We start from the raw sequence: 57,671 nt of genomic DNA, 5'->3' as shown, positions 1-57,671 counted from the left end.
ATCGCCCCGGGAAATTCTACAGCCAGATGCAGACCGGCTGCATCGCCCCAGGAACGCCATGTATCTCCGAAAAACTCATGTAGCGAAGATAACAGGACCTGCCTCCGTTCGCCGTAGATCTTTCGCATTTTCCCGATATGCCTGTCAAATTTCCGGGTGCGCAAAAACTCGGCTAAGGCAGCTTGCTCAAAAGGGGGATTCTGCACATCCGTATGGGTACGCAAATGCCCCCAGCGCTGTTGAAGCTTACGGGGCACAATCGCATACCCGATCCGAAGCGCCGGGAACAGAACTTTGCTGAACGTGCCGACATAAATGACCCTATCGGGATCCATGGCATATAAAGGTGCGACCGAATCTCCGCTATATCGGAACTCGCTGTCATAATCGTCCTCGATGATATAGCTGCCGTTTTTTCTGGCGTAGCGGATGAGCGCAGCACGCCGATCCGCCGGCAGAATGCCTCCAAGCGGAAATTGGTGAGAGGGTGTAACATAAACGGGACATCCAGACTTGTCGGTCAAGTGATCGGTCTGAATCCCGTGTTCATCTACGGGAACATGATGGATTCGATATCCTTTGTTGATGAACGTCTGCAGCATCTCGATGTTGCAGGGATCTTCAAACCAAATTTCCTGATTTTCCTGAAAGAGTAAGTCGGCAAGGATATTCAGCGCATGTGTTGCACCTGCCGTTATGAATATATCCTGGCTGCATACCTTAAGGCCTTTGCAACGATAAAGCCACAATGAGATTTCTTCTCGAAGTGCAGGCAACCCCTGAGGACCCGTATAACCTAGCAGAGCAGAGCTCATGTCGCCAAGGGTTTTCATTGAAATCTGCTGCCATGCGTACCGTGGAAATAGCCGGAGTTCAGGCTGTCCCGTGCGGAAATCTGCTGCGAAATCAGGAGGAGCTTCTTTCCGCGGCGGCGGTTCAAGGTTAGCCAGGATATCCAGTGCAATGCCTTTAGCGACCCGTGTAGGTGCCCCTTGTCGGCTTATAACGTAGCCTTCGACGCTCAACATGTCAAACGCTTCATTGACCGTATTACGAGATACCATGAGTTCTCTCGCCAACTGACGGGATGAGGGCAGGCCTTCTCCTGGCTGCAGGATTCCTTGAACAATCCTCTCCCTTATGGCTGTATAAATTTGTCGTTTAAGCGATACTTCGCTGCTACGGTGCAGTCTTATTCCCAACATGAGAGCATCCTCCAACTGGTCTGCATAAATTTGCGCTTAACTGGATCTGTAACCATACCAGTATTTTCCCTATGATTGTAGCATAGATTCAGTCGCTGTCGATCTGTAATAACTGGGGGATGTGATTTTTTTGGAACGATGGAAAGGGATGCTTTATTTATGCGGGGCTTTCACGCTTGCAGGGACTTCTGTCATCACGGCGTGGTTTTTGAACGGGAAATTAGGGACATTTACGATAACAGCCGCCAGCTTGGTATTGGCTCTGCTATGTCTGCTTCCTCTATGTAGGAAGGAGCTGGTGAGGACGGTTCGACAGTTAACATTCCGAGACTGGGGGGGTCTATTCTTTCAGGCGTTACTCGGGATGTTTCTGTTTCGGATGCTGCTGCTGCAAGGACTTCTTCATACCAGCACGGCAGAAGCAGGAATTCTAACAGGCGCTACACCCGCCTTTACCGTCATGCTGGCATTTGGGCTCCTGAGAGAATCGGTGAACGGCAATAAGCTGGTAGGCATTGTTACCACGGTGGTAGGCATTATGATCATACAAGGGGTACTCACGCCGGGCCATGCATTCGAGGCACAACATCTGTACGGTAACCTGCTTGTGCTCTGCGCTGCATGGAGTGAATCCGGCTTTAATCTGCTTTCCCGCATCGGTTCGATGCAGCGAACGGCTTCACCAAACAAAGCCATTCATCCTATGGTCCAGACGACGCTGGTCTCGGTGATCGCCTTGTTGCTATGCTTGATCCCCGCATGGTTCGAGGATCCGGTGGCTTCACTGGCAGCAATAGGATTGCAGGAATGGCTTGCGCTGGTTTGGTATGGACCGATCGTGACGGCCGTGGCCTTCATGCTGTGGTATGCCGGCATCAAGCGCTGCCATGTATCAACAGCTGCTGCTTTTTCCGGCATGATGCCTTTCACGGCTTTGTTGTTATCGGTCATCGTATTAAAAGAATCCGTAGGATGGGAGCAATGGTGCGGCGGCATCTTGGTCATCCTAGGCATGTTCCTCATTGGTAGGCAACAGGTTGCAATCAACCCGTTGCCCCAACAACTCCCGTCGGAACCTGGAATCATCGGCGGGGTCAGGGAATGAGTTAAAAACAAAAAAAGAAGCAGCATCCAAGGACAGATAGAAAAGGAAAAGCTTGAAAGGATAAAATGGGGTTATAAATTATACAAGCAGATGTTGTTACACCAATAATAGGAGTGATCAGGATGGAGAAGTTACTGGTTAAGCTTTTGCTCCATGGCGCCATGATTACGGCCATCATTGTCGGGCTTTCGAATGCCACGTTTGCATCAGCTGTGATTGCTGCACTGGGGATAGGCGTTGCTTCTTATCTGGAATCTTTGAATATTTCTTCCACATTTGGCTCCTTCGAGATCATCAGCCTGTTAAGAAGCAGCAGGCTTAGCGAGTAGAAGCTCAATGTGCGAATACATGATTAAATCAAAAAAACACTCTGAGCCACATCAGATCAGAGTGTTTTTTTTGATTGATTACACTATACTCATTCAGGTCTCTTGAGTTGAAGCGGCGGCGGAATGAGCCAGCCTTTTTCCTTATTCATCTGAAGGATACGCACACCCAGCGCCGTCTTGGTGAGATGATATTTAGCGAATAACGCGCCGATATCTTCCCGGATGGATTGTCCCATGGTTTGACTGCATGATACCAATCCGAGTGATGTATCAGCTGCGATTTTGGCTGCTATTTCCGGATCCGTGAATCTTGCGCCAGCCGGAATATCCTCGAGTTTAACCGGGGGTCTTTCGGGAAGTCCCGGTGCAGGGGCGATTCCGTTGTCGGTAAGCAATTCATCACATTCTTTAATCTCAAGCTTGGATTGATCCAGCAGATCATTCAGAATTTTTTTGAGATCTTTATCGCCTGCATGATTCAAATAAGCCTCGTAGCAGGATACCATACCTTTTGCCAACATGGATGCTGACCATACGCTAAATATTTCCCCATAATGCATGGGCTCATTTTTAGGATTACCGCTTAAAATTCCCAATCTTATTCGCTCCTTTAAGATTTATTCAAACAGAGTCATTATGTGCAAGAGATAGTTGTTTAATTCTTTCGAAATAAGCAGAATAGGCACCTAGCAAATTTCCAAGAAATTATTGTGACGGATGCAGTGCATGGAAAATGGGATGTAAACGCAAACTGGATTCGTGACTATATTGAGGAAGCGGGAGGATATTACATGTATTTTTATAAAGAGGATCTGATCAATCTGATCGTTCCGGATCAACCTGATCCAGCAGCTGCAAAGGTGCTGCAGGAAACGTTAGGCGGCCGATTCGGCGAAATGCGGACGATGATGCAATTCTTCTTCCAGAGCAACAATTTCCGTGGGAATGCCATTCCATATCGCGACCTGATCCGTGGCGTTTTCTTGGAAGAGATAAGCCATGTCGAGTTGGTTCAACATACAATCAATCAGCTGCTTACCGGCGCTGGCGCTGAAGGCGCCGGTAATTCCGGTATGGACGAGGCCCCGCTCGATGAAGCGATCAAGCTTGCGAATCCGCATCACTTTATCATGGGAGCCCAAAGTTCTTTACCTGTTGATGCGGCAGGAAACCCATGGCAGGGAAATTACGTCTATGATCACGGTAATTTGGTTAGTAACTTGCTCGATAACGTTGTTCTGGAATCAACGGGAGTACTTCAAAAAACGCGAATCTATGAGATGAGCACAAACAAAACGTTCCGTGAGACGTTGGCTTTCCTGATTGTGCGGGATAATGCGCATCAAAATGCGTTTGCCAAAGCACTGGAGACGCTAGGCGTTGAATGGGGTAAAATATTCCCTGTTCCGAATTACGACATCCATAAATATCCGGAATGCCAAAAATACGTAGATATGGGCTTCCATAACGCACAGTTCAACTTCAGGCTGGATGATACGCGAATCGGCGAGATTTTTAGCGGTCAAACACCAAGCAGAAATGGCGGGGAGCTGCAAGTGGTTCAACCTCCGGAAGGGTTTCCGTTACCTGTAATGCCTGAGCTGGCGAACGAGCACGCACCTGGGTTATATGATTTAAATCATTAATTCAGCATCCGTTCCGATATGCAGGTTATTGAACAAAAAGAGGCAGTCATCGGGCTGCTTCTTTTTGTTATTCATTTGTTTTTCAGTTGAATTTAGAGATAAGTGTAGTTATGATAGTACACAATCCAAAAGATCGGGATGTCTTTTCATATGATAATAGAGTGACAAGGACGGGGGAGGATGGCTTATGAAGAAAGTGCTTTTACTGTTGGCGGATGGATTTGAAGCTGTGGAGGCGAGTGTGTTTACCGATGTTCTGGGTTGGAACAAGCTGGAGGGGGATGGGACAACCCAGGTTGTGTCCGCGGGACTGCATGACCGGTTGAAGTGCACGTGGAACTTTACCGTTATTCCTGAGATCACGCTGGACTCGGTTAATGTGGACGATTATGATGCGCTGGCGATTCCCGGCGGGTTCGAGGAAGCTGGCTTTTATAACGATGCATACGACTCCAGGTTCTCCAAGATCATTCAGGAGTTTCATGCGCAGGGCAAATGGATTGCTACGATTTGCGTTGCAGCCCTTACGCTTGGCAAAGCCGGCGTGCTGGAGGGACGAAAAGCCACGACTTATGATCACCCAACCAGCATCAGAAAATCACAGCTGCGAGAATTCGGTGCCCATGTCATGGAACAACAGATCGTTGTTGATGGGAATCTGATCACTTCATGTAACCCGGCAACGGCTTTTGATGTGGCTTTCACTTTGCTGGAAAAGCTGACATCTTTGGAAAATACCCTGCATGTGAAAGAGCTTATGGGATTTACAAGCAAATCATGATTGAAGACTAATTGATTTTAAGCAGTAAGCCTGTCTTAAAGAAGACAGAGCTTATTGCTTTTTTTTTGTAATTACAACGTACCGCGGTTTATATAAAAAATAATTATAATCATACAGCCTATATGTAAGAGTTTGTCGAGGATGATACCCTTGAGTGCAAGGAGGGATTGGGGTTGCGTTTATTTCCTGTCACTTACTCGCTTTTGTCTAAACAAGCGGTAGGGTTACATATTCAACACAATTATGAGATCGGTTCCGTTGTAAAAATTCAGTATTTTTTGCGGGGCATGAACGATACGTACGAAGTAGAAACGGATGTTGATAAGTATATCTTCCGTATCTACAGGGCTGATCGAAGAAGCGGGTCTGACATCGAGTTTGAATTGGAGTTGCTCCGGTTTCTCAGTGCGAAGGGGATCATCGTTTCAGAGCCGATTCCGGGAAAAGACGGAGCATACCTTAGAGGGTTTAACGTTATGGAGGGAATTCGATACGGGGTCCTATTTCAATATGCGGAAGGGCACGAGAGACCGATTCACGCCGCAGTCGACAGTTACCGATTCGGTGAATCCATCGGCCACATGCATAAGGCGATGGATCATTTTGAAAGTCGTCATACAAGGGAGCAACTGGATATGGAGTTTCTAATAGATAAGCCTTTATCCATTATCAGACCCTATATGGAGCATCGGTTGGCGGATTATAACTACCTAAGTGAAATGGCAAAGGAACTAAAGAAACGAACCTCGGAACTCAAGGTTCGTGGTTTAGATTGGGGCGTGTGCCACGGAGATTTGCATGGCAATACGAATGCTGCATTTACAGAGGACGGAAAGCTGACCCATTATGATTTTGATTTTTGCGGTTACGGCTGGAGAGCTTACGATGTTGCGGAGTTTAGGCTTGCCAGAGAAATACACAGCGGACATGACCCGGAGGAAGTGGAAAGATTATGGGACGCCTTTCTGAGAGGGTATTGTAGTGTCAGATCTTTCAGCGAAAATGATCTTGCTGCGGTCCCAGTTTTTGTTGCCATTCGGCAGCTATGGCTCTTAGGTCTATGTTTTCAAGATTCGGAGTTTGTGGGGATTGCCGACTTCAATGAAGGTTTTATAGATAGCAAAATGCAGGATTTCAAGAGATTGGATTATGTCTAGGACGGAGGAAAACATATGAAAGTTACCGTGGAGTTAAGCGATACTTCCACCAAATTTATCATTAATAATATATATCCGCTGTATCTGCATGATTTATCAGGGATATGGGGATGGAAGCCGAATCGATATGGCGTCTATGAGGATGATGACACAAAAACCTTGAATGACCAGATCCAAGTTTTTGATATATGGTGGGAGAAGCCCTCGATTTTGTTTCCTTACCTGATTCGGGTGGATGGCATCCCGGCAGGATTTGCTCTGGTAGCAACCCCGCCGTACACTTTTGGCAGTGAATTTTACATGAATGAGTTTTTTGTTATGAAACCCTTCCGAGGCAAACATGTTGCGGAGAATGCTGCATCACAAGTGTTCAACAAGCATGCCGGCAGCTGGGAAGTCCAGACGAATGCCACGGATCGCAATAAGCGGGCGCAAGCATTCTGGAGAAAGACGATGAACAACTATGTTTCGGACTCACGCGTGCAGGAATTTGTTGCTGCGAGGGACGACAGTGAGAAGTTGATCTTTCAGTTTGAATCATCGCGGGCATAGATGATGGCCCTGGTCCCCGATTCTATTGATCGAGAACCTGGGTTTTACCATGGGAATGATGTGTAAGCTGCTTGGATGATAGACTCCATCTTAATGTGATCATCCTTTACGGTGCGCTTGGATTAAAGTATTCTGACCAGCAGCCAGGAGCCATGTGTCTTGGTTCTTGACCATCACATAGATGGCCAGACTTCCTTGTCCGTCTTCGATGAGTTCCCCCTTCGATGTAGCCGGATACTGACGTATATGCGCGATGGCCACATCCTGGCGCAAGAATACAAGTTTCTCAATGAAATACTTTGCGTATGCATGAAGAAGCGGCCCCTTTAAAACAACTTGATGTGCGTTATTTATTTGCTCCCAGCCTGAGAGCATCTCCCCTATGACATTGACCCAAGTGGAGTCTTGACTAAAGTGACGATCCAAGGCATCGGCATCATGTTGATTAAATGCAGCTTCCATTTCGGCAATCGTTTGTCTAATGATGCGACCTTCCTGCTCCTCTAGTCCCTTGTGAATTTCATGTATGTTGGACATTGCATATAACCTCCTGTTATTTGTACTGCATTATGGGCCGAGACCTCTTCATCCTATCCATTGATATCTGTAATTTCATTTTAGATGGTAAGAAATATAATTAAAAATATATTTTATGGCAGGAGTATATGCCCTCAGGTATATAAGCGAGACGTGGGATAATCAAGACGTTCGAAGATCTCGTTACTGATAAAAGAAAAGATCGACATTACAACAAAACAATTCATACTTAAGGTATGGGTTGTTTTTTTATTTTTAATATAGAGTCCCTTTATTGGAAGAAGAGGTGTTATACATACGTAAATAAGATTTACGCGGAGGTGCGTCTTCGAATTGGATTCGATAGAGGAGTGCGTGAGGCGCGTTAAGGCCGGTGAGGTGGATGGTTTCGAGCCTATCGTCGAAACGTACAAAAAACAAATCTACATATATTGCTGCCGGATGCTCGGCTGCAAGCAGGACGCGCAGGATGCCGTCCAGGATGTCTTCATTAAAGCATTCACCAAGCTTCATACCTATGAAGCGAAGGTTTCGTTCTCATCATGGTTATACAAGATTGCCTATCATCATTGTCTTAATTTGCTTCGCAAGCGACAAGTTCGCATGCGAGTGAGCCGACTCATTCGATCGACAGGGCATGCTGATAGCGTGGAACAGTCGCTGGAGCGCCGGTGGTTCAGCGAACCACTGGAATATGCCATGACGAAGCTCTCGGTGGAGGAGCGGAATCTGCTCGTGCTGCGGGTGTTCGAAGATAAACCGTTCACGGAGATCGCACAGATTCTGGATAAGAATCTTAGTGCAGTGAAGAAAAAGTATGCTCGGATGAAACAGAAAGTCATCAAGCTGATCCAGGAGAAGGAGGGGACGGGGTTATGCGAGATTCGGGACAGCCGGAGCAAGATCGAATTCTGAGAAGCATGGAATTGCACTCCGTGGAAGAAGAGTTGGATGTGACCCCCGCCATCATGCAAAAGGTGCGTCAAATTCACCGGATGAAACACGGGAGAAATGACGGCAATCGTAAGAAAACCTTGATTATTGCGATGCTTACTGCGATTCTAATTCTTTCGTCAATTAGCGTTTATGCAAACCAATACTTGATTCAGATCAAGAACAAGGAAGGCGAAGTCATTCTGTCTACCATGAAGCCATGGAAATATTCCGAATCGGAATATAACGCTAAACGGAGAAAAGAGACGGAAGAAGAGCTGAGCAAGAGGTTAAAGCCGGGTGAACAGGCGGTATATTATATCAAGGACCAGCATCTAACTTCATCCACTAAAAAATATCCACTGAACTATTTTTATATGGCGACAAAGCATCCGAATTATCAAGAACTCGCAAAAGAAATCGAAGAGAAGAGTGCGCCCTTACTTCGAGAACCTGATTATGTTCCCGAAGGGTATCGATTTGATTTTGGAAGGATTCAAATTAGAAATGAACCTGTATGGGGAACACCGGAGTATGAAAGTCTTCTGAATGAACTCAAAGAGCAGGCTGGAAAGTCGGATGAAGAACAGGGACTGTTCTACAAGATTGTTCCTTGGTTCGAGATTGCTTCTACGGGAATGGAATATCGTAAAGGCGAAAATCGGATCACGATTCTGGCTTTTGCCCGAAAGAAAGGCTCAAAAGCTGGGGTGCTCACAAACGAAGCCGTAAAACTGACGGTGAACGGGAAAGAAATGATACTGTCCGCCAATTCGACTACTGAAACTCGCAGCTTGACTTGGCTTAGCGACAGTGAAGAGATTCTGTATGTGATTACAGATGATCCAAAGGATCCACTGTCCAAGGATGAGTTTGCGAAGATTGCAGCCGGTCTTATATCGGAATAAACGGTTTCCCTTCATTTTTTACAAAATGTCCCTTTTGTTGTCGGTAAGGTGTTATATGTGATGTATTTATAAATTAACTTAAAAGGCCTTACCGCCGAAAGGAGTACGAATTTTACCATGATGAAAAACAAGATGAAGGTCGCTTTATTTCTCGCAGCAACGATGATGGTCGGATCCGCGAATGTTTACGCAGCAAGCAATGCAAGCACGTCTGTTCCACAGGCGAAGGTAGCGGTTTCTACTGCCAAACCGGAGAAGACATCCGTTTCGTTTGATGATCGTATCAAGGAGTTAAGTAACAAACTTAAAGCAGGGCAGATGGTTGCGTATTATGTTGCGGACCAGGAATATAACCGGCTAGATGAAATTTACTTTACGTCCATGGGTTTTGTTAATACCAAGTATGCGGACTATGTGGCGAAGGCGAAGGCATTGAACGCTCCAACGCTAACCAAACCTTCTGACTTGCCGAAGAGTTATTCATTCCAGAACGCGATTATATACTTAAAGAGTCCTGAAAGAACGTCGAGCCTATACGAGAAGCTGGACAAGGAATTGAGAGCGAAGGCCGCAAGCGGGGAGAAGTTCGTGTACTCCGACATCATGAAGTCGAATGAAGCATCCGCAGCCATCCTGAATTTTGATAAGGGAAAAGTAAAGCTTCAGGTCGTTGCGAGTTATATTGTACCTGAACAGCCAATGGGCGGAACGCCAGTGCCGCAGAAGAAACCGAACGAGAAAAAGGAAACCATCGTCATTAACGGAGTGGAATGCATCTACACAACCGACTCCAAGGGAAGGGATCACCTGGATTGGGTGGATGAAGAGCAGCAGATTCGGTACAGCATTTGGGCGGAGAGCGCCAAATCGGATGTGCTGAACTATGCCAAGAAAATGATTGCGAAATAAGGCTTCTTCTTAAAAGATCCAGATTCATGTTGACCCAATTCCTGTCTGTTTTTATTTTTTCCTCAAGAGTCTACGCTCTTTGATATTACGAGCATAGGATGTTGTGTTCGGAAAAGTAAAGGAGGTTGGAACAATGGGTGAAGTTGCTGGATACGGTGGCGGAGGATATGGATCCGTTGGAGCAGTACTGGTTCTCTTTATTCTCTTGGTCATCATCGTTTCTGCGTTCGGATTTGGATTTGGAGTTTAATAGGTAATGTAAAAGAAACCCGCACCGCTTGCCCGGTGCGGGTTTCTTCTGTTCAATGCGAAACATGTCTGACGATGGGTGAAGTCCAACCGTCATTCGGGATGGGTTCTAACAGCAAGGACAGCCACTTGTCATATAACTCCCACGGTTTACCCGAGTCCAGCAGAGCCTTGCAAGTATAGATCCCTTCCTCGACGGAGCTGACCTTATCCGCCAACTGTAAGCGAACGGCTCCATTTAGCAGAACCTGGTAGATAAAAGCGATGTCCCCCGTACCCTGCAGAACCTGCTCGGTAACGTCAGCTTGTTCGGAGGGGGTCCAGCTTATGTCTGGAACAGGCGTATCGAGTCCGTACGCTTCCGGGTCGATGATCTGGAGGCTGGCTTCACCCTTCTCAACTCGGTAAGTCCGCGTGGGCCGGTGAATGAATAGTTCATCCGAGCCTTCACTGCCTTGAATGATGATCGCTTTCCGATAACCGAGTTTCATGATCAGTCGGCTTAAACGGTCAAAGACCGTATTATGGTATACACCGAAGGTTAAGAAAGGGGAATGAGAGTAATCCACAAACTTTTCGGCCGTATTAAGCACGGTCCGCATACCCAGCTCCTCCCGGATCGGGCGAAGATTCTTAAGCGGGGGGCACCACTCTTCAGCATGTACATATAATACGCCCGATTGCTGGGCAGCGCGGACGCATGATGCTTTTGCCAGTAACGGTCCGATTATCCCCTTGGCCGCAAGTATATCCGACAATGTGATCCCCCACTTCGGGGGCAGTGATGCGGTCCCATGCAGAGTGACAGGCAGATCGGCGGCTGCCAGCACAAACGAGGTGGCTAACGTAGAGAAAAAGGAGGACTTTCTGCCATCATAAGGTCCTGCGCAATCTATACCCTCATGTACAAATGAACGGTCTGCATATTCACGGCCGACCTTCACGAATGCCTCCAATTCTTCCACGCTTTCCATTTTGATGCGTTCCGCAATGAAAAAGGCACCGATCTGTGCAGGGGTTGCCTGCAATCCGAGAATCGATTCTGCAGCCTGCAGCGCTTCCTCGTAAGTCAGGTCCCGTGCACCCCGTTTGCCGCGGCCGACTTCTTTTAATAAGTGGATCATGATTTTTTTGCACCTCCTGAGCCGGTCTCCTGAAGCAATTGATACAACTTGACGATCGAGGTTGCGACATCCACCATTCTTTTTCTTTCATTCATCGCCTGTTTGCGCAGGACATCGTATGCTTCGGATTCCGAAATATTTTTCATCTTGCACAGAATGCCTTTGGCCATATCAATCCATTTTCGCTCTTCAATGCGGGCAAGAAGCTGCGTTCTTTCATTATGCCACTGCTCTCGTTCGTAAAAATGCTTGGAACTAAAATGCAGTGTCCAATGCAGCTCATGCTCCTTCATGGTGGGGAATAAAAGTCCATCAATTATAACATCATCTTCACATGCTTCGAGAGATTGCGAAGCGGCATGATCGCTGCACCACCACAGAACGGGAACGCGCTTTTGTTGTTCGAGCGTGCGGGACCACGATTTAATTGCGGCAACCGGGAGGTGGAGAACCGTTCCGTCTGCTTCCATGATGCCGGCCAGCGCTTGCTTCTCACTGCGGGCAAGGTGGACCTTGTAGCCGTATGAACGAAGGATAAACTCCGGAAGAAGCGCCCTGGCATCTGTGTCGCTTCGCTCTGAAGCAGGGACCGGATGGTGGATAACCAGCAATGAACGCATGGATTGACGCTCCTTTCATAAATGATATCCTCTCAGGGTTAAGCAGTTAGCACAAAGCAGTTATTATGTTAAATTATATAACATATATCACAGGGTGATGTCGATATTTAATTAAATTTCTTCGTTTCATGTCAAATATGTTGACAGTCAGATCGGATGTGGTGTATATTTCCCTCAAGAAACTTTATATCTCCCGGATACAACGGTGTATCCCATTAGCGGCAAAGAAGCCTGCTTTCGTTCCCGGTAAGAGTGTGCCTACTCTACTGGAGCGAATGCAGGCTATTTTGGTTTTTAAGGCTTTTGATGAATGAACAAGTATATTCTAAGGTGTTAGACGGAGGGGAGCGCAAACCATGACAAAAAAGAAATTAGTAATGATCGGGAATGGTATGGCAGGGGTACGGGCAATCGAGCATTTGATCAAGCTTGCGCCGGATGCTTATGAGATTACGATATTCGGATCGGAGCCTCATCCGAACTACAACCGGATTATGCTGTCATCTGTCCTCGCAGGAGGCACCGATATGAAGGAAATCATCATTAATGATTGGGATTGGTATAAGGAGAATCGGATCCAGTTATATGCGGGTCATACGGTGACACGGATCGACACCCAGAATCGTCAAGTCTTTTCCGATCAAGGAGCTGCTGCTGACTATGATGTATTGATTATAGCCACCGGTTCCAATCCATTTATGCTGCCTTTGCCTGGTGCCGACAAGGAAGGCGTTATCGCATTCCGGGATATCAAGGATTGTGAAACGATGGTGAAGACATCGCAGCAATACAAGAAAGCGGTGGTTATCGGCGGGGGTCTGCTGGGTCTGGAGGCTGCTAGAGGGCTTCTGCATTTGGGCATGGATGTATCCGTGGTTCACCTTAACCCCTATCTGATGGAACGACAATTGGACGAAACGGCGGCCAGAATGCTGCAGCGTGAACTTGAAACCCAAGGAATGAAATTTCTGCTGAATAAAAATTCGGAGTCCATCTCAGGGCGGAAGCGGGTGAAGGCACTCCAATTTACGGATGGGAGCCGTGTCGAGACCGATCTGATCGTGATGGCCGTCGGAATCAAGCCGAACGTTTCCTTGGCACAATCCTCCGGGATTGAAGTCAAGCGCGGAATCGTTGTTAACGACTATATGGAGACGAATATTCCCGGCATCTATGCGGTGGGTGAATGCGCAGAGCATCGCGGAATCGCTTATGGTCTTGTGGCACCGCTATACGAACAGGGGGCTGTGCTAGCCATGCATCTGGCGGGTGTGGAGACGAGCGGGTACGCCGGATCCGTAACGTCAACGAAATTAAAGGTATCCGGCGTGGATGTGTTCTCTGCAGGTCATTTTGCTGAACCGGAAGGAACAAGATCGATGCGATATCAAGATGAAGTTGAAGGAGTATACAAAAAAATCGTGATTCGCGAAGACCGGCTCATCGGAGCCGTTATGTTCGGAGATACAGGGGATGGACCCAAGCTGTTCTCGCTGATGAAAAGCGGCGAATCCATCAAGGGCCGAGAGAAGGAGCTTCTGTTAGGCTTCACGGGTCATGCCGGTACCGTATCGACCGTATCGACGGAACAGCGGCTGGCTCAGCTGGCGGATGATGAGATCATTTGCGGCTGTAACGGCGTATCGAAGGAAGCGATAAAAGATGCCATTCTTACGAAAAATTGCAACACCGTGGCTTCCGTTAAAGCTTGTACAAAAGCATCGGGATCCTGCGGCGGCTGCAAACCGCTCGTTGAGGGACTGGTTCAGTTATACGCCGGAGATGCAGCAGGGGAGCCCGTGAAAGAAGGGATATGCGGGTGTACATCGCTAGGACGGGATGAAATTATCAGCGAGATAACCCGTCTTGGACTTGGAACCGTCAAAGAAGTGATGAATGTGCTGGGATGGGACAATCCGGAGGGATGTTCCAAATGCCGCCCATCCTTGAACTACTATCTGGGGATGCTGTTTCCGGAATCCTACGTGGATGAGAAGGAATCCCGCTTCACGAATGAGCGATACCATGCCAACATTCAGAAGGATGGCACCTATTCCGTTGTTCCCAGAATATATGGCGGGGTGACGTCACCTTCGGAGTTAAAGAAAATCGCAGAGATTGCGGAAAAATTCGATGTCCCGATGGTCAAGATTACAGGCGGACAACGGATCGACTTGCTTGGCGTTAAGAAGGAGGATCTGCCGAAGATGTGGGAGGAGCTGGATATGCCTTCCGGTTATGCTTACGGTAAAGCCCTCCGTACCGTTAAAACTTGCGTGGGGTCCACGTTTTGCCGATTCGGCACCCAGGATTCCATTGGCATGGGTGTTCGCTTGGAGAAAGAGTTTGAGCGGCTGAGCACACCGGCCAAAGTAAAACTCGCGGTTTCCGGATGTCCCCGCAACTGCGCAGAAGCGACCATCAAGGATTTTGGAGTCGTAGCGATTGATGGCGGATGGGAACTGCACGTCGGCGGCAATGGAGGCGTTCATGTTCGGGCAACAGAGTTATTATGCATCGTGAAGACGGAAGATGAGGTGCTCGAATGGGCCGGGGCATTTATCCAATACTATCGGGAAAACGCGCAGTGGAATGAGCGGACATCGGTTTGGATCGAACGAGTAGGCTTGGACCATGTGAAAAAAGCATTAGAGAAGAAGGAGGACCGCGTCGCGCTCTTCTCGAGAATAAAGCTGGCTTTAAGCAAGCAGAAGGATCCGTGGAAGGAAATTACGTCGGACAGCGGGCTTCGTAAAAACTTCGTGCCTTTGCCTGATGCTGAACCTGTGACGAAATAGGGGGAATCCAAAAATGACGAAACTTCATGTAGGATACGTGAACGAAATTGATCATAAGGGCTCAAGGACCATTGAGATCGACGGAACGGAAATCGCGCTGTTTCGTTTATCGGATGGGGATATTCTGGCTGTGGAGAACAAGTGCCCGCATAAAGGAGGCAAGCTTTCGGAGGGAATGGTGTGCGGGAAGCAGGTGCACTGTCCTCTGCATGATTGGAAGATCGACCTATGCAGCGGGCAGGTTCAAGAGCCGGATACGGGCAACGTAAACACCTATCAGGTTGAAGTTGATCCGGTAAGCGGCGCGATATACCTTCAGGATCGTACGGCTTAAACGCGAAAGATGGATTCCATAAGAGGGGGTGCACGATATGGATTATGTGAAACCGAATCAGGTCATGTATGACATGATCGAGGCCGGAGCCGCGAAAGCTCGGCTGAAGACTTCGCAAATGCTCACCCGCGGCATGCTGTCAGGCGCCATCCTGGCGTGCGCCACCACGCTAGCTTTTACGGCTTCGAACCAAACGAATATCCCGATGGTGGGCGCAGTCCTGTTTCCGGTTGGCTTTGTGATGATTGTCCTGCTGGGCCTAGAGTTGGTAACTGGAAGCTTTGCGCTCTTGCCATTAGCCGTCCTGCAAAAGAAAGCTTCAAGTGCCTCCATGCTTGCGAATTATGGATGGGTTATTCTCGGACATCTGATAGGCTGTCTGATTTATGGGGGGCTCTATGCGCTTACCGCGACCAAGATGGGGACGGATATGAGCCATCCGCTTATTCAGATGATTGTCGACACGAGCGAGACAAAGACACTCGGCTATAAGGCGCTGGGCGTGAGCGGCATGCTGCTGGTAGTGATCAAGGCTATGCTCTGCAACTGGATGGTGGCGTTAGGCGTTGTCATGGCGTTTACATCAAGCTCAACGATAGGAAAAATCGCTGCGATGTGGCTGCCCATCCTGATCTTTTTCGGTCAAGGATTCGAGCATGCGGTTGTAAATATGTTTGTGATACCGGCGGGCATGATGCTCGGGGCGGATGTCAGTGTGGCCGATTGGTGGCTCTGGAACCAAATCCCCGTACTAATAGGTAATTTTATTGGCGGAGCGGTATTTACCGGGGCGATATTGCACTTATCCCAATTCGGATTCGGAAAGCGCAGCGAGGTTCATCCGGTTGCGAAGGCCCATCATGGACTCAGGGTTATGGAGGCGACGGCAGTTCCGGTCGATAAAAGACGATGAGGCCGGGCATGGTGTATATTGTTGGCGCAGGTCCGGGAGATCCGGAGCTGATTACGCTGAAAGCCCTTCGGCGTATTCAGGAAGCGGACGTCATTATGTACGATCGACTGGTGAACGATGAGCTGTTGAGTTACGCAAAAAAGGATGCTTTGCTCGTATTCTGCGGTAAGGCACCCGGCAGCCATTCCCTTCCGCAGGAGAAAATTAACGAGAACATGGTGACTTATGCCCTTGCCGGTCATGATGTCGTAAGACTCAAGGGAGGTGATCCGCTGATCTTCGGACGAGGTGGCGAAGAGGCGTGCGAATTGGCTGCGCGAGGCATTCCCTTCGAGATCGTGCCCGGCGTTACCTCGGCATTGGGAGCAGCCTCCTCCACAGGGATACCTCTGACCCACCGTGGAGCCAGCACTTCGGTAGCTTTTGTCAGCGGAACGAGCTGCCATGGAAACGAGCGAAGCGTGAGGTGGGACTTGCTGGCTCACAGTGTGGATACACTTGTGGTGTACATGGGCGTCAGCAGAATGGACGACATCTGCAAGGAGATGCTCGCTCATGGCAAGCCGTCGTCAACTCCCGTTGCTATCGTTGAACAGGGGACAAGGGCAGAGGAGCGAACCATAACGGGAACGCTCGGAACCATCCACAAGATTGCCCATCTTATGAACGTGAAGAATCCGGCGCTTCTGATCATCGGCGAAGTTGTACGAGTGAGGGATCAGCTCCTGAAACTGGCTGCGGAGGCGGAGGAACGGACAGGATAAAGCTTATGCAGGCGTGAGGACGATCGCATGACGAAGCATGAACATCGTTTAATCCATTGGAACGAAACGCAGATACGCTAACCATAAAGTGAACCCTTATCCATTTGGGGTTCACTTTTTTTGGTGTTAAACAAGTTTGTGGCACAGGGAAGGCATACACTATATGAATACGACATGAGGTTCTGCGATTCCGATTCGCAGCAAGAGGGAAACGCTTCCAATTCGGAGAATATCATGTTTAAACAACCAGACGTGCTATTGCCAGAGTGTTGCAGGTCCTGCTTGTTTATATCCGATAAACGGGGGTGCACGTATGAAATATGACGTAATCGTGGTGGGAGCGGGGTTATCCGGTCTTGTGGCAACCGCGGAGATAGCCGAGGCCGGCAAGCGGGTGCTGCTGCTTGATCAGGAACCGGAAAGCTCGCTGGGCGGGCAGGCATGGTGGTCTTTTGGCGGGTTATTCCTTGTTGATTCGCCGGAACAGCGAAGACTGGGCATCAAGGATTCCCGTGAACTGGCGTGGCAGGACTGGCTGGGAGCCGCTGGTTTCGATCGGGAGGATGACGAGGATCGATGGGGGCGGAAATGGGCAGAGGCCTATGTCGATTTTGCGGCCGGCGAGAAACGGGCATGGCTGCATTCTTTAGGGGTCCGATTCTTTCCCGTTGTAGGCTGGGCCGAACGTGGCGGGTATCTCGCGGAGGGGCATGGCAATTCCGTGCCGCGCTTTCATATTGTGTGGGGAACAGGTCCTGGAGTCGTGCAACCATTCGAGTCCAGGGTCAGAGACGCCATACGCTCAGGAATGGTTGATTATCGCCCCCGTCACCAAGTGGATGGACTTATCACGCAGGAGGGTGCCGTTACAGGCGTAAGAGGCTCAGTCCTTGCTCCGAGTTCGGCTTATCGCGGCGAAGCAAGCACGCGGGAGGTGGTCGGCGACTATGAGTTTTTTGCAGAGACCGTCGTTGTCTCCAGCGGAGGAATCGGTGCCAACCATGAGCTGATCCGGCAGCATTGGCCATCTCGGCTCGGTCATCCTCCGCAAACGATGCTCTCTGGCGTTCCCGAGCATGTGGATGGACGGATGCTCGGAATAACGGAGAAAGCAGGTGGGCGGGTCGTCAATAGAGACCGGATGTGGCACTATACCGAAGGGATTAAGAATTGGAGCCCGGTCTGGTCAAAGCACGGAATCCGGATACTGCCGGGCCCTTCTTCTGTTTGGCTTGATGCCAAAGGGCAAAGGCTCTCTGCCCCGAATTTCCCGGGCTTCGATACGCTGGGAACCCTGAAAGCCATTCAGGATACCGGCTTTGATTATTCCTGGTTCATTCTCACCAGAAAAGTGATAGAGAAGGAATTCGCCTTGTCCGGATCAGAGCAAAACCCGGATTTGACCGGAAAGAGCATCCGCAAGGTGTTAGGCAGAGTAGGTTCAGGTATCCCGGGGCCGGTGCAGGCATTCCTGGATCATGGAGAGGACTTTGTTGTTGCCGATTCACTGCCCGAGCTAGTGGATGGCATGAATAAAATGACAGGCAGCGATCTGATCAAGCAGGTGGACATGGAGCGTCAGCTGGCTGCGAGAGACCGCGAGATGGACCATGCATTTACCAAGGATCTGCAGATTACGGCGCTTCGAGGTGCAAGGAATTACATCGGCGATCGTCTGGTACGCGTAGCCAAGCCGCATAAATTTCTGGATCCGGCCCATGGCCCTTTGATCGCGGTACGCTTACATATTCTTAGCAGGAAAACGTTGGGCGGGCTGCAGACGGATCTATCTGGCCGGGTACTGAATGCAAACGGCGAGCCGGTTCCCGGACTCTACGCGGTTGGAGAAGTTGCGGGATTCGGAGGGGGAGGCGTTCATGGATACCGTGCATTGGAGGGAACGTTTCTGGGAGGCTGTCTGTTCACAGGGAGACAGGCGGGCCGGAGCATTGCGAGGCTCTGATGATAGGGCATTCATGTTTCGGCTAACGCACGGCAGATTTAATTTAGCGGGCAATTCCTATCTTGTCAAGTGAAATGAAAATTTCTTCTTATCGTAAGATCGTTTATGGTATTCTGTTTGGTAGCACATGAAAGGAGAATGTCCATGTCCCATGATCAGGATATTGCTGAAACCAAGACAAAACGGCTATCCCATATTCAATCTTACATAGATTCGCCAGATTTGCAGAACAAGCTGTATAAAAAGACCCTTATCGTTGTGATCCTCTCGCAAATATTCGGTGGGGCTGGCTTGGCTGCTGGATTGACGGTCGGTGCGCTTCTGGCACAGGATATGCTCAAGACCGACAGCTATGCAGGAATCCCTGTTGCCCTAATCACGGTCGGTTCCGCTCTGGGTGCCTGGTATATTGGCCGGCTTACCCAGCAATATGGTAGAGGGCCGGGTTTGGCTGCCGGATTCCTGGCGGGTGGGATTGCCGCGATCGGAGTCATATTGGCTGCTGTTTATCAAAATATCTATCTGCTGTTCGCTTCGTTGTTAATATACGGTGCAGGTACCGCAACGAATATGCAAGCTCGTTATGCAGGCACGGATTTGGCTAAACCTGCACAGCGGGCGGGAGCGGTCAGCATGGCGATGGTTTCCACCACCTTTGGTGCCGTTGCGGGTCCGAATCTGGTGGGGGTTATGGGGAACGTTGCGGAATCCTTCGGGATTCCTGGATTGGCGGGACCGTTTATTCTGGCAGCCGTGGCTTTTATTCTGGCAGGCCTGATCCTGCTAGTATTCCTGCGCCCGGACCCCTATGCGATTGCCCAAGCGATTGAGGAAGCTAAAATTAAAATTTCCGGTGATTCTTCGGCCGGAACGGTAAACGGATCAGAACGAAACAAACGGGGAATCTTGGTTGGAGCCTGCGTGATGATATTGACTCAGGTGGTCATGGTCTCCATCATGACCATGACGCCCGTCCATATGAAACATCACGGCCATGACCTGAGTGCGGTCGGTTTGGTGATAGGCATTCATATCGGAGCGATGTACCTGCCTTCGTTAATCACAGGTTTCCTCGTGGACAAAATTGGCCGCATCAGCATGTCAATCGCTTCCGGAGCCGTGCTTCTGAGCTCCGGGATTCTAGCCGCTTTGGCTCCTGCCGAATCCATGGCGCTGATCATAACGGCGCTGGCTTTGCTGGGGCTGGGTTGGAACCTTGGCTTCATCAGCGGAACGGCGCTCATCATAGATGCTACCCATCCTTCCGCCCGCGCCAGAACACAGGGAACGGTGGATGTCTTGATTGCTTTAGCGGGAGCATCGGGCGGCGCTTTATCCGGTATGGTGGTTGCCCATACCAGTTACGGTACACTCTCGATAGCGGGAGGTTTGCTGTCGCTGATGATGATACCTGTTTGTCTAAGCTCGGTGAACAAGCGCAAACCTTCGTCATCCTCAAACAACGCGGCATTATAATGAAACAGCCTCCTATCGTAGTCGATAGGAGGCTGTGTTGTAACGGGCCTTAAGGCAGGATGTTGCCTGCCGCACGGTAAATCGCGTACCATTCTTCGCGGGTGAGCGTTACATCACCGGCTTTAATGCAGTCTTGCAAACGACTGATATTCATCGTCCCAATGATCGGCTGCATATGTGCAGGGTGACGAAGAAGCCATGCGATGGCAATTGTGGTATTCGTTACGTTGTATTTTTCCGCAATTTCATCGATCTTCTGATTAAGCTCAGGGAACTTGTCGCTTCCAAGGAATACGCCTTCAAAGAACCCGTATTGGAAAGGAGACCAAGGCTGAATCGTAATGTCGTGAAGTCGGCAGAAATCCAGTACGCTGCCATCACGGTTAACTGCGGCGTCATTCTCCATGTTGACGTTGATCCCGCTCTGTATCATGGTGGTGTTCGTGATGCTTAGCTGCAGCTGGTTGGCTACGAGCGGCTGCTTCACTGCTTTTTTCAGAAGCTGGATTTGCATCGGATTCTGGTTGGATACGCCGAAATGACGCACTTTACCGGAGCTTTCGAGTTTATCGAATGCTTCAGCCACCTCTTCAGGCTCAACTAACGCATCCGGACGGTGAAGAAGGAGTACATCGAGATACTCGGTTTTGAGTCTTTTCAGGATGCCATCGACGGAATTCAAGATATGCTCTTTGGAGAAATCGAACATGCCCTGACGAATCCCGCATTTCGATTGCAGAATGATCTTCTCGCGGACTTCTGCATTCATATGTATCGCATCTGCAAAAATTTCCTCGCAAGCTCCGCCGCCGTATATGTCGGCATGGTCGAAGAAGTTAGCGCCTTCCTCAAGTGCGGATGACACGAAACGCTCGGCTTCCGCTTTTTCCAGCGAATTTATACGCATGCAACCAACGGCTACAACAGGTACTTCCAGTGAACTGCTTCCAAGCTTCATCGTTTTCATGATTAAGGTCCTCCCGTTCAAAATAGGTTGATTGTGCTGTCAGTCTCTAGTTTATTGTGACATGCAGGGGGCAAGGTGTACAAGCTTAAATTTGACAAGAGAGTTCGTTTGAAATAAAATGACCCACGAGTCATAAATGACTGAAGGGTCAATTTCAATGAGAAGTTGGGTGATGTGTTGAGTAAACGCGAACAGAAATTTGAGGCGAGGCAAGAGCTAATCCTTCAAACAGCTGAGCGGCTAATTACGGACAACGGTTATTATGCCATAAAAATGAGTGACATCGCAGATGCGTTAGAGATAGCAAAAGGTACATTGTATCTGCATTATAAATCCAAAGAGGAGCTTGTATTTGAGCTCATTAAACCTAAAATAATGGAATTCCGGCAGATCGTGGAATCGACGGTTAGCGAGGATTTCCATCCGGTTCAACAGGTGGAACGGATCATAGACGAAGCTTTATCCAGCTCGTTTTTTACCTTTGTGCTGACGAGTTTTCCGGATATGGGTGCCATCTTCGCGGATGCAAAGGCTAAAGAGCTCCAGAGCGTTCAGGATGAAGTGATCGACTGTTTGGAGCGAATCATTGAGCGAGGGAAGAAGGAGCGGGTATTCACCGAAGATTTGCCGACGCATTTCTCTGCCTTGCAGCTTATGCAATTACTGGATCCTCTTGTGTACTCCATCCTGGTCAGGGAAGATAGCATGTCACATGCAGATTTTGTGAAGTATACTACGCTTCATTATTTGAACGGCATCCGAGCATAAGGAGTGATATTGGAATGGAATGTAATTCGGCACACCATCAGACGTTGATGACGATTGAAACGGCGGAACAATGGGTGGATCGATCCAACCATAAAGATCTGGAAGGACTGCTTGGCTTAACCGCACCCCAAATTGAGATTGCAGGTCCACGAGGCGCCGGGTTCATGAATAATGCGGACTTGGAAGAGTGGCTGGAACGAGCGAATCTGCAGATGGCTACGCTAAATCGTTACGCCAAGGATGAATGGATCGTACTGGAGCAGCATGGGACTTGGCTTGATGAGGATGGCCGTATCAAGGGGGAAGCGATCGTATTTACGGTATTGTGCGTTAAAGACCGCAAGGTGCATTCCCTGGCTCGCTATGATGGGAAAGAACAAGCGTTTCAAGCCAGCGGATTGAGCGATGAGGATAAGGTCGGTTAAACCATAACCATTAACGCCTAAAGGAAAAAGTCAGCGGTAGTTGGAATGCTTAAGTAGGCACGCATGATGTCACCCCTGACTACCGCTTCATATCCTAGTAGTTTTTATTACAACGCTTTGACTTTCCGAATAACGATTCGACTGTGGGGAAGAGACGGCATATCGTGAAAGCTGAAGCTTACGTCCTGTACAGGCACTTCATAACTCATCTTGTTCGCCAGAAAGTCCAGACTCTCCTTCATGATCTCAAGCGTAATCCACTCCCCGGCACAGCGATGTCCCGTATGATGATCTCCGCCTCCTTGAGGGATGAAGTTAAAGGGGCTCCCGTTCCAATCATCGAAACGATCCGGCTTGAACAGCTCCGGCTGATCCCACAGACCGGGATGATGATTCGTTCCGTATAAGTCAAGGATCGTGAGCACACCTTTATCAAATGCATATCCCTTCCAGGTAAAATCCTTCCGTGCGCGCGCAGGCGCAAAGGGGAAGAATGGGTAGAACCGCCGCACTTCCTGAACAAAATTCTTGAGCTGCTTCTCGTCGGACGTCATCAATTGTTCACGCTCTTCGGGCTGCTGAATGACAGCTAGAGCAGTAAAGCATACGTAAATGGCAACCGCTACGATAGGGCGGAGAATGTTAATGATTTCTACCGCTGCGGTTTCCTTATCCAGAAGCTCGCCCCTAAGATCGCGGTGCCAGGACATCGTATGCAGGGTACTGCCTTGCTTCGGGTCTATTGTTCCACTGCGCACGTCAACTACGAGCTCTTGTATCCATTTTTCCGCTTTGGCACGGGCATTTCTTCCTTTCCTATGCTTGATTCCAAAAGCGGCTGTTGCTTCGATCATAGCAGCTAGCCAGCCCGTTTTCTCTTTCACTTCAGCTTCAGGAAGCGGCACAGCCGCCCACTCACAGGCCACCCGGCATAACATTTCTTGAGCTTCCTCATACATCTCGACCTTATCCTCGGATTCCCATCGACTTACAGCCAGTTCCCAATGTTTACGCGTGATTTCTCTCATGCTGCGAAGAGCTTCCTTGGACATCAAGGACATGAACATCGCTTTGCGATGATGATGCTCTTCGTCATCCAGCGTCTGTACACCGTCTTCACCGAACAGGGTTTTCAGCACGCGTTTCGGCGCTGCACCGCTTCGAACAAACTTCTCCTGGTCATAAAAAAGCCTGGCCGCTTCTTCTCCGCGCATGCAGATCGCTCGCTCCCCCAATAGACGCGTCTCGAATAGATCAGATTGAAAGCCGATAATTCTGTTTACCCGTTCTCATCCGATTTGAACAAACCAAGCTTTTACTCCCATGTCTAAAGACTAGCCCATCTCGAGTTGAAATATTGGGTCTATCCTTTGCAGGATTCTCAGGCTAGCGCGAGAATTCAATTAGATGTACATAACGAAAAATGAAGCAGGAGGGTGAGGATCGTGACAGCAGAAGTAACCAAAGTATATAAAGAACATATCCCGTCAACACGCTTGATCGGCAAACGGTATTCCGATGAGCACCGGAATGCGGCAGGAAGCTTCGCGGACCGATGGGATGAATGGTCCGCCAATGGCTGGTTCGAAGAGATCGGGAAGCTTGGCGCACTGCCTGAATCTGAGGGTTCTTCATACGGAATCATGCGAATGAGCGGAAATCAGTTTGAATATTGGATCGGGATGCTGTTCCCGGAGCACACGGAAGCTCCGGACGGATTTGATTATGCGGATCTGGCGGAAGGCGATGTGGGGATCTGTTGGTTATACGGCAATAGGGATAACGGTGAGCTCTTCGGTATGGAACCCCATAACGCATGTATGGCTAAAATCGCCGAACAAGGCTGGATCCTGGACGAGAACCCGTGGTTCTTCGAACGCTATCACCATATCCGTTTCATGACGCCGGACGAACAGGGGAATGTCATATTGGACTACGGTGTTTATGTGAAATGAGACAACCATTCGCTTTGTATGAATGAGAGCCACTTGATGGAGTGGCTCTTATCTATTCTTCTGATTCAGTTATGTAAACTACACGCCAGAACCTGATCGCCAGAATTTGTATGTTTCGATGCTTGTTGGCCATTTGTTGGTAAGGCGAGAGGGCGATTGGTACAGGTAATAACGGATACGCCTTGCGGTTTGTTAAATTTTTCATAATAGGAGGGCATCAAGATGAAAGAGGGATGGGAACGCTCAGTTCCCCCGATGCAACTAGACATCACACAAATTCAAGATATGATGGCACCCGTATTCCCCGGTAAAAAAGTAGCAGCCGCTGAACGGATCGGTACCGGACTTAGCAATACCAACTACAAAATTCGTCTGGAAGACAGTGCAGAGCCTTACGTGCTGCGCTTATTCAGGAAAGGTCGTGAGATTGCCGACAAAGAACTGGCTATCATTCGAAAGGTACGCCAAACCGTTCCTGTTGCTGATTATCTCTATGCCGATATGACCTGCAGCGAATTCGATAAACCATGGGCGGTAATGGAGTGGAAGGAAGGCGTTCTTCTTCGTGATGTGATGCGCGACGGAAGCGAGCAGGATCTCATCGCCGCCGCAGCCTCCGCCGGACGCATTCTCGCCAACATACACAAGCACACATTTACGGAGTCCGGTTTCATCAATGGGGACATGAAAGTCCAGGATCCGATGAGGATGGACGGGGAACGGTTTCTCGTATTTATGGAACAAAGCCTCTTTCAGGATCCATGCGGCCAATGGCTCGGGGAAGAGTTGGCTCAATCGGTATGGTCCTTCAGCCGAACGTATAGTCATTTATTGTCGGAGATTGAAGATACACCCGTTCTTGTTCATTCGGACTATAACGGCTTAAATATATTGATGCGGAATGGTGCTGCAGGATGTGAGGTTTCGGCAGTGCTTGATTGGGAGGAGGCTTTTTCATGGAACCGATACGTAGATATTGCCAATATGCTTCGATACGAACGCAATGGATCTGTATTTGAAACGAACTTTATTCGTGCATATCGTGAGGGAGGAGCGGTTCTGCATGATCACTGGACAATCCTATCCAAGCTTGAGGATCTGGTTGCCTTGTGCGATATGTTAACCCATTCCAGCTTGGCCACACCCAATCGAATGCATGATCTACAGCGTTTGATTGCGGAAACCGTTCAGGTTACGACGAATGGCTGAGGTTTTATTCGCTTCTTAAATCGTAATAAAGAAATTGGATTGCATTATAGATTTTGTTTGTCTATAATGGATGTCATAAGTCTATAATGATATTTGTCCATGGCAATCTTCCTTGGGCGCGGAGAAAGAAACAAGAAGTCTTGTCTTCTTGCGTTCTTATTATGGACATTAAAGATCCAGAAAGGTGTTGGTATAAATGAGTGAACAAATGCATGATGTCCTTATTATTGGCGGGGGGCCGGCAGGCTTGAATGCTGCATTGGTATTGGGGAGAGCGAGGAAACATGTGGTGCTGATTGATGAAGGGAAGCCGCGAAATAGGGTTACCCGCGAGTCCCATGGTTTTCTTACCCGAGACGGTGTCAGCCCATCGGAATTTCGCAGGATCGCAAGGGAACAGATTAGCGTTTATCCCTCTGTAAGTTTTGTAGAGGATACTGCCGCTTCGGTTACAGGTGTTGATGGTGATTTTCAAATTACAACAAGGCAAGGGACGGTATACCGCAGTAAAAAGCTCCTCTTTGCCGTCGGGAAGAAAGATAGCCCATTGGATATTAACGGATTGGCAGACGTATATGGAAAAAGTGCCTTTGTCTGTCCATATTGCGATGGATGGGAACTGCGGGATCAGCCGCTTGTCGTGATTGCCAAGGGGGCGGGTGCAGCGCACCTTGCCAAAGTCATTGCAGGTTGGAGTGATCATTATACAATCTGTACCCATGGACCGGATGAACTGACGGATGAACAACGACAAGAATTGGAGGAGCATAACATCCCCGTATTCAGCTCCCCGATTCATCGCATTGAGTCGAACGAAGGGATGGTACGGCAAGTCGTGCTGGAGGATGGAAAGGTTATTCCTTGCACGGGTATCTTTTTCGCGCCGAAGCTGGTCTCCGGCTCTGAATTGCCGGGCGCCATGGGCTGTGATATCAATGAAGCCGGAAGCGTGGTCATTGATGCCTTCGGCAAAACGAGCGTGCCAGGCGTCTACAGCGCCGGTGATGCAGCCACCGAAATGTATCAAGTCATAGCCGCGGCTTCGATGGGAGCTATGGCTGCTGTAGCCATCAATGGTGAGCTGCTTAACGAACGCTGGGCTGGAATCGTTAAAACATGAATATGCGAAAGGCAGGCTTGGTTAGAATCCATGTCTGCCTTTTTTATACCCTTAGGGGATTTTTTGATTATAAATGATTCTTACACTCCGGGGTGGTACCGTTTTTGGGTATGATGGAGTCATCAAGTAAAAGGAAGGGTGTTGGGAATGAGAAAAACAATCGAGTACATCATGAATCAAGTTTGGAGGGATATGAGCATTTAACCCTCCGACATTATGGAGGAGATATATTTGAATTCTCGAACCAAGAAATTTTTGTCCTATTATAAACCGTATCTGGGGTTGTTAGTTGCAGACTTGGCATGCGCTTTTGTTGTTTCGGCAATTACACTGATGCTTCCGCTGTGTATAAGGTATATCACCATTAACGTGTTGGAAGGGAATTCCCCGAATCCGCTGAACCAAATCTATGCGGTGGGTGCGATCATGCTGGCCATGGTCCTCATTCATACTTTCTGCGATATGTTCATCTCCTATAAAGGACATATGATGGGGGCTTATATGGAGAGTGACATGAGACGGGAGCTGTTTGACCATTTTCAGAAGCTGTCTTTTGGTTTCTACGATGAGAACAAAACAGGACAGCTCATGACCCGCACAACTAATGACATTCTATCGCTAACCGAATTGTATCACCATGGGCCCGAAGATATCGTCATTTCCGTTCTGAAGTTCCTGGGTGCATTCATCATCTTAATGTATATTGACGTGAAGCTTACCTTGATCGTATTTCTCTTTCTGCCGGTCATGGCTGTGTTTGCTTTTTATTTTAATAAGAAGATGAATGTGGCGCTGCGGGTTAGCAAGGATCGGATCGGGGATATCAACGCCCAGGTGGAGGATTCTCTATCGGGTATCCGCGTGGTGAAGTCGTTTACGAATGAACATGTGGAGAGGAAAAAGTTCGCCTATGCTAACGGGCGGTTCGTGGACAGCAGAAGGGAAGGGTATAAGAGTGAAACCTACTTTCACGAAGGGTTGGTCGGGTTTACCCAACTTATTACGATAGCGGTCATTGTGTTTGGCGGAGCCGCAATCGTGGATGCCTCGCTGGAACTGGCGGATTTGCTGACCTTTTTCTTGTGCATCGGCATCCTGATCGAACCGATCCAGAGACTGGTTAATTTCGCCAGGCTGTATCAGGAGGGCATTACGGGGTTCGACCGTTTCATGGAGATTCTGGAGGTAGAGCCGGATATCGAGGATTCCGTTGATGCTGCGGCCATCACGCAGGTTCAGGGGAATATTACATTTCAGAACGTCAGCTTTCGATACAAAGATAACTATGGCTATGTGCTAAAACAGGTATCGCTGGACATTAAGCCCGGAGAGTATGTGGCATTGGTAGGTCCCTCCGGCGTCGGCAAGACGACATTGTGTTCGTTGATTCCGCGTTTTTATGAAGTAAGTGAAGGATGCATTATGCTGGATGGACGCGATATCCGGGATATCACGCAGCACTCGTTAAGGAGACATATCGGGATTGTTCAGCAGGATGTATATTTGTTTGGGGGAACCGTCTTTGATAACATCCGGTATGGCAATATGGAGGCCAGCGAGGAGGAAATCATTGAAGCGGCAAAAAGAGCGAATGCCCATGATTTCATCATGGCACTGCCGGACGGTTATGATACGGATATCGGGCAGCGCGGCGTCAAGCTGTCCGGAGGACAGAAGCAGCGGCTCAGCATTGCACGCGTGTTCCTGAAGAATCCGCCGATTCTTATTTTTGATGAAGCGACCAGTTCCCTGGATAATGAAAGCGAGCGAGCCGTCCAGGAGTCGCTGGAACGGTTGAGCAATAATCGCACAACGCTTGTCATCGCTCATCGCCTGACAACGGTACGGAATGCGCAGCGAATCGTCGTGTTATCCGAGGACGGAATTGAGGAACAGGGCACGCATGATGAATTAATTGCCCGTCAAGGCGCTTATGCGAATTTATATAATATGCAATTAACCATATAAGCAGGAAGAAAGGCGATTTGTGAACGGTTTATGCACCGTCAGCAAATCGCCTTTGTCTGTAGTTGGATCAATCTATAGATTGCGTTGTTGCGTTGTCCTGTTCCAATCCGAAACCGAATTTATCCTTGAAGCGTTTTCCCAGGCTGTTGGTCTTCCACTTCCTTGATTGCATTGTCCTCGTCTTGCACTTTCTCCTTCGATGAACTAAACCATCCGATAACGGCAATCAGCACAAGAACAATATAGAAGGATGCCTTCCAGATCGAGCTTTCCGGGAAGTGATGGTCGATAAGGGCCACATCCGGATGCGCAAGGGTGATGACTGCAAGTTTGACCCCAACCCAACCGACAATGAGGAATGCTGCCACCTCAAGTCCGGGGCGCTGCTGCAGCAGCTTCACGAAGTAGGATGCCGCAAAACGCATGATGATCAGACCAATGAATCCTCCCAGGAAGATGACGATGAACTGACCTCCGTCCAGGCCGCCGATGTTCGCCAGACCGCTTGGCGGCAGTGCCACAGCCAGTGCTACGGCTGCAAGTATCGAGTCTACAGCAAACGCGATGTCTGCAACTTCCACTTTGAAGACGGTCATCCAGAAGCCGGATTGCTTCTTAGGTTTGTCCGGTAGCGGCTTGGCGTCTTCCGTTGGTTTCTTGCCTTTGATAAAGTGTTTCAATGTGTGATTGATCGAAATGTAGAGAAGATAGAGTGCGCCAATAGCTTGCACCTGCCATACGTCCACCAGGAACGAGATTAAGAACAGCGATCCGATGCGGAAGACAAACGCTCCGAGCAACCCGTAAAACAAAGCCTTTTTACGCTGAGTCTCAGGTAAATGCTTTACCATAATGGCAAGGACCAGCGCATTATCTGCTGCGAGCAACCCCTCCAGTGCGATGAGCACCAACAGCACCCACCCATACTCCAATAAAAGCTCCATACCAATTCCTCCTAGTTGTATAATTGAAGGCGCAAAAAGGACCTCCACCGGCAGGTGAAGGCCCTCCATAATCAAAAAGAGACCTTCACCACAGAGTGTGGTAAAGGTCTCGCAAACAACGTATCGTTGCCAACAAAGCCGGGGAATTTTCCCGGAATGACGACTTTGTTGTGTCAGCTACTCCCCTTTAATCACGTTCCTGCATAACTGATATCGTCATCAGTTAAGCCGTGATATAAAGATATAAATTTTTGAGGAATAAGTCAAGCTTTTTTACTTGAATTCAGCAGAATACGTCTCCATTGGAACGGGTCTATTCTTGATGGTAGAGCGTTGTCTCACTTTTACATTAACGCTCGATAATACAACACTAAGGAACACAAGGGCAGCACCCACATATTGATTGGAATTCATGATCTCGTGAGCAAACCAGAACCCGACCAATGCCGCGAATACAGGCTCCAGGGAGAATACAAGTCCCGTCCGGGTAGCGGTTGTATATTTTTGGGCGATCGTTTGGAAGATGAACCCGATTGCGGTGCATACCACGCTAAGAACAAGGACAGCAATCCACGAGTTGGTCGTGCTTGGCCATATTGGAGTTTCAAAGAGCAGAGATGAGATGAACGCATACAATCCCGTGAACCCTAGCTGTAGGATGCCAAGGCTTAGCGTATCAACCTTCTGCGCGGCAGTGCTTACCATATTGATATGGAGCGCATAACATAATGCCGCCGCTATGCAGAACAGATCACCAATCTTCAATGTGAAAGGAAGCTGGATGGTTAACAGCGCGATGCCGATTAAGGCTAGCAAAATACTGACAACCACTTTGTTCTCTATTTTTTTCTTAAATAGAAACGTATGTAATAAGGGGACAAACACCACCGTTAGACTGACCAGAAACCCGGCATTGGATGTGGTCGTGGTCCTCAGACCGAAGGTAAGCGCCGTGAACATAATAAATAATATAAAGCCCAGGAGCATGGCATACCGAATCGTTTGTACGTTAACCTGGCGCAAGCGGGGGAGAAAAATCACTCCTGCAAGTAGAAAGGCCAATCCAAAGCGTAGGGCTATCAAATTAAACTCTCCTAGCGAATCCAGTCCCATTTTCATAAAAAGATAGGACGAGCCCCAACAAATGGTGATGAACAAAATCATAAGATCGGCCTTCAGCGGTTTCAAGTTCTTTTTCCTCCTTCAAGTGATTGAACAGAATCAGTATACTCACGTACAATAGACAAGTAAAACGAATGTTTTTCATAATATATATGAGAAAAATTCATGCATTAGCGATCAGGAGGAATTCCCGTGAGTATCAATAAATTTAAAGTTCTACTAAAGGTCGTCGAGCTCGGAAGCTTGACCAAAGCTGCCGAAGTGATGGGATTTACGCAGTCCGGTGTCAGCCATATGATCAACAGCCTGGAAGATGAATTCGGCTTCTCGTTGCTGGTCCGGAACCGGTCGGGCGCCAAGTTGACAACCAATGGCGAGGAGATTCTGAAGACGATACGGGAAATATTGAAATGGAACGAACATTTGGAGCAGCAGGTGGCTTCCATTCATGGAATCGAGCTGGGAACCATACACATCGGGACCTTCACCAGCGTTGGCGTTCACTGGCTGCCGGGCATTATTCAGGATTTCCAGCGGGATTATCCCCATATCGAGATTCGTTTGGTTGAAGGAGACTATCGGGAAATTGAGGATTGGATCGCTGAAGGCAAGATTGATTGCGGGTTCCTGTCACTTCCAACGTCGGATATATTCGATGTGATTCCCCTGCACCAAGACCCGATGCTTGTATTGCTGCCGATGGAACATCCGCTCCGTTCGGAGGATTCGATTACCTTGTCCCAGATTGAGAATGAACCGTTTATTATGCCCAGCCAAGGTTCCGATTATGATGTGAACCGAATGCTGGAGAAGGCCCGGATCAAGCCGGATATCAAATATACGCTTGGTGACGATTATGCCATTATGGCCATGGTCGAAAAGGGCCTTGGCATCAGCATTCTTCCAGAACTTGTGCTGCGAGGGCAGCAACGGAATATACGGTTGATCGAATTGAAGGAGAAGAGCTTCAGATCGCTCGGCATTGCCGTAAACTCCATGCGGGAGATATCTCCAGCTACGAAGCGTTTCTTGAATTATGTTAAGAGTTATCCCAAGCTGTAGCTGCGATAGCGACGCTATCAACACGAGCCGGTTGTGTACGAGGGAGAGGCCCGCATATGCTGCGGGCCTCTCTTTCATTCATCATCACGATGGTTATGTTTCGGCGCGGAATGTTTTGCCTAACGGGTTGCCGAGGCCATAATAATGCCGGAAATTATATATAAGCGGACTCCATTTGCCGGGATCAATGTGATGATCATTCAAGATGATGTTGCTATGGGCGTGAACATGGATCGCCTGAGTTTCGACAATGGCAAACATGGAAGAATAGTCAGGAACCCGAATGTTTTTCACTGTCGCCTCGATTTGAATAGGACACTCCATGATGCGAGTAGGCTTTACGGTGACGGAATCCGCAGGAGTTAATCCACTTGTCGCATACTTATCTTTTTCATAAGTAAATCCGTTCTTTGCCTTATAATCAGGAACCGGATATTTTCCTGTATGAGGGGCTAATTGCTCAACATTCTCCCATAAGGAAGGGTCGGGAATGTTGATGACGCATTCAGGATGCCTTTCCAAGTTCTCTATCGCTTTACCCCCGAGTCCGATTCCTAAAATAATGTATTCCCCGAGCGCCCATGAAGAGGATATGGGACTAATATTGACGGTTTCATCTTCATTTAGCGTATTGAGTAAAATAACCGGGGTTCCATAGTAAAGAATTGTCGGTTTAATGATGTCCGTGTTAATCATGCCAGTAAGTTCCTTCATAAAATTTCCTCCTAAGTAGCTGTTCTATCTCAAATCATTGTAAAATAGAAAAGATTCGATGCACATCGAAATATGGATTACATCAGGAGGAATGAAGATGAATGCGAATCCAAACGTAGCACAAGTAGCTTCACTCGTAAGCGATGCATCGAGAGCGGCTATATTAACCGTCTTATTGGATGGGCGATATCATCCGGCAAGCGAGCTGGCGTACATGGCAAAAATCAAACCGCAAACGGCAAGCTTCCATTTATCGAAAATGGTAGCGGCGAATCTGGTCACCGTCGATGAACAGGGAAGGCATCGTTACTACGGAATACGAAACCAGGAGGTTGCGCAAATCCTGGAAACCCTTCTGTCCATTACGCCTCCTGTCGAAATAAGATCATTAAACCAAGCTACGGAGCATGAAGCCATACGTCAGGCAAGAACTTGTTACGATCATCTTGCAGGGAGCTTGGGAATCCAACTGACGAATTCGCTGCTTAACGCAGGAGTCGTATCCGAAACGGAAAATCAATTTACGGTTACAGAAAAAGGGGAAGTATTCTTTAAGGCATTTCAGATTGATCTGGAACAAGTCAAGCGAAAACGCCGCTCCTTCACGCATCGATGCTTGGATTGGAGTGAAAGACGTCATCACCTTGCCGGCGCATTAGGCCATGCCTTGCTTGAAAGGTTATTGGAGTTAAATTGGATACAACGCCTGCCAAGAACAAGGGCCATAACCATCACGTCTGAAGGCAAGAAGGGATTGAAAGAAACATTCCAGATTGATATGGAGTAGGAACGGGGAACGGGCTGCGGTATAGACTTATGGTCGCTGAAAGACCTATGGTACCCGAAAAATAAAAAGGACTGCCCTCGCCTCATCGGAAGATGAAGGGGACAGTCCTTGGATCAGAGATTAACGGAGTGTTTTCAATGCTCCGCTCCATGCAAGCACTTGGTCAAGCATACCATTCAGATTTACGAGATGCAGATCAGCTGGTTTGAACACAGAACCGTTCTCAAAATCCGTGAATAACGAGAGCGCCGGGTGTACACGAACATCCGCTACGGACAATTCGCCCAGAATTCCACGCAGATGTTCGGCAGCACGAGCGCCGCCAACAGAACCGTAGCTCACGATACCTGCAGCTTTGTTGTTCCATGGCTCTCGAGCAAAATCGAGTGCATTTTTCAAAGAGCCAGAAATACTGTGGTTGTATTCTTGTACGATGAAGACAAAGCCATCAAGACTGTTCAGCTTATTGTTCCAAGCGGTAGCTTGCTCTGTAGCATCAGCTTCGCCCAAAAGCGGGAGCTTGTAATCAGCGATATCTACGATTTCGTAGTTTGCATCTCCGCGTTCATCAGCGATACGTTTAACCCATTCACCTACTTGTGGACTTAAACGGCCTTGACGCGTACTGCCTAAAATGATACCGATATTCAATTTGGACACTGTTCTTACCTCCCGATCATTCTGAATATATTTTTATCGTGATGTGTTTGTTATTTTGCATGAGCTAATCATAATCTTAGGGGGTTAACTTTGTCAAGTAGCTTACAAAAAGTTTGTGTAAAATATTCCGATTTTTTGTGCTTCCAAGTACGGTTGGATATGTGCCTGATTCGGACGTGTTTTGTACCGTATAGGCAGCAGCAATGTTATACTGATCATGTGCCCTGGAATAAAATTCCCGTGCAGAGAAAACACGCGTAATTCAGCACTTATAGTACATATAAAGATTGGAGAGGTGAAGCAAGTATGGAACTGAGACAATTAAGGTCCGACGAGTTTGAGATCAGCACAAAATTATCCGAATATGCCTTTCAATATACACTGACACCAGAGCAGCGAGAGTCCAATCAAAAGCATTTTAAACCTGAACGCTTCTGGGGGATTTTTGACGGAGAAGAGCTGCAAGCGAAACTGACCATCATCCCGCTGCAAGTTTATTTGCATGGAAACCTTTTCGAGATGGGCGGTATTGCCGGTGTGGCAACCTGGCCCGAGAACCGCAGACAGGGGCATGTATCCACCTTGCTCAAGCATGCATTGCAAGAGATGAAGGGCAAAGGCCAGACCCTTTCCTTCCTGCATCCGTTTTCGATCCCGTTCTATCGTAAATTTGGCTGGGAACTTTACGCGGAATATAAAAAGTACATCATTCCGGTCCCTAAATTCCCACGTAAGGTGGAAGTGCCTGGCCGCATTGTAAGAGGCGTAACCGATATTCCAACACTGGACGGCATGTATCAAGCCTATGCCAGCCGCTATAACGGCACGCTTGTGCGGGATGACACTTGGTGGACAAGATTCGTGCTGCAGGGGGACAGTCACAGCGTTGTTTATTATTCAGCTGAGGGCAAACCAACGGGCTACGCGTTATATGAGCTCAAAGACAAAGATCTCGTGTGCGACGAATTTGTATACCTGAATGAAGAAGCCCGAAGCGCAATCTGGACCTTCTTTGGAAACCATGATTCCAGGATTGAGCAGGTTACGATGACAATGGTGCCTGGGGATGATCAGCTGCCATTCATGCTGCCGGATCCACGCGTTACCCAGGAGGTGGTCCCATACTTCATGGCACGCATCGTGGATTTGAAATCCTTTGTGGAGCAGTACGCTTTTGAAGCGCATCGGGAAGCCGGGATGTCCATAGAGGTGGAAGATTCCGCAGCGCCTTGGAATGCGGGCCTATGGAGGTTATCAGTTAATCAAGAGGGGAAAGCGGAGTTGACGGAGCTTCCGTCTGATCATGGGGAGCAGCCTGACCTGTCCACCGATATTCAGACGTTGTCGGCGCTGTTTACGGGATACAAAAGGCCGCAGGCGCTACATGCCATTCACCGGCTATCAGGAAATCCAAAGGCCATAACACAATTGGAGACGATGATCCCCGCAGGTCAAACCTACCTCATGGATTTCTTTTGAGAAAGGGAGAAGACTTGGTGATTCGCAGACTGTTGCCTGGAGAACTGGGGGGTCTCTTAGAAACGATAAACCGAGAGCAGCATTTCTTATATTATTCCTACCTGGCGTTCCGGAAGAAACATACCGTTCACTATGGGCAGTTCTCAGAATGTGGAGAGCTTTCTACGACTTCTCGGAGCGATGATTATGTGGAGCTTGGCAATATCGGCACGGATGCGGCGTGGAGAAGACAAGGGGACGGCAAGAAAGTGTGCGCGGAATTGACCCGTAAGGGGCGTGCAATCACTCCCGATGTGTATCTGAAAGTGCTGGAGAAGAACGTAAACGCGATATGTTTATATCAGTCCCTGGGATATGTTACGGTGTGCAAACAATCTATCGTTGAATTCGCACTGTAGTTAGTAGAGACGAAACAAAAAAAAGCCTGACAACTCAGGCTTTTTTGTTTTTTAGCGGAGCGTACAGGTTCAATCCTGAACCTCCCGCTTGGAATAAACATACAGCTTCCCGTCATCTCCATATTCCGCGTAAGCGATATCTTCCAGAGAGTCATAACCTTGTTCCCGCGCTTTCGATTGGATCACGCTGTGTTCAATGTGCTTGCCGAGCATCGACTCCTCGAGCAGCTTTCCCTTGTCGATGACCGTTACCGTAAAGGTGTCCGGCTTGGCTTCCATGCCCATATCCTGGGCTGTTGGCGGCTCGTACTCGGGTTTGCGCATGACAGACAGCGATCCGTCCGTTTCCAGAATGGCGTATTTAACTTCAGTTAACGAGAAAATGCTTTGCCGTCTCAGCATGGATAACAGCTGTTTATATTCCATATCGTATTTATTCAACAATTTTTGGTTGAGTTTACCGTTATCGATCAGAAGTACCGCCCGGCCTTCCGTTAAATATCCGAACTTAACAAAGTGGGTGGTTGCCTTCTCGAAGAGGTAAGACATCGTCGTCCAAAGCGCAAGAGCGAATAACAAATGATATATGTTTACCTTATCATCATAGAGGCTTGCCCCGACGATTTCACTCAGAATTAAGGAAGATAAGAAGTCAAGCGGTGTAAGCTGGCTGATGGTTTTTCTCCCCGTAACAAACGTGATGATCCATAACCCGAAAAAGCTGATGATCAGTTTGACTCCTAAATCGATAAACATATCCATGGACAACCCTCCTTCAGCGTTAATGTAATATGGTAAGATATTAAACGCTTTGGCTTCAAGCAGAAACAAGGGAGATTTAACCGGATAGGGAAACCTTTCCTGTTGATAAGGAATATCCGCTTGTGATACGATGACTCGCACTGTCTCTCTGGTATATTCAGCTGGTCGGAGCACCGGGAAACGGGAGTTTTTAATGGACTGGGATGTGAATCGTGAAGAATCGCTTTTTGAGAACGGTATTGATTATATCAGCTATGATTAATATTCTAGGAGTCTTGGTTTTCGGTAACCATTACATAACGGATCATAACAAACATGCTGTGGGAGATAATAGTTCATACAGAACGTTTATTCACGGACTAAAGTTTTATAGTCAATTTCTTAGTCAATTGGATGACGATCAGGTGAAGGAGAAAAATATGAATCTATTGATTAATGCAGATGAGAGATTACATCTGGCAAGCAGATCATTGATAGAATTCAAATATTCGATGTCTACTACGAATTTGAATATGAATGGTGTTGAAATCATACTTTCTTCAATTGAAGAATCGATGTTCAACGAAATGTCCGTGTACTTGTTAGAAGACAGTGGGACAGGCCGGTTCATCGCGCTGCAAAGCAGCGTCGATCAGTTGTTGGAGAAACTACCCCAGCATTATAACTCCCAGAGTCAAGAACAATTTATCGGTGTAATAAACAACATCCCGTGATCATCTGTAATGAACGAAAGCCGCTGTTAGCAGCGGCTTTTTTTGATCTGTTCAGCAATGGATTCATTCATGAACCTAAATTTTTTACGCTAACCCCTTGAAAGCGACGCGACGTCATCTTGTAAGATGTATTTGTCATAGAAAATTACGGTCTACGTCATAAATACATACAGAGGGAGATGGTCGGAATGAACAAGGGAGATGTCATTATTTACGCTTGCGTCATCATTGGAGCGGGGATCGGTTTAGCGCTGGGCAGTGCATTTCCAGGAGTTCTGGTCGGTTTAGGTGTTGGGTATTTGCTTAAAATATCTTTGAACAATGAAGAAAAGTAACCATGATAGAGATGTTGACATAAGTTGTATTAGAGGAGACATTAAGTTATGCATGTTAACATGGATATAGCAGTCAGATTATTGTTTGACAATTAGAAAAAACTGACTTATAGTACTTTACTATCAGCAACGATCAAAGACATGATTCTTGGAACAACCTGCCCAGAGAGGGAAGCGATTGGTGAAAGCTTCCTCCGTGCTTGCTTCTTGAATTACCCCTTTGTAGCTGTGTTTTTGAACCCTGATCGGTCGTTTGACTATCGAGATATGGAACTAGAAAACACCGAGTCATCCCCGTTATCGGATGTCTGAATGAGGATCGAAAAGAGCACGCTGGCCGTATGAGCGAATGCAACTTTCGATCAAATTAGGGTGGAACCACGAGCTGAACGCACTCGTCCCTTAGGGATCGAGTGCTTTTTTGCGTTCAATCAAAATTTGATGGAGGGATAACAATGTCAATTATAGTAACGCTGCCGGACGGAAGCCAAAGGGAGTATCCCGCACAAACGACGATGAGCCAGATCGCGGAATCCATTCATTCAGGTCTGAGGAAACAGGCTGTTGCAGCCAAAGTGAATGGGAAACTCGTGGATTTGAATCATGAGCTGCGTCAGGATGCGGAAGTAAGCATCATCACGCTGGATTCAGAGGATGGGTTGTACGTGTATCGGCACAGCGCGGCTCATCTGATGGCCCAGGCCGTTAAACGGATGTATGGCAGCCAATCTGTCCATTTTGGGGTAGGACCTGTCATTGAGGATGGTTTTTATTACGATATGGATCTGGGGCATTCGATTACAACCGATGACTTGATTGCCATTGAGCGAGAAATGCAGAAGATCGTTCAGGAAGACCTGCCGATTATTCGCAGGGAGGTTGGTCGTCAGGAGGCCAAACGTATTTTCAAAGATGACCCATACAAGATGGAGCTGATATGTGAATTGCCGGAGGACGAGGTCATTTCGGTGTATGAGCAGGGGGAATTCGTTGATTTGTGCAGGGGGCCGCATCTTCCATCAACGGGTAGAATCAAGGCATTCAAATTAATGAGTGTGGCGGGAGCTTATTGGCGGGGGAACTCGGATAATAAAATGCTGCAACGGATATACGGAACGGCGTTTCCTAAGAAGTCGCAGCTCGAGGAACATCTGTTACTGCTTGAAGAGGCCAAGAAACGGGATCATCGGAAGCTGGGAAAAGAGCTGGGGCTCTTTATGTTCTCGGAGGAAGCACCGGGCATGCCTTTCTTTTTGCCGAACGGGATGATCATCCGCAATGAGCTGGAGCAATTCGCAAGAGGACTTCAATTCCATCGCGATTATGATGAGGTGCGCACTCCGTTGATGATGAACAAGCGGCTCTGGGAAATGTCCGGTCATTGGGATCATTACAAAGACAATATGTATTTCACACAGGTAGACGAGACGGAGTACGCGCTGAAGCCGATGAACTGTCCAGGGCATATGTTAGTCTACAAAAATTCGCTGCATTCCTACAGAGAGCTGCCTATTCGTATATCCGAATTTGGTCAGGTGCACCGACATGAATTCTCAGGCGCTCTTAACGGCATGATGCGGGTGCGTACGTTTTGTCAGGATGATGCACATATTTTTGTAAGACCCGATCAGATCCAGGAAGAAATTAAGCTGGTTATCGATTTTATCAGCCAGGTTTATCAAGTCTTTGGCTTTGAATATACAATCGAGTTATCGACAAGGCCGGAAGATTCCATGGGGTCTGAACAATTGTGGGAGCAGGCGGAGTCCTCTCTGCAGCAGGTGCTGGATCAACTAGGGCTGCCGTACCGGATTAATGAAGGGGATGGGGCGTTTTACGGACCGAAAATCGATTTTCATATCCTTGATTCCTTAAAGCGAAGCTGGCAATGCGGCACCATCCAACTGGATTTCCAATTCCCTGAAAAATTCGATCTTTCGTATATCGGAGAAGATAACCAGAAGCATCGGCCGGTTGTTATTCACCGGGCGGTATTTGGATCGATCGAGCGATTTATCGGGATTCTTACAGAGCATTACGGCGGGGCTTTCCCGATGTGGCTGGCTCCCGTACAGGTTATGATTATACCGGTATCGGACCATTATATCGATTACTCGTTAATGGTGAAGAAGCGTCTGGAGAATGCCGGCATCCGGGTGAACGTCGATGTAAGAAATGAAAAGCTGGGTTATAAAATCCGTGAAGCGGGTTTGCTGAAAACGCCATACACGCTGGTCCTTGGGGAGAAGGAAATGAACTCCGATCACGTATCGGTCCGTAAACGGGGCGAGGGCGAACTTGGTGAAAGCTCCATAGATCAAGTAATCGAACGGCTTCGGAACGAGATAGAGTCTAGGAAATAAGAAGAGGTCTGTCAGCTGTTTGAATGAAGCTATTGTTTGAGCGGTGAAATCTTTTGTTGAATAGAAGATTTTCAAAGATCCTTCTCAATCTCTGCTGGAGTAAGTGGTTTAGTAGCTGTCGTCGCTTATATATGCTTAGGTTTACAGTGTTACCGGAGGAAAAGCGCATAGATGATATCCATCACCGTACATGGTTCCTGGGCATGGTATAATTTGGATGTGCCTGTTAAGTGGAACATGTAAATGATGGAGGAGAGGGTACATTGCAAACGTATCAGAGCAAAGAGGCTTTCATCGCAGAAATTCAAAAAACGTATAAGCTGTTTGACCAGGAATTTGATGATGTCCCGGAGGATAAAAAGAATCATCGCATTGGCGAAGTCGATAGAACGCCGCAAGAGATGATCGCCTATCAGCTTGGATGGCTAACGCTGGTGATGAGCTGGGAGAAGGATGAATTAGCGGGCAAAGAAGTCACGACGCCGGCCCCTGACTATAAATGGAACCAATTGGGAGCGTTGTATGAGCAATTCTACCTTGCGTATGACGCCTATTCTTTGGAAGAATTGCGTTTCATGCTGAAGCAGAGGACGGATGAATGGTGCGAATGGATCAACCGGTTGACCGAGGAAGAGTTGTTTCGTCCGGGCGTTCGAAAATGGACGGCAACCAGTGCCAACTGGCCGATGTGGAAATGGCTGCATATCAATTCAGCCGCCCCTTTCAAAAGCTTCAGAACCCAAATCAGAAAGTGGAAAAAGTACGACGGCTAGACCATATCGCTTGGCGACATATGGGACCGTCCTATATAGATTTAGTTGCCTGATGAACGGCTCTCATAAACAAAAAGTGTGTCAAATAAAGCCATGGTGGTGCTCAGGATGTTATTCCCACACCGCTATGGCTTCAGTTTAATCAGATAGAGTTGGTCCATGGTATATTGAATCGATTCCGGACAAGCGTCAGCGCTCGCCTTTGTCCCTACATTTCGTCCTTGCTCAGAACCATTCCAAGAAATTTGGGGGCAGCAGCGATGGGAGGAACGATTCGTACATGGAGCGTCTTCTAACAGCAAGAAGGGGGCCTTCCGCAAGATCTAGGATCTTTGGAATAGCCCCTTTTTTTAGTCGGTTTCCAGCGAAAAGGGACAGATCTAATCCTTTTTTACCGCCCTTGGGACACAGAAGTCAAAATATTGCACATCAAGGCAAAAATCGGCTCTACAAGAACCGGGTCACTCTCCTTATCATGAATCGTAATCAGAATCGATTTGAAGGGAGTAAGAGGTTATGTGGAGCAGTGCGATTCAAGATGCCGTAGAGAAAATCCGAAAAAACATGGATACCTTCGGGACCAGATTTCCCCACGTCAGCAGGGACGGATCTTATTTGCTGAATGACAATGACGACTGGACGAACGGCTTCTGGAGCGGCCTTCTCTGGCTATGTTATGAATACACAGGTGACGAGGCTTTCAGACTGGGGGCAGTGCGAACGGTAGAAGATTTCCGCCAACGCTTTGCGGATAAGAAGGTGCTTGATCATCATGATATCGGATTCCTGTATTCCTTGTCCTCCAAAGCGGAGTGGATCGTTGAGAAGAACGAGAGTGCCCGCCAGTTGACGCTTCAGGCTGCGGACTTGCTGCTGAAACGCTGGCGTCCGGGCGGAGGTTATATTCAGGCCTGGGGTCCTGAAGGAGATGAACAGGAGGGTGGTCGGATCATCATCGATTGTTTGATGAATCTGCCGCTGCTGTTCTGGGCGGAACAGCAAACCGGCAATCCCGTATATCGGGAGGTTGCAATTATGCAGGCGGAGAAGACAAGACGTTATCTGGTGCGGGGAGATGACAGTTCATACCACACCTTTTTCTTTGATCCGCGTACCGGGGAGCCGATCGGAGGTGCCACGCATCAGGGCTATACGAACGGTTCGACTTGGACGCGGGGACAAGCCTGGGGGGTGTACGGCTTCGCGCTGGCTTACCAATATACAGGAGATCCTGTATACCTCGATACATCTAAAAGAATGGCGAGGTATTTCTTGAAGCACTTACCGGAGGATCATGTCGCCCTTTGGGACTTTAATGCTCCCGTAACCGCCGAAACCTATCGCGACAGCTCGGCCTCCGCCATTGTGGCAGCAGGCTTGCTGGAACTGATTGGACACCTGGAAGAAGAGGATCCCGAAAGAGAGGGCTTCGAACAAGGACTGAAGGATTCCATGACCTCGCTGGTACGAGATTATTCCACGATCGGCAAAGAGGCGGAGGGCCTGCTGCAGCATGGTTCTTATCATGTGCGCGGCGGATTGTCCCCGGATGATTTCATGATCTGGGGGGATTATTTTTACCTGGAAGCTTTGATTCGGATGGAGACCGGGCGCAAGGGGTACTGGTATGAACGCTGATGCCACGGAAGCTTCGGTGGATGCCGTTTTGGCGATAATGAATCTGGAGGATCCCGCTATGGGTCCGATGCAAGTTGGAGACGATCAAGGCCATCGGTACGATATCCTGTGTAAGCTGCATCAACACTTCTCTTGCCGGAGGACACCCGGATGGTGGATGAGCAGTGAGGATAAGCAGAAAATCACGGATTATGTGAAGCAATACTGTGGAGATGAGCTGGAAACCGTGATGAAGACGGCGGATGAGGTGGTGCGGCAGACGTTCCTGTTCCGCTTTCCATGGGATATGGAACGGAGCGTGATTCCGGTTACATTTGACGGTGATATAGACTGGTGCCATATTCCCGATCAAGACGTGGAGTGGGCTTACATGCTGAATCGCCACCGCTATTGGGTGGCGCTGGGACAAGCGTATGCGATGACAGGCGATGAGGAGTATGCGGCGGCATTTTGCCGCCAGCTTGAAGATTGGATCAATCGGAATCCTGTTCCTGGAGAACCTACGACGGATACGTTGACATGGCGCCCGATCGAAGCGGGTCTGCGCAGCGTGAACTGGATCAAGGCACTTCGATACATGATCGGCAGTCCATCCCTGACTCCGTCGCTGCTCGGTAAAGCGCTGGTTTCGCTTCACGAGCATGGGGAGTATCTGGCTGCTTCCTTCACCAGCTGGAAGCATATCAGCAACTGGGGTGTTCTGGAAACTTGCGGTTTATACCATATTGCACTGTTCTTCCCCGAGTTCGGCAAGTCGGCACGGTGGCGGGAAATGGGGGAAGAGAGACTGAAGGAAACGGCACGGCTCCAGATCATGGCGGATGGCATTCACTGGGAGCAATCGCCCACGTACCATCATGAGGTGCTGGCTTGTTATCTTGACTGCGTTCACCTCGCCAATCTCAACGGGTTGGAGCTTGATGGTCCATTTCGGCGTACGGTCCGCGAGATGGCCGGAGCCTCCTTGTACTGGGCGAAGCCGAATCACAGGCAGCCGATGCTGGGAGACAGCGACGACAGCGATATCCGTTCCATTCTGACCTATGCTGCGTGGTTATTTGGGGATTCCGTTCTGCGCTTTGGCGGTAATGCCCGGCCCGATTATGATAATGCCTGGCTGTTCGGCATAGAGGGAATCCGGGATTACCAAGCGATGGCTCCCGCGGAGCCGCCATACCTGAGCCGAGCTTTTACCCATTCCGGTCATTATACGATGCGAACGGGCTGGGACGAAGAAGCACTGTACCTTTATTTTCACTGCGGTCCGCTCGGGGGAGGCCACGGGCATGCCGATATGCTTCATATGGATCTCCATGCCTACGGCCGTGATCTGCTCACCGATGTAGGAAGATACAATTATAGCGATCATACACCGCTGAGAAAAGCATTAAAGGAGAGCGCAGCCCATAACACAACGGTTGTCGACGGAATCGGATTTACCGGGGTCAAGGACACCTGGTCCTTCGACCGGATTGCCGGGCCGCTAGGCTGCAAATGGATCAGCAGACCGGAGTTTGACTATGTCGAGGGGGCGCATGACGGCTATCTCTATGGGAATGAACCGTTGTATCCGCGCCGAAGGATCATCTTTATCAAGCCGTATTATTGGCTGCTGATCGACAGCTTGGTGTGCCTTGAGCAGCATACCTTTACTCAGCATTTTCATTTTCCGCACCCGCCCGGAGAAGTCGGGGTGGAAGCGGAGTCATTGATATGCCGTACAAACACCCTCGGGGAGGCGAATCTATCCATTATCCCGGTAACCACAGACGGCCTGAATGCGGAAGTGGGCGAGGGCCTGATATCCCGCGAATATAACCTGCTGGAACCAAATTCGAATGTCTCATACTCCCGGACAGGGAAAGGACTCATCAGCATCATGCAGGTACTGTATCCACATCGTCCAGGCGAAACGGTCCTACCTCGAGTCCGTAAAGTGTCTGTATATCGTCATACGGGCGAGCGGGTTCATGACGGACAAGCTGAGGCATGCGGGGTGCAGCTCCCGGGTATGGAAGTGGAGTTTATTCTCGTTGTTAGTCACCGTGCGCCGTCCGGCCATTATGATTCTTATGTAGTGGAGGGCATGCAGATCTTCGGAGAGGTTGTGCTGATAATCCTTCAAGACAGAAAAAAGCAAGCAACCGTGATCATTTAATGAATGCTTCCGACACAGAGGACTGATAGAATAAAGAGGACAAGAGCATAAGAGAGGCGCAGAGAAAAATGTTTAAATTTACCTACTACAAACGCATCCAGCTGTCGTTTCTTTTGCTGATCTTTATTCCGCTGATTGCGGTTTCTATCATTTCGTTTGTTCTGATCCGGGATACGATGGTAGAGAAGCTGCAGCTCAGCAACGAGAATGTCCTGAACGTCATGACGGATGAGCTGAGCAAGACCATTGACGATGTCACGTTTGCTTCCCATTTTATCGTGAACGATACGAATGTGCGCAATATCTTGAAGTCATTTGCAGACACAACACGGCTGGCTACTTATCAGGATTATGTGCATTTTAGACAAATTCAGGACGTATTTTCCCTGATTAACTCCAAGCCGCTGAACAATAACGTCCGCATGTACTTGGTCAACCGTCAGCATTTCGTCATCTCTTCCGGTACGGAGGATTTAACCGCCATTAACGGAAGTGTCGACAAGCTCATGGAGCGCGTCGATCTCAATAAACCGGAAAGCCTGCAATGGCTTGGGATGGCGGGCGGCGACTCGGCAGGAAAGGGGAAAAGTTACTATATCGCCAGGGTCATCTATGACAGCCGCGAGAAGAGGCAAGTGTCCGTTCTGCTCAGCGCCATTTCCGATTCGTACTTCAACAGGCTGCTCGGTACGGTCGACTTTGGCAAGGTGGCGCTCTTTGATACAGCCGGGGAATTCATCGCAGGCGATTCGGGGCTGATCCCGCATCATACGGAGACTAAGGGCAGTGTCCGAACGGACAGGACCATTTTGAAATCGAACTGGAAGCTGTCCTATGAGGCTTCGGAAAAAGAGTGGTCGGGGCAGATATCCCGGACTTTTTATACCGGTCTTGCCGGGGTTCTTCTGCTGTTTCTCGTTTTCTCCGGGATGTCCATCCTGATCGCCAAAAGGCTGCACAGTCCGATTCTCAAGCTGCAGCGGGTTGTTCGCCAGTTCGGAATGGGAAACCTGGATGTCAGACTGGAGGTCAAGGGCAAGGATGATATCGCCGAATTGGGGCAGACGCTGAATACGATGCTCGATCAATTACAGCGGCTGATTCACGATATCGAACAGGAGCAGGAACAGAAGCGGGTGATGGAGCTCGAAGCCTTGTTTATGCAAATTCGTCCTCATTTTTTGATTAACACACTGAATTCGATCAAATGCAGCCTGATCTTGACGAAGGATACGCTTCACAGCGGAATTATAGATTCACTGATGAGTTTGCTCCGAGCCTATCTCAAGGTCAATGAGCCTGCCACTTTACGCGAGGAATGCAAGCTGCTCGGCCATTATGTCGACATTATGAAAATCCGCAATGAAATCCCGCTTCATTTAGAGGTTGATCTGGATCCGGAAACCGAGGGGCTCATTTTGCCGAAACTTATTTTGCAGCCTGTCGTTGAGAATGCCATCGTCCACGGGCTTGTCGATCATCAGACTCCACGCATCGAGATCCGTTCCCGAAGCCACCCGGACGGAATCATAATTGAGATTGCAAACAACGGCTCCGGGGCCGAAGAAGAAATGCTCCAATGTCTGAACCGTAGGCTGGGAACAGCAAGCGGCGAGCAGGATGGGGCTTATGAGAGAGTAGGTCTTATGAATGTGGTCCAAAGACTCCGATTGACCTTTGGACAGGAAGCAAGTTTGACACTCGCCAACCTTCCGCAGGGAGGGATGTCAGTTTCACTGTACTTGCCCCTAAGTCATCATCATGGTTTTTTACCGGAGGGAGAGGAAGAATGATGTATAGAGTAATGCTCATTGACGATGATGTTCCTATGCTCAAGGTACTGCAACAGATGATTGACTGGGAGGCAAACAATCTGCAGATTGCCGGCAGTACGTATTCCAGCGCGAAAGCGCTGCATATGTTTGAGGAAGTCCGGCCGGACATTGTCATTACGGATATCGGACTGCCGCAGAAAAACGGCATGGAGCTGGCGGACCATTTTATTCGCATGAAGCCGGAGGTTCGGATTATCTTCCTGACCTGTCATGAGGATTTTCATTATGCCCAGCAAGCCGTAAAACTGCAAGCGGATGATTATTTGATCAAAGATCAGCTTACAGCTGAGCAGCTGGAACAGAGCCTTGGCAAATCCATGAACTTGTTAAAGACGCGGGCCGGTCTGATTCATCGCGAGGCGGCGAGTTACAACAGCCAGCTCTTTCGGCAGGATTTACTGCAAAGGGTGATCAAGGGCTCGCCGTCCGAGGCCACGTTGGCTTACGCTTCGCAGATCGGCATCTCCTGGACTTATCCGTGGTTTATGCTGGGGCTGGTCAGCATTCAGCTTTCCAGCTTTGACAAGCGTTTCAGGCAAACGGAATTTCCGCTGATTTTATACGCTGTCTACAATATCGCGATGGAATTGTCCGAATCGTATGAAGGAATTACGCCGTTCATGGAGCAGGGGAACATTGTAATTCTGCATAACTTTAGGGTGAATCTCGCACAGAATGCCAGCTTGCATCTGCATAATTATTTGCAGCGGCTGCGTTATCAGTGCGTCCACTTTCTTAAAATTCAACCGAGCGTGACCACGGTAACGGACAAAATGGAATTAAGCTCGATTGGCTCCATCTATCAGGAAATCCTTCATGGCAAGTGCGAGTTCTACGAAAATACCGACTATACGATATCCGAAGTTTCGCAAATAAGGGCGCGGTGGTTTCAAGCCGCACCTCAGGGGTTTCTTGACGGTTATGTTCCAGAGCTGGAACGGATGCTCATCAAGCAGGATCTAGATGGTATACGCGCCACGCTGCAGAAGATCGCCGGGACCGCAAAAGAGCTGTCGATTGATCCGGGCGACTTTACCAGGGATCTATCCTCCATGCTTCGCGGTATCGAGTTGATGTTTTCCAGTCTGAAATTCGATGAGGATCTGTTCGCCTATCTTGCTCTGGCTCGCACCCTGGAGGATATGATGGAATTGGTGGAGAGAAAGCTGACCCAGATGATCGGAACCCGGCATACGGGAATGGGAAGCTCTCCGAATGAGCCGAAGCTGCAGGTGATCCAGCAATATATCGATCAGCATCTTGACGATAACATCACGTCGATCGACATGGCACGCTATTTGTTTCTGAATCCGAGCTATTTTTCGCGATATTTCAAACGGATGACGGGGTTGACCTTCACGGATTACGTGCATCAATACAAAATGAAGATGGCCACCAAAATGCTCAGAATGTCCGGACAAAATCTGGAGTCACTGGCCATGGGATTAGGTTATTCGGATCGGACGTATTTTTCAAAGGTGTTTAAAAAATACGTGGGGACCACGCCCAGCGAATATAAAGCGAAGTACACCGCGCGAAAATAAGAGGACCGATACAGCCCAATTAACATATACGGCAGTAAGCCGCCCGACAAGGGCGGTTTTTTTAAGTTTTTAGAATCAGCATCGAGGCATGGGGCTCCACTTTGTGGGGCATTTTTTAGGTCAAAATCTTGCACAGGGCTGGTCATAATCCCTCCTTCTTGCCGATGGCGGATGTATTACTATAATGACAACTTACAAATTGTTGAGGTGATGCTACATGGAGGCTGTACAACAACCAGTGCCCAAGAGCCGGCGGAAGTTTTGGACTCCCAAACGGAAAGAGGCTTTGATCGGGTGGCTGTTTCTGGCCCCGGAGATTGTCGGGATGCTGCTATTAAACGTATTCGCCCTTGGATTTTCTTTGTATTTGAGTTTATCCGATTGGGATATGCTGTCGGGCGTCAAGGGTATTGAGTTTACCGGACTGGATAATTACATCAAGATGTTCCATGATCCGACCATTATTCAAGCGATAAAGAACAATTTGATTTATATGGTTCTTACAGTGCCGATCCCGATTGCGATCGCTCTGGTGCTTTCGGTATTGATTCACAACAGCGTGTTCTTCAAGAGTTATTTTAAAGTTGCATTCTTTATTCCTTATATCTCATCGATCATTGCAGTTGCTGCGGTGTGGAGCGCATTATTCCACCCATCGCTGGGGCCGATCAACCAGTTTCTGATGGAACTCGGGATCAGCAGTCCGCCGAAATGGCTGGTCGATCCGAAAACGTCGCTCTTGGCGATTTCGATTATCAGTTCCTGGGCGGGCCTGGGTTACACGATCATTATCTATATGGCCGGGCTCACGAACATTTCGAATGAAATTTACGAAGCGGCGGATATTGACGGTGCCAGTGCAATTAAAAAGTTTTTTGCGATCACGGTTCCGATGCTCCGTCCGACGACCTTCTTCCTGTTGATTACGATGCTGATTGGCTCGTTTAAAGTGTTTGACATCATTGCCTTTTTAACGGAAGGCGGCCCGAACAATTCTTCTACCGTGCTGGTATTCCGCATCTATGAGGAAGGCTTTAAATACTACAATATGGGATACGCTTCGGCCATTTCCTGGCTGCTGTTCGCGATAATCGGTCTGATTACCGCGCTGACCTGGAAAATGAGAAATGAAGAATAAGGAGGGAGAGGAATGTACATGCAGCTGCTTCGAAAAAACATGTCCAAAGTGGTAATCACCCTTTTCATGGGGGCATTGTCCATCGTGTTTCTCGTTCCGCTCATCTGGATGATTTCCGCGGCTTTTAAATATGAGAAGGATGTTATGAGATTCCCGATTCAATGGATACCGGAAAAGGTGAATCTGGCCTACAATTTCAAGATGGTCTGGATGGGAAGAGTTCCCTTCTATGATTTCTATTTTAACTCTTTTAAAATAGCGATTATTACGACCTTAATCACGCTGATTATCTCATCCATGGCAGCTTATGCGCTGACGAAGATTCGATTCAAAGGACGGAATCTGGTCTTTATGGCCTTGCTCTCGTTCATGATCATTCCGGATCAGGCGACGCTGATTCCGCGATTTCTGCTGATTCGCTGGTTTGGTCTCTACAATACGCATGCGGCCATCATTTTCATGAGTATGTTCTCGATCTATTTCACGTTCCTGCTGCGACAATTTATGATCGGGATCAGCGATGAATATTTGGAAGCGGCCAGAATTGACGGAGCGGGTCATCTCCGGACATTTGCTTCCATTATGGTTCCGCTGTGCAAGCCTGTGCTGGCTACGGTAGCGATTATTAAATTCATTTGGACCTGGAACGATTACCAGAATCCGCTGATCTTCCTGCTGGACAAGGACTTATACACGATTCCGCTGGGTATGACGCTGTTCCGTGATGACTACACCAACAACTATGCCATTATGATGATGGCGGCGGTATCGGCGATCATTCCGCTGGTCATTGTGTTCATCGCTTTGCAAAAGCAGGTCATAAACGGCATTGCTTTAGGCGGGGTAAAAGGTTGATACTATGTCTAAAGTCAAAAATCAGAAGTTTGCGGAAAGTCAAAAATGTAATCCTAGAACCTCAAAATTTTGCACTTGATCGGCCTTGCTGGTGCCTATAATGAACATGAAAACAGCACGACAACTAATTTATCTGTGCAGGGGGAAGTAAGATGAAGAAAAAAAGCAAACACAGATTATCCGTCATTCTTAGCACGATCCTGGCGAGCACCCTGGTATTAAGCGGCTGCGGGAAGTCCGGATCAGAAACCGGTGACAGCAAAAACGCCGGAAACGGTCAGACGGACAAGCAGGTTACCGTCAAGTATTACAACTGGGATAACGAAGCCCAACAGGCGGGTACGGACGCCATGCTCCAGGAATTTATGGACCAGAATCCGAATATCAAGGTCGAACACGTGGTTCTGGTTCCCGGCGATTCCGTGGAAATGTTGAAAAAGCTTGATTTCCTGATTTCTTCCGGTGAAGCGATCGACGTTATTCAATTCCCAAGCTTGGGCGGAGTTCTCGAACGGGCTACACGCGGAGCTCTTGCTCCCCTGAACGAGTTCTATGAGCAAGAAAGTCTGGTTCCGGAAGACGAGTACTTCGTAAATGCCAAGGTAGATGACAAGTATTATGGCATGCAGTACACCAAGAGCATGAACTATGTGATGCTCAACAAGGATGCTCTGGATGAAGCGGGACTTGAAGTTCCGAAATTCGGCTGGACGTGGGATGATTACCGCGAATACTCCAAAAAGCTGACCAAGGGCGAAGGCGTTGACAAGCGTTATGGGTCTTACTTCCACACGTGGGAGCTTTATATGAATGCTCCGGCGCAAACCATGATGAAAGATCCGTTCGTATACGAGGACGGAACGACCATTCTCTCCGATCCGACTTACAAGTATTTCTTCCAGCTCCGCAAAGATATGGAGGAGACGGACAAGTCGGCCAAACCTTACAGTGACGTGCTTGCCGCGAAGCTGAACTACCGTACTGAATTTTTCAATGAAGAAGCCGCTATGATTCTTACAGGCAACTTTACGATAGCGGATCCAGGCAACACAGAGCAATATCCACATGATTTCAAAACAGCCTTTGCTCCTGTACCTGTGCCTCCTGCTGGCTGGGAACCTAAAGAGTATGAAGGCAAATACTTCACGAGCGGCAGCATGCTGGCGATGGGCGCCAATTCCGCCAACAAGGAAGCTTCTTTCAAGCTTATGAGATTCATGACAACAGCCGATTCAGACAACAGACTTGAGTTCTCTGGCTACAAGAAGGCGAATAACGAAGAATTACTGACGAAGCTGGTTGCCGGTAAAGAGGATAAGTACGACATGGATTCCTTGAAATATACGCTGTTCAGCGATGATATCCAGTATCTGGATGCAGCCAAAGTCATGATGACGGCTACCTCGGAATTGACCAAGATCATTGATGACGGCTTTGCGAAATTCATGCTCAGTAATGAGCCGATTGATGAAGTGCAGAAATGGATGGTTGACGAAGCAACGAAGATCATCAACGAAAAAGGCTTAGTTAAATAATCGGGCCTTGACAAAAACCGCAAGGTTGATGCTTAGCTATGGATTGGAAGGGCTGTCTTCAGTGATCATACATCTGAGGCAGCCCTTATTCTATTGTGATATTCAAAAATAGGAGCAAAGCGATGATCAACGATAATAGAAAGCTTGTAGAACGACGGCCTGCACAGCTCTGGACGGAGGCTTTTCCCATCGGTAACGGGAGACTCGGAGCGATGGTATTTGGTGGTGTCTCCACGGAGCGGATCGGTTTGAATGAAGACTCCGTCTGGTATGGCGGACCGAAACAGCATGACAATCCAGAGGCGTTAGAAAAGCTGGATGATATCAGATCTCTTCTTCGCTGTGGGGAGCTGCAAGAGGGGGAGCAGCTGGCGCTTACACATTTTACGAATGCTCCGCAATACTTTGGACCTTACCAACCGTTGGGGGAGCTGCTGCTTCAGTTCAAATCCAGCACGTCAGAAGTTAATCATTACAGGCGGGAGCTGAATCTGAGGACGGGCGTTGCTTCCGTAAGCTGGGAAGACAACGGCATTCTCTATGATCGAGAAGTCTTTGCTAGCGCTGTTCATCAAGTGCTGGTCGTTCGTATTTCCGCATCGGAACCTGCAGCTATTCATGTATCAGCCCGGTTAAGCAGGCGACCCTTCGATGGAAACATAAAGCGAGAAAATGAACGTACATTGGCGATGGAGGGCATATGTGGGCCGGATGGTGTTAATTACGCGGCAGTACTTCATGCTTATACGATTGGCGGCAAATGTCAAACGGTTGGCAATTACCTCAATATCCAGTCTGCGGATGTCGTTACTTTGCTGCTCGCCGCTCAAACATCGTTCCGCTGTGATGAGCCTTACCGGGAGGCGCTGCGACAAGTGGAATCCGCTATATTGCTGCCATATGGCTCATTGCTGGAAGCGCATATTGCTGATCATTGCGCTTTATTTGAGCGAGTAAGTCTGGAAATCGAAGCGGCTGATACATGGATAACTCCGGTAACGGAAGAGAGCGCTTCAGAGGCAGAAGATGCACTTGTTGATAAACCTACTTCGGAGAGACTACAGCTTTATCGGCAAGGGGTTAATGATCCTGGGCTTGAGGCGTTGTTCTACCAATATGGCCGGTATTTACTGATGGCAAGCTCGAGACCGGGGAGTTTACCTGCCAATTTGCAGGGAATCTGGAATGAAAGTTTCACGCCACCCTGGGAGAGTGATTATCATCTGAACATTAATTTGCAGATGAACTATTGGATTGCCGAGACAGGTAATTTGCCAGAATGTCACGAGCCTTTGTTCGATTTTATCGATCGTTTGGTCATCAACGGGCGGAAGACCGCGAAATCTCTGTATGGGGCGAGAGGTTTTACGGCCCACACTTCTTCAAATCTGTGGGCAGAGAGCGGCTTGTTTGGAGCATGGACACCCGCTATTTTCTGGCCGATGGGCGGGGCATGGCTGGCACTTCATTTATGGGAGCATTACCGCTATAGCCTGTCAGAGTCATTCCTGCGTGAACGGGCTTATCCAGTTCTGAAGGAGGCTTCCTTGTTCTTTCTTGATTTTCTTGTTTTTGATGAGAACGGCTATTTGGTTACTTCGCCTTCGCTCTCACCGGAGAACAGCTATATTAACGAGAAAGGACAGATCGGTTCCTTATGCTCTGGTCCTTCGATGGATTCACAAATTTTATATGCGTTATTTACCGCCTGTATTGAAGCAGCGGAGATTCTGGAGCTGGATGAGGAATGGAGTAGACAATGGAGTAGTACGCGTGCGAAACTTCCTCAGCCTCAAATCGGCCGATACGGACAGGTCATGGAATGGGCTGTTGATTATGAAGAGTTTGAGCCGGGTCATCGCCATATTTCACATTTATTCGCTCTGCACCCGGGAGAACAGATTATCCCTCATCAAATGCCCGAGTTAGGAGAGGCTGCCAAGGCAACGCTGGAACGGCGCTTGAAGAATGGCGGAGGACATACCGGTTGGAGTCAAGCGTGGATCACGAATTTCTGGTCCAGACTTGGCGAGGGAGAGAAAGCACATGACAGTCTTCGCGAGCTGCTGGTCAAGGCCGTACATCCGAATTTGTTCGGTGACCATCCCCCTTTTCAAATTGATGCCAATTTCGGCGGAGCGGCCGCGATCCAGGAGATGTTGCTGCAATCCCATGGCGGCGAAGTTCGTTTGCTTCCTGCTCTGCCGTCCTCATGGGCAAGTGGTTCGGTGAAGGGACTGCGTGCTAGGGGCGGTTATACCGTAAATATTAGCTGGAAAGAAGGCAAGCTTGAAGCGGCTGAGATTTATTCGGAGAATTTCCGGGATTGTGTTTTATTTAGCGGGCAGCAGCTTGTAATACTTGATTCCACGCATGTTCCTGTACCTGTAACATGCCTAAGCTCAGGCTTGGGTTATCAATATACGTTTGCGGCTGAGGGGGGAGAGACCTATCAGATTGTTTTAAAAAGATAATGAACCATGTCATTTAATCTATTCGATCTAAGTTTCATACTGAAGCAAAACTCATGTGAGGGAGTGAATACAGATGAATGATGATTTGAAGCAGCATACGGATGATCTTGCGGCTTTGCCGACCCCAGAGCAGCTAGTCTGGCAGGACATGGAGCTCGGGATGTTCTGCCATTTTGGAATCAATACGTTCTGTGACCAGGAATGGGGGGAAGGGAGGGATGCTCCGGCTTTGTTTAATCCAGACCGCCTGGATGCCAAACAGTGGGTCCGATCCGCGAAGGAAGCGGGATTCCGTTATTTCATATTGACGGCCAAGCACCATGACGGCTTTTGCCTGTGGCCGACGGTGACAACGGATTACTCCGTAGCCTCGAGCCCGTGGAAGGATGGGCTGGGCGATGTGGTAAAAGAATGCGCAGATGCTTGCCGGGAAGAGGGGATCGGATTCGGTATTTATGTATCCCCTTGGGACAGGCATGAGCCATGTTATGCCGACCCGCAGAAATATGATGACTTTTACTGCAAACAATTGGAGGAGCTCTTAACCGGCTATGGTCCGCTGGTGGAAATATGGTTTGACGGTGCGGGGTCGGAAGGCCGCGAATATGACTGGCCCCGAATCATGGATCTCGTTAAAAGGTATCAGCCCAGCGCCATGGTGTTTAATATGGGCGCGCCGACGATCCGTTGGGTCGGCAATGAGGATGGTGTAGCTCCGTATCCTTGCTGGAACACGGCCGATTCTTCGCGGGGCAGCATGTTCAGCGAAGAATCGCTGAAGTGGCTGCCGGAGACGCCCGGCTGGGTACCTGCGGAATGTGATGTTCCCATTCGCAAAGACCGCTGGTTCTGGCATCCAGACGAAGAACACTTGTTGTTGTCCGTTGATCAGTTAATGGAAATCTATTATCGATCGGTCGGACATGGGGCGACCTTGCTGCTCAATGTCGCTCCAGACCATCGAGGGCTGCTCCCGGAAGCCGATGTAAAGCGGCTTCTGGCATTTGGCAGAGAGATCGAGCGTCGGTTTGGACATGCCCTGGCTGAAAGCTCGGGATCGGGTGAGGTCGTTGAGTTCCCCCTTCCTGGAGCATGCGTGATCGATCATGTTGTTGTCATGGAGGACATTGCTTACGGAGAACGGGTAAGTCAATATGTGCTGGAAGCCCTCATCGATGGAGAGTGGCTTGAGCTTACACGCGGCAGCGCGATCGGTCACAAAAAAATCGATGCGTTCTCTCCAGTATCTGCCGACAAGGTGCGTTTACGGGTACTGCAATATGCAGCAAGTCCGAAAATCAAAAATATAGCGGTTTATCGCTGCGGGCAATAAATTTGGGGTTTTAAACATGAGGTGGAGGGGATCTGTAATGGGAATGCTCACTTGGGAGAACGGACAATACTTGTTGAACCGGCAGCCGTACCGGATTATATCGGGAGCGATTCACTATTTCCGTGTCGTTCCTGAATATTGGGAGGACAGGCTATTAAAATTAAAGGCCTGCGGCTTTAATACCGTTGAAACATATATCGCCTGGAATGTGCACGAACCCAAAGAAGGGAAATTTAACTTTAGCGGTATGGCCGACGTCGTATCGTTTATCGAATTAGCCGGGAAATTAGACCTGCACGTTATTGTCAGACCAAGCCCGTTTATCTGTGCGGAGTGGGAATTTGGAGGTTTGCCGGGTTGGCTGCTAGGTTATGGAGAAGTCCAGCTTCGTTGCAGTGACCCGCTCTATTTGAGCAAGGTGGATCATTATTACGATGAGCTGATCCCGAGACTGGTTCCTCTGCTGTCCACAAACGGCGGGCCGATTCTGGCCGTGCAGGTCGAAAATGAATACGGTAGTTATGGCAACGATCACGCCTATCTGGAGTATTTGCGCGCAGGGCTGGTCCGGCGGGGCGTTGATGTGCTTCTCTTTACCTCCGACGGGCCAACCGACGAAATGCTGCTAGGCGGGTCACTTGACGATGTGCATGCGACTGTGAATTTCGGTTCCAGGGTAGAAGAATCCTTCCGCAAATACCGGGAATATCGAACGGAAGAGCCGCTGATGGTCATGGAATTCTGGAACGGCTGGTTTGATCACTGGATGGAGGACCATCATGTGCGGGATGCGGCGGATGTCGCCGGCGTACTGGATGAAATGCTCCAGAAGGGCTCCTCGATCAATATGTATATGTTCCATGGTGGAACCAACTTCGGCTTTTACAGTGGAGCGAATCACATCCAGGCATATGAGCCAACAACGACAAGTTATGATTATGATGCCCCTTTGACGGAATGGGGGGATAAGACAGAGAAATATGAGGCGGTACGGTCGGTCCTCAGCAAGCATGGTTTTGCGCCAGGTGGTGTCTTCCCGGAGACCGTTCCTAAGGCAGCCTACGGAAAGGTTGCTTTGTCTGAAATGGCCGGTCTATTTACGGAAGCCAATCTACAGCATCTCTCAGAACCGATAAAAAGCGTATGCATCCAGCCGATGGAAAAATTCGGACAGTCCTATGGCTTTATATTGTACAGCACCTTTCTTCAGGGACCGCGTCAAGGACAGCAGCTGCATATCCAGGAGGTCCGAGATCGTGCCCAGGTATTTCTGGACGGTCGGCCGCTCGGCGTGATTGAACGTTGGAATTCAGAGCCGCTCGATATTACCGTTCCCGCAAACGGAGCAAGGCTGGATATTCTCGTCGAAAACATGGGCCGGATCAATTATGGGCCGCTTATCCGTGATCCCAAGGGAATCACGGAAGGTGTGAGAATCGATAACCAGTTCCTGTATGATTGGACGATCCGGACCCTGCCGCTGGAGCCAGAAATGCTGGCTTCACTCTCTTTTAAACCGGTTATGGATGAAGGGCGGGCGGAGCAAGAAGAGCTGTCCATGCCGGAGTCAGTAAACGCGGGCCTGCCAGGATTTTACCGCGGCTGCTTTGAGGTGGAGGACATCGGCGATACGTTTCTTCGCTTTGATGGCTGGACTAAGGGGGTTGCCTGGATCAATGGCTTCAATCTCGGCCGGTACTGGAAGGCGGGGCCGCAAAAGGCATTGTATATTCCCGGCCCTTTATTGCGTAAAGGGAACAACGAACTGGTTCTTTTCGAACTGCATGGCCGTCCCGAATCTTGCGAAGTAGAACTGTCGGATCAACCGGACCTTGGACAGACCGCGGCGGTGGACGAAGCTGTGCTCAATTTCGTACAGGACGGAGAAGACAAATAGTCCATAAAGACACCGATATCGTACGGTTCACCAAGTTCAACGAGCCCGGCCAGAGAAGCTCTCTGGTTGGGTTTTTGCTGCAAATAAGATAAATGATGGCATGGGTTCTGAAATATAGCTTCCTTTTTTGTTCATTTAGGTATTTAATGTTTATATAGGTTCAAATGATGTTTCTTTATGTTCGTTTTAATTTTACATTATGTTGGGACGCAGCTTTACCTATCGGATTGGGAAAGGAGAACACATGAACGATTATAAAGATAGAATGAACCGGATTGTCCAGAACGTTGCGGAACAAGCATGGAGACAGCCTTTGCAATCCAGCGGGCTGTGGTTTCATAGGGATGTGCGCGATAACTTCTATTATGCCTCCTATCTGTTTGCTGCTTCGGTAGACTTTGAGAATGATCCGCGGTTCAACCGGCAGGAAGGCAAGG

The 57,671-nt window shown here is 48.7% G+C and carries 53 protein-coding genes (2 of these 53 running past the window's edge); 41 read left to right on the top strand and 12 right to left on the bottom strand.

Annotated elements, in window-relative coordinates:
• A protein-coding gene (gene pdxR, locus ACETK5_RS14705) for a MocR-like pyridoxine biosynthesis transcription factor PdxR (RefSeq protein ID WP_394056444.1) crosses the window boundary here: on the bottom strand, positions 1–1,205 show its 5' portion. 190 nt of this gene lie to the left of the window's left edge; the window shows 1,205 of its 1,395 coding nt (coding positions 1–1,205); the start codon lies at positions 1,203–1,205; the stop codon falls past the left edge of the window.
• A 121-nt stretch (positions 1,206–1,326) separates the two neighbouring features.
• Between pdxR and ACETK5_RS14700 the strand changes: the two genes are divergently transcribed.
• Complete coding sequence (locus ACETK5_RS14700; RefSeq protein WP_100536685.1) at positions 1,327–2,310, top strand: DMT family transporter; 984 nt, start codon at positions 1,327–1,329, stop codon at positions 2,308–2,310.
• A 122-nt stretch (positions 2,311–2,432) separates the two neighbouring features.
• On the top strand, positions 2,433–2,639 hold the full coding sequence (locus ACETK5_RS14695; protein ID WP_243390637.1) for a hypothetical protein: 207 nt from the start codon (positions 2,433–2,435) through the stop codon (positions 2,637–2,639).
• Between the two features lie 89 nt (positions 2,640–2,728).
• Here the strand turns inward: ACETK5_RS14695 and ACETK5_RS14690 are convergent, their stop codons facing one another.
• Entirely contained in the window at positions 2,729–3,235 is a 507-nt protein-coding gene (locus ACETK5_RS14690; RefSeq protein WP_100536686.1) for a DUF3231 family protein, read from the bottom strand.
• Positions 3,236–3,430: 195 nt separating this feature from the next.
• On the opposite strand from ACETK5_RS14690, the gene ACETK5_RS14685 reads away from it, so the two are divergent.
• From ACETK5_RS14685 to ACETK5_RS14670, 4 genes are all read left to right on the top strand, one after another.
• Positions 3,431–4,285 (top strand): manganese catalase family protein, encoded by an 855-nt coding sequence (locus ACETK5_RS14685; protein WP_100536687.1) that lies wholly within the window; start codon positions 3,431–3,433, stop codon positions 4,283–4,285.
• A gap of 187 nt (positions 4,286–4,472) precedes the next feature.
• On the top strand, positions 4,473–5,066 hold the full coding sequence (locus tag ACETK5_RS14680) for a DJ-1/PfpI family protein (RefSeq protein ID WP_100536688.1): 594 nt from the start codon (positions 4,473–4,475) through the stop codon (positions 5,064–5,066).
• Between the two features lie 173 nt (positions 5,067–5,239).
• Complete coding sequence (locus tag ACETK5_RS14675; RefSeq protein WP_100536689.1) at positions 5,240–6,223, top strand: phosphotransferase; 984 nt, start codon at positions 5,240–5,242, stop codon at positions 6,221–6,223.
• Positions 6,224–6,238: 15 nt separating this feature from the next.
• A complete protein-coding gene (locus tag ACETK5_RS14670; RefSeq protein ID WP_326112634.1) occupies positions 6,239–6,775 on the top strand; it encodes a GNAT family N-acetyltransferase in 537 nt (178 codons plus the stop codon).
• 99 nt (positions 6,776–6,874) lie between these two features.
• On the opposite strand, the gene ACETK5_RS14665 is transcribed toward ACETK5_RS14670, so the two are convergent.
• The gene (locus tag ACETK5_RS14665; RefSeq protein WP_326112633.1) at positions 6,875–7,312 is read right to left on the bottom strand and encodes an SgcJ/EcaC family oxidoreductase; all 438 of its coding nucleotides are present in this window, start codon (positions 7,310–7,312) and stop codon (positions 6,875–6,877) included.
• A 354-nt stretch (positions 7,313–7,666) separates the two neighbouring features.
• On the opposite strand from ACETK5_RS14665, the gene ACETK5_RS14660 reads away from it, so the two are divergent.
• From ACETK5_RS14660 to ACETK5_RS14645, 4 genes are all read left to right on the top strand, one after another.
• Positions 7,667–8,227, top strand: coding sequence for an RNA polymerase sigma factor (locus ACETK5_RS14660; protein ID WP_243390638.1), 561 nt, complete (start codon positions 7,667–7,669; stop codon positions 8,225–8,227).
• Positions 8,188–9,153: a hypothetical protein gene (locus ACETK5_RS14655; protein ID WP_243390639.1), complete on the top strand. Its 966-nt coding sequence runs from the start codon at positions 8,188–8,190 to the stop codon at positions 9,151–9,153. Before ACETK5_RS14660 ends, ACETK5_RS14655 begins: the two co-directional genes overlap by 40 nt.
• Before the next feature lie 117 nt (positions 9,154–9,270).
• Positions 9,271–10,062 carry a hypothetical protein gene (locus ACETK5_RS14650; protein WP_100536693.1) on the top strand — a complete coding sequence of 264 codons (792 nt, stop codon included), beginning with the start codon at positions 9,271–9,273 and terminating at the stop codon, positions 10,060–10,062.
• Between the two features lie 133 nt (positions 10,063–10,195).
• Positions 10,196–10,312, top strand: a complete 117-nt coding sequence (locus ACETK5_RS14645) for a YjcZ family sporulation protein (protein ID WP_218033639.1) — start codon at positions 10,196–10,198, stop codon at positions 10,310–10,312.
• 52 nt (positions 10,313–10,364) lie between these two features.
• Here the strand turns inward: ACETK5_RS14645 and ACETK5_RS14640 are convergent, their stop codons facing one another.
• Both ACETK5_RS14640 and ACETK5_RS14635 read right to left on the bottom strand, forming a co-directional pair.
• Positions 10,365–11,435, bottom strand: a complete 1,071-nt coding sequence (locus tag ACETK5_RS14640; protein ID WP_100536694.1) for an anthranilate phosphoribosyltransferase — start codon at positions 11,433–11,435, stop codon at positions 10,365–10,367.
• Positions 11,432–12,055 (bottom strand): ANTAR domain-containing response regulator, encoded by a 624-nt coding sequence (locus ACETK5_RS14635; RefSeq protein WP_100536695.1) that lies wholly within the window; start codon positions 12,053–12,055, stop codon positions 11,432–11,434. Before ACETK5_RS14635 ends, ACETK5_RS14640 begins: the two co-directional genes overlap by 4 nt.
• A gap of 356 nt (positions 12,056–12,411) precedes the next feature.
• On the opposite strand from ACETK5_RS14635, the gene nirB reads away from it, so the two are divergent.
• The 6 genes from nirB (at position 12,412) to ACETK5_RS14605 (ending at position 20,303) form a co-directional block, all read left to right on the top strand.
• The gene (nirB, locus tag ACETK5_RS14630) at positions 12,412–14,853 is read left to right on the top strand and encodes a nitrite reductase large subunit NirB (RefSeq protein WP_326112629.1); all 2,442 of its coding nucleotides are present in this window, start codon (positions 12,412–12,414) and stop codon (positions 14,851–14,853) included.
• 13 nt (positions 14,854–14,866) lie between these two features.
• Entirely contained in the window at positions 14,867–15,187 is a 321-nt protein-coding gene (nirD, locus tag ACETK5_RS14625; RefSeq protein ID WP_100536697.1) for a nitrite reductase small subunit NirD, read from the top strand.
• Positions 15,188–15,224: 37 nt separating this feature from the next.
• On the top strand, positions 15,225–16,100 hold the full coding sequence (locus ACETK5_RS14620; RefSeq protein WP_394056438.1) for a formate/nitrite transporter family protein: 876 nt from the start codon (positions 15,225–15,227) through the stop codon (positions 16,098–16,100).
• A gap of 8 nt (positions 16,101–16,108) precedes the next feature.
• Positions 16,109–16,864, top strand: a complete 756-nt coding sequence (gene cobA, locus ACETK5_RS14615) for a uroporphyrinogen-III C-methyltransferase (protein WP_243390640.1) — start codon at positions 16,109–16,111, stop codon at positions 16,862–16,864.
• Between the two features lie 313 nt (positions 16,865–17,177).
• Entirely contained in the window at positions 17,178–18,827 is a 1,650-nt protein-coding gene (locus tag ACETK5_RS14610; RefSeq protein ID WP_100536700.1) for an FAD-binding dehydrogenase, read from the top strand.
• A 144-nt stretch (positions 18,828–18,971) separates the two neighbouring features.
• On the top strand, positions 18,972–20,303 hold the full coding sequence (locus ACETK5_RS14605; RefSeq protein ID WP_326112626.1) for an MFS transporter: 1,332 nt from the start codon (positions 18,972–18,974) through the stop codon (positions 20,301–20,303).
• A gap of 49 nt (positions 20,304–20,352) precedes the next feature.
• Here ACETK5_RS14605 and ACETK5_RS14600 read toward each other — a convergent pair whose 3' ends face one another.
• Complete coding sequence (locus ACETK5_RS14600) at positions 20,353–21,270, bottom strand: aldo/keto reductase (protein ID WP_100536702.1); 918 nt, start codon at positions 21,268–21,270, stop codon at positions 20,353–20,355.
• A 174-nt stretch (positions 21,271–21,444) separates the two neighbouring features.
• Between ACETK5_RS14600 and ACETK5_RS14595 the strand changes: the two genes are divergently transcribed.
• Entirely contained in the window at positions 21,445–22,038 is a 594-nt protein-coding gene (locus ACETK5_RS14595; protein WP_394056435.1) for a TetR/AcrR family transcriptional regulator, read from the top strand.
• A 14-nt stretch (positions 22,039–22,052) separates the two neighbouring features.
• Positions 22,053–22,463, top strand: coding sequence for a hypothetical protein (locus ACETK5_RS14590; RefSeq protein WP_326112623.1), 411 nt, complete (start codon positions 22,053–22,055; stop codon positions 22,461–22,463).
• 107 nt (positions 22,464–22,570) lie between these two features.
• Here the strand turns inward: ACETK5_RS14590 and ACETK5_RS14585 are convergent, their stop codons facing one another.
• The gene (locus tag ACETK5_RS14585) at positions 22,571–23,677 is read right to left on the bottom strand and encodes a cytochrome P450 (RefSeq protein ID WP_326112621.1); all 1,107 of its coding nucleotides are present in this window, start codon (positions 23,675–23,677) and stop codon (positions 22,571–22,573) included.
• 231 nt (positions 23,678–23,908) lie between these two features.
• Between ACETK5_RS14585 and ACETK5_RS14580 the strand changes: the two genes are divergently transcribed.
• The 4 genes from ACETK5_RS14580 (at position 23,909) to ACETK5_RS14565 (ending at position 28,715) form a co-directional block, all read left to right on the top strand.
• Complete coding sequence (locus ACETK5_RS14580; RefSeq protein WP_326112619.1) at positions 23,909–24,418, top strand: AraC family transcriptional regulator; 510 nt, start codon at positions 23,909–23,911, stop codon at positions 24,416–24,418.
• 222 nt (positions 24,419–24,640) lie between these two features.
• The gene (locus ACETK5_RS14575; protein ID WP_326112618.1) at positions 24,641–25,627 is read left to right on the top strand and encodes a phosphotransferase family protein; all 987 of its coding nucleotides are present in this window, start codon (positions 24,641–24,643) and stop codon (positions 25,625–25,627) included.
• Positions 25,628–25,823: 196 nt separating this feature from the next.
• Positions 25,824–26,747, top strand: a complete 924-nt coding sequence (locus ACETK5_RS14570) for an NAD(P)/FAD-dependent oxidoreductase (protein WP_394056431.1) — start codon at positions 25,824–25,826, stop codon at positions 26,745–26,747.
• Between the two features lie 231 nt (positions 26,748–26,978).
• Entirely contained in the window at positions 26,979–28,715 is a 1,737-nt protein-coding gene (locus tag ACETK5_RS14565) for an ABC transporter ATP-binding protein (RefSeq protein ID WP_394056429.1), read from the top strand.
• A 119-nt stretch (positions 28,716–28,834) separates the two neighbouring features.
• Here ACETK5_RS14565 and ACETK5_RS14560 read toward each other — a convergent pair whose 3' ends face one another.
• Both ACETK5_RS14560 and ACETK5_RS14555 read right to left on the bottom strand, forming a co-directional pair.
• The gene (locus ACETK5_RS14560; protein ID WP_100536709.1) at positions 28,835–29,659 is read right to left on the bottom strand and encodes a TerC family protein; all 825 of its coding nucleotides are present in this window, start codon (positions 29,657–29,659) and stop codon (positions 28,835–28,837) included.
• 273 nt (positions 29,660–29,932) lie between these two features.
• Positions 29,933–30,847 carry a DMT family transporter gene (locus ACETK5_RS14555; RefSeq protein ID WP_394056427.1) on the bottom strand — a complete coding sequence of 305 codons (915 nt, stop codon included), beginning with the start codon at positions 30,845–30,847 and terminating at the stop codon, positions 29,933–29,935.
• A 126-nt stretch (positions 30,848–30,973) separates the two neighbouring features.
• On the opposite strand from ACETK5_RS14555, the gene ACETK5_RS14550 reads away from it, so the two are divergent.
• Complete coding sequence (locus tag ACETK5_RS14550; protein ID WP_100536711.1) at positions 30,974–31,843, top strand: LysR family transcriptional regulator; 870 nt, start codon at positions 30,974–30,976, stop codon at positions 31,841–31,843.
• Positions 31,844–31,936: 93 nt separating this feature from the next.
• Here ACETK5_RS14550 and ACETK5_RS14545 read toward each other — a convergent pair whose 3' ends face one another.
• Positions 31,937–32,557, bottom strand: a complete 621-nt coding sequence (locus ACETK5_RS14545; protein WP_326096629.1) for a flavin reductase family protein — start codon at positions 32,555–32,557, stop codon at positions 31,937–31,939.
• Positions 32,558–32,654: 97 nt separating this feature from the next.
• On the opposite strand from ACETK5_RS14545, the gene ACETK5_RS14540 reads away from it, so the two are divergent.
• Positions 32,655–33,344, top strand: a complete 690-nt coding sequence (locus tag ACETK5_RS14540) for an ArsR/SmtB family transcription factor (RefSeq protein WP_394056424.1) — start codon at positions 32,655–32,657, stop codon at positions 33,342–33,344.
• 120 nt (positions 33,345–33,464) lie between these two features.
• On the opposite strand, the gene ACETK5_RS14535 is transcribed toward ACETK5_RS14540, so the two are convergent.
• Positions 33,465–34,004 (bottom strand): NADPH-dependent FMN reductase, encoded by a 540-nt coding sequence (locus ACETK5_RS14535; protein WP_090911314.1) that lies wholly within the window; start codon positions 34,002–34,004, stop codon positions 33,465–33,467.
• A gap of 306 nt (positions 34,005–34,310) precedes the next feature.
• Here ACETK5_RS14535 and ACETK5_RS14530 point away from each other — a divergent pair, with 306 nt between their 5' ends.
• Both ACETK5_RS14530 and ACETK5_RS14525 read left to right on the top strand, forming a co-directional pair.
• Positions 34,311–35,483 (top strand): GNAT family N-acetyltransferase, encoded by a 1,173-nt coding sequence (locus ACETK5_RS14530; protein ID WP_394056422.1) that lies wholly within the window; start codon positions 34,311–34,313, stop codon positions 35,481–35,483.
• 17 nt (positions 35,484–35,500) lie between these two features.
• Positions 35,501–35,881, top strand: coding sequence for a GNAT family N-acetyltransferase (locus ACETK5_RS14525; RefSeq protein ID WP_394056420.1), 381 nt, complete (start codon positions 35,501–35,503; stop codon positions 35,879–35,881).
• Between the two features lie 69 nt (positions 35,882–35,950).
• Here the strand turns inward: ACETK5_RS14525 and ACETK5_RS14520 are convergent, their stop codons facing one another.
• Entirely contained in the window at positions 35,951–36,643 is a 693-nt protein-coding gene (locus ACETK5_RS14520) for a DUF421 domain-containing protein (protein ID WP_394056418.1), read from the bottom strand.
• A 491-nt stretch (positions 36,644–37,134) separates the two neighbouring features.
• Here ACETK5_RS14520 and ACETK5_RS14515 point away from each other — a divergent pair, with 491 nt between their 5' ends.
• The 15 genes from ACETK5_RS14515 to ACETK5_RS14445 form a co-directional block, all read left to right on the top strand.
• Positions 37,135–37,356 carry a hypothetical protein gene (locus ACETK5_RS14515; RefSeq protein ID WP_394056416.1) on the top strand — a complete coding sequence of 74 codons (222 nt, stop codon included), beginning with the start codon at positions 37,135–37,137 and terminating at the stop codon, positions 37,354–37,356.
• A gap of 188 nt (positions 37,357–37,544) precedes the next feature.
• Entirely contained in the window at positions 37,545–37,691 is a 147-nt protein-coding gene (locus tag ACETK5_RS14510) for a hypothetical protein (RefSeq protein ID WP_165789619.1), read from the top strand.
• A 455-nt stretch (positions 37,692–38,146) separates the two neighbouring features.
• Entirely contained in the window at positions 38,147–40,054 is a 1,908-nt protein-coding gene (thrS, locus tag ACETK5_RS14505) for a threonine--tRNA ligase (protein ID WP_394056414.1), read from the top strand.
• 263 nt (positions 40,055–40,317) lie between these two features.
• Entirely contained in the window at positions 40,318–40,827 is a 510-nt protein-coding gene (locus tag ACETK5_RS14500) for a ClbS/DfsB family four-helix bundle protein (protein WP_394056413.1), read from the top strand.
• Between the two features lie 516 nt (positions 40,828–41,343).
• Positions 41,344–42,465: a glycoside hydrolase family 88 protein gene (locus ACETK5_RS14495; protein ID WP_100536720.1), complete on the top strand. Its 1,122-nt coding sequence runs from the start codon at positions 41,344–41,346 to the stop codon at positions 42,463–42,465.
• A complete protein-coding gene (locus tag ACETK5_RS14490; protein WP_394056411.1) occupies positions 42,455–44,623 on the top strand; it encodes an alginate lyase family protein in 2,169 nt (722 codons plus the stop codon). The genes ACETK5_RS14495 and ACETK5_RS14490 overlap by 11 nt, the downstream gene beginning before the upstream one ends.
• Positions 44,624–44,691: 68 nt before the next feature.
• The gene (locus ACETK5_RS14485; protein ID WP_394056410.1) at positions 44,692–46,416 is read left to right on the top strand and encodes a sensor histidine kinase; all 1,725 of its coding nucleotides are present in this window, start codon (positions 44,692–44,694) and stop codon (positions 46,414–46,416) included.
• The gene (locus ACETK5_RS14480) at positions 46,413–48,002 is read left to right on the top strand and encodes a response regulator transcription factor (protein ID WP_394056408.1); all 1,590 of its coding nucleotides are present in this window, start codon (positions 46,413–46,415) and stop codon (positions 48,000–48,002) included. The genes ACETK5_RS14485 and ACETK5_RS14480 overlap by 4 nt, the downstream gene beginning before the upstream one ends.
• A gap of 217 nt (positions 48,003–48,219) precedes the next feature.
• Entirely contained in the window at positions 48,220–49,140 is a 921-nt protein-coding gene (locus tag ACETK5_RS14475) for a carbohydrate ABC transporter permease (protein ID WP_100536724.1), read from the top strand.
• 18 nt (positions 49,141–49,158) lie between these two features.
• Positions 49,159–49,995: a carbohydrate ABC transporter permease gene (locus tag ACETK5_RS14470; RefSeq protein WP_164817335.1), complete on the top strand. Its 837-nt coding sequence runs from the start codon at positions 49,159–49,161 to the stop codon at positions 49,993–49,995.
• Between the two features lie 152 nt (positions 49,996–50,147).
• Positions 50,148–51,530 carry an ABC transporter substrate-binding protein gene (locus tag ACETK5_RS14465; RefSeq protein WP_100536726.1) on the top strand — a complete coding sequence of 461 codons (1,383 nt, stop codon included), beginning with the start codon at positions 50,148–50,150 and terminating at the stop codon, positions 51,528–51,530.
• A 122-nt stretch (positions 51,531–51,652) separates the two neighbouring features.
• Entirely contained in the window at positions 51,653–54,004 is a 2,352-nt protein-coding gene (locus tag ACETK5_RS14460) for a glycoside hydrolase family 95 protein (RefSeq protein ID WP_394056405.1), read from the top strand.
• 73 nt (positions 54,005–54,077) lie between these two features.
• Positions 54,078–55,337, top strand: coding sequence for an alpha-L-fucosidase (locus ACETK5_RS14455; RefSeq protein ID WP_100536728.1), 1,260 nt, complete (start codon positions 54,078–54,080; stop codon positions 55,335–55,337).
• A gap of 37 nt (positions 55,338–55,374) precedes the next feature.
• Positions 55,375–57,234 carry a glycoside hydrolase family 35 protein gene (locus ACETK5_RS14450; RefSeq protein WP_326112602.1) on the top strand — a complete coding sequence of 620 codons (1,860 nt, stop codon included), beginning with the start codon at positions 55,375–55,377 and terminating at the stop codon, positions 57,232–57,234.
• A gap of 244 nt (positions 57,235–57,478) precedes the next feature.
• A protein-coding gene (locus ACETK5_RS14445; protein WP_100536730.1) for a hypothetical protein crosses the window boundary here: on the top strand, positions 57,479–57,671 show its start. The gene runs 1,469 nt beyond the window's last position; 193 of the gene's 1,662 nt are visible here — the first part of the coding sequence; its start codon is at positions 57,479–57,481; the stop codon falls past the right edge of the window.

Origin of the sequence: Paenibacillus ilasis, from assembly GCF_043195395.1 — a bacterium.
GTDB lineage: Bacteria > Bacillota > Bacilli > Paenibacillales > Paenibacillaceae > Paenibacillus_AQ > Paenibacillus_AQ lautus.
Note: the sequence above shows the minus strand (reverse complement) of the source record. Positions and strands in the feature narration are given on the sequence as shown.

Excerpts from the sequence above, each read along its gene's own strand:
- ACETK5_RS14695 (WP_243390637.1), top strand. The coding sequence starts at position 2,433 with ATGGAGAAGTTACTGGTTAAGCTTTTGCTCCATGGCGCCATGATTACG.
- ACETK5_RS14685 (WP_100536687.1), top strand. The coding sequence starts at position 3,431 with ATGTATTTTTATAAAGAGGATCTGATCAATCTGATCGTTCCGGATCAA.
- ACETK5_RS14680 (WP_100536688.1), top strand. The coding sequence starts at position 4,473 with ATGAAGAAAGTGCTTTTACTGTTGGCGGATGGATTTGAAGCTGTGGAG.
- ACETK5_RS14670 (WP_326112634.1), top strand. The coding sequence starts at position 6,239 with ATGAAAGTTACCGTGGAGTTAAGCGATACTTCCACCAAATTTATCATT.
- ACETK5_RS14665 (WP_326112633.1), bottom strand. The coding sequence starts at position 7,312 with ATGTCCAACATACATGAAATTCACAAGGGACTAGAGGAGCAGGAAGGT.
- ACETK5_RS14655 (WP_243390639.1), top strand. The coding sequence starts at position 8,188 with ATGCGAGATTCGGGACAGCCGGAGCAAGATCGAATTCTGAGAAGCATG.
- ACETK5_RS14650 (WP_100536693.1), top strand. The coding sequence starts at position 9,271 with ATGATGAAAAACAAGATGAAGGTCGCTTTATTTCTCGCAGCAACGATG.
- ACETK5_RS14645 (WP_218033639.1), top strand. The coding sequence starts at position 10,196 with ATGGGTGAAGTTGCTGGATACGGTGGCGGAGGATATGGATCCGTTGGA.
- ACETK5_RS14640 (WP_100536694.1), bottom strand. The coding sequence starts at position 11,435 with ATGATCCACTTATTAAAAGAAGTCGGCCGCGGCAAACGGGGTGCACGG.
- ACETK5_RS14635 (WP_100536695.1), bottom strand. The coding sequence starts at position 12,055 with ATGCGTTCATTGCTGGTTATCCACCATCCGGTCCCTGCTTCAGAGCGA.
- nirB (WP_326112629.1), top strand. The coding sequence starts at position 12,412 with ATGACAAAAAAGAAATTAGTAATGATCGGGAATGGTATGGCAGGGGTA.
- nirD (WP_100536697.1), top strand. The coding sequence starts at position 14,867 with ATGACGAAACTTCATGTAGGATACGTGAACGAAATTGATCATAAGGGC.
- ACETK5_RS14620 (WP_394056438.1), top strand. The coding sequence starts at position 15,225 with ATGGATTATGTGAAACCGAATCAGGTCATGTATGACATGATCGAGGCC.
- cobA (WP_243390640.1), top strand. The coding sequence starts at position 16,109 with ATGGTGTATATTGTTGGCGCAGGTCCGGGAGATCCGGAGCTGATTACG.
- ACETK5_RS14610 (WP_100536700.1), top strand. The coding sequence starts at position 17,178 with ATGAAATATGACGTAATCGTGGTGGGAGCGGGGTTATCCGGTCTTGTG.
- ACETK5_RS14605 (WP_326112626.1), top strand. The coding sequence starts at position 18,972 with ATGTCCCATGATCAGGATATTGCTGAAACCAAGACAAAACGGCTATCC.
- ACETK5_RS14600 (WP_100536702.1), bottom strand. The coding sequence starts at position 21,270 with ATGAAAACGATGAAGCTTGGAAGCAGTTCACTGGAAGTACCTGTTGTA.
- ACETK5_RS14590 (WP_326112623.1), top strand. The coding sequence starts at position 22,053 with ATGGAATGTAATTCGGCACACCATCAGACGTTGATGACGATTGAAACG.
- ACETK5_RS14585 (WP_326112621.1), bottom strand. The coding sequence starts at position 23,677 with ATGCGCGGAGAAGAAGCGGCCAGGCTTTTTTATGACCAGGAGAAGTTT.
- ACETK5_RS14575 (WP_326112618.1), top strand. The coding sequence starts at position 24,641 with ATGAAAGAGGGATGGGAACGCTCAGTTCCCCCGATGCAACTAGACATC.
- ACETK5_RS14570 (WP_394056431.1), top strand. The coding sequence starts at position 25,824 with ATGAGTGAACAAATGCATGATGTCCTTATTATTGGCGGGGGGCCGGCA.
- ACETK5_RS14560 (WP_100536709.1), bottom strand. The coding sequence starts at position 29,659 with ATGGAGCTTTTATTGGAGTATGGGTGGGTGCTGTTGGTGCTCATCGCA.
- ACETK5_RS14545 (WP_326096629.1), bottom strand. The coding sequence starts at position 32,557 with ATGAAGGAACTTACTGGCATGATTAACACGGACATCATTAAACCGACA.
- ACETK5_RS14540 (WP_394056424.1), top strand. The coding sequence starts at position 32,655 with ATGAATGCGAATCCAAACGTAGCACAAGTAGCTTCACTCGTAAGCGAT.
- ACETK5_RS14530 (WP_394056422.1), top strand. The coding sequence starts at position 34,311 with ATGGAACTGAGACAATTAAGGTCCGACGAGTTTGAGATCAGCACAAAA.
- ACETK5_RS14520 (WP_394056418.1), bottom strand. The coding sequence starts at position 36,643 with ATGGATATGTTTATCGATTTAGGAGTCAAACTGATCATCAGCTTTTTC.
- ACETK5_RS14515 (WP_394056416.1), top strand. The coding sequence starts at position 37,135 with ATGTCTACTACGAATTTGAATATGAATGGTGTTGAAATCATACTTTCT.
- ACETK5_RS14510 (WP_165789619.1), top strand. The coding sequence starts at position 37,545 with ATGAACAAGGGAGATGTCATTATTTACGCTTGCGTCATCATTGGAGCG.
- thrS (WP_394056414.1), top strand. The coding sequence starts at position 38,147 with ATGTCAATTATAGTAACGCTGCCGGACGGAAGCCAAAGGGAGTATCCC.
- ACETK5_RS14495 (WP_100536720.1), top strand. The coding sequence starts at position 41,344 with ATGTGGAGCAGTGCGATTCAAGATGCCGTAGAGAAAATCCGAAAAAAC.
- ACETK5_RS14490 (WP_394056411.1), top strand. The coding sequence starts at position 42,455 with ATGAACGCTGATGCCACGGAAGCTTCGGTGGATGCCGTTTTGGCGATA.
- ACETK5_RS14485 (WP_394056410.1), top strand. The coding sequence starts at position 44,692 with ATGTTTAAATTTACCTACTACAAACGCATCCAGCTGTCGTTTCTTTTG.
- ACETK5_RS14480 (WP_394056408.1), top strand. The coding sequence starts at position 46,413 with ATGATGTATAGAGTAATGCTCATTGACGATGATGTTCCTATGCTCAAG.
- ACETK5_RS14475 (WP_100536724.1), top strand. The coding sequence starts at position 48,220 with ATGGAGGCTGTACAACAACCAGTGCCCAAGAGCCGGCGGAAGTTTTGG.
- ACETK5_RS14470 (WP_164817335.1), top strand. The coding sequence starts at position 49,159 with ATGCAGCTGCTTCGAAAAAACATGTCCAAAGTGGTAATCACCCTTTTC.
- ACETK5_RS14465 (WP_100536726.1), top strand. The coding sequence starts at position 50,148 with ATGAAGAAAAAAAGCAAACACAGATTATCCGTCATTCTTAGCACGATC.
- ACETK5_RS14460 (WP_394056405.1), top strand. The coding sequence starts at position 51,653 with ATGATCAACGATAATAGAAAGCTTGTAGAACGACGGCCTGCACAGCTC.
- ACETK5_RS14455 (WP_100536728.1), top strand. The coding sequence starts at position 54,078 with ATGAATGATGATTTGAAGCAGCATACGGATGATCTTGCGGCTTTGCCG.
- ACETK5_RS14450 (WP_326112602.1), top strand. The coding sequence starts at position 55,375 with ATGGGAATGCTCACTTGGGAGAACGGACAATACTTGTTGAACCGGCAG.